At 67.3% G+C, this 57,150-nt stretch carries 50 protein-coding genes and 1 tRNA gene (2 of these 51 only partly in view); 25 read left to right on the forward strand and 26 right to left on the reverse strand.

Annotated features, from left to right (window positions below):
- The 3 genes from gorA to MRBLST15_RS09285 all read right to left on the reverse strand — a co-directional run.
- Positions 1–455: the 5' portion of a glutathione-disulfide reductase gene (gene gorA / locus MRBLST15_RS09275; RefSeq protein WP_265952424.1), read on the reverse strand. The gene continues 904 nt to the left of window position 1, outside the view; only the first 455 of its 1,359 coding nucleotides appear in the window; it begins with the start codon at positions 453–455; its stop codon lies beyond the left edge, outside the window.
- A 198-nt stretch (positions 456–653) separates the two neighbouring features.
- Positions 654–1,898, reverse strand: coding sequence for a DUF418 domain-containing protein (locus tag MRBLST15_RS09280; RefSeq protein WP_367785756.1), 1,245 nt, complete (start codon positions 1,896–1,898; stop codon positions 654–656).
- 99 nt (positions 1,899–1,997) lie between these two features.
- The gene (locus MRBLST15_RS09285; RefSeq protein WP_230109690.1) at positions 1,998–2,480 is read right to left on the reverse strand and encodes an FKBP-type peptidyl-prolyl cis-trans isomerase; all 483 of its coding nucleotides are present in this window, start codon (positions 2,478–2,480) and stop codon (positions 1,998–2,000) included.
- Positions 2,481–2,591: 111 nt separating this feature from the next.
- On the opposite strand from MRBLST15_RS09285, the gene MRBLST15_RS09290 reads away from it, so the two are divergent.
- The 3 genes from MRBLST15_RS09290 to MRBLST15_RS09300 all read left to right on the forward strand — a co-directional run bounded on the left by MRBLST15_RS09290 (position 2,592) and on the right by MRBLST15_RS09300 (position 5,620).
- Positions 2,592–3,131 carry a C40 family peptidase gene (locus tag MRBLST15_RS09290; RefSeq protein WP_265952434.1) on the forward strand — a complete coding sequence of 180 codons (540 nt, stop codon included), beginning with the start codon at positions 2,592–2,594 and terminating at the stop codon, positions 3,129–3,131.
- Positions 3,132–3,263: 132 nt separating this feature from the next.
- Complete coding sequence (locus MRBLST15_RS09295) at positions 3,264–4,040, forward strand: C40 family peptidase (RefSeq protein ID WP_414716152.1); 777 nt, start codon at positions 3,264–3,266, stop codon at positions 4,038–4,040.
- Between the two features lie 227 nt (positions 4,041–4,267).
- Entirely contained in the window at positions 4,268–5,620 is a 1,353-nt protein-coding gene (locus MRBLST15_RS09300) for a sigma-54 interaction domain-containing protein (protein WP_367785757.1), read from the forward strand.
- A gap of 44 nt (positions 5,621–5,664) precedes the next feature.
- On the opposite strand, the gene MRBLST15_RS09305 is transcribed toward MRBLST15_RS09300, so the two are convergent.
- The 7 genes from MRBLST15_RS09305 to MRBLST15_RS09335 all read right to left on the reverse strand — a co-directional run bounded on the left by MRBLST15_RS09305 (position 5,665) and on the right by MRBLST15_RS09335 (position 12,753).
- Positions 5,665–6,954 (reverse strand): transporter, encoded by a 1,290-nt coding sequence (locus MRBLST15_RS09305; RefSeq protein WP_265952427.1) that lies wholly within the window; start codon positions 6,952–6,954, stop codon positions 5,665–5,667.
- 45 nt (positions 6,955–6,999) lie between these two features.
- Positions 7,000–7,752, reverse strand: a complete 753-nt coding sequence (locus MRBLST15_RS09310) for a hypothetical protein (protein WP_367785758.1) — start codon at positions 7,750–7,752, stop codon at positions 7,000–7,002.
- Positions 7,753–7,765: 13 nt separating this feature from the next.
- Positions 7,766–8,470 carry a C39 family peptidase gene (locus MRBLST15_RS09315; protein WP_025876073.1) on the reverse strand — a complete coding sequence of 235 codons (705 nt, stop codon included), beginning with the start codon at positions 8,468–8,470 and terminating at the stop codon, positions 7,766–7,768.
- A 140-nt stretch (positions 8,471–8,610) separates the two neighbouring features.
- The gene (locus MRBLST15_RS09320) at positions 8,611–9,993 is read right to left on the reverse strand and encodes an adhesin (protein WP_367785759.1); all 1,383 of its coding nucleotides are present in this window, start codon (positions 9,991–9,993) and stop codon (positions 8,611–8,613) included.
- 44 nt (positions 9,994–10,037) lie between these two features.
- Entirely contained in the window at positions 10,038–10,652 is a 615-nt protein-coding gene (locus MRBLST15_RS09325) for a hypothetical protein (RefSeq protein WP_367785760.1), read from the reverse strand.
- The gene (locus MRBLST15_RS09330; RefSeq protein WP_265952431.1) at positions 10,649–11,188 is read right to left on the reverse strand and encodes a hypothetical protein; all 540 of its coding nucleotides are present in this window, start codon (positions 11,186–11,188) and stop codon (positions 10,649–10,651) included. Before MRBLST15_RS09330 ends, MRBLST15_RS09325 begins: the two co-directional genes overlap by 4 nt.
- Positions 11,189–11,418: 230 nt before the next feature.
- Complete coding sequence (locus MRBLST15_RS09335) at positions 11,419–12,753, reverse strand: dicarboxylate/amino acid:cation symporter (protein ID WP_025876066.1); 1,335 nt, start codon at positions 12,751–12,753, stop codon at positions 11,419–11,421.
- 154 nt (positions 12,754–12,907) lie between these two features.
- Between MRBLST15_RS09335 and MRBLST15_RS09340 the strand changes: the two genes are divergently transcribed.
- The 5 genes from MRBLST15_RS09340 to MRBLST15_RS09360 all read left to right on the forward strand — a co-directional run bounded on the left by MRBLST15_RS09340 (position 12,908) and on the right by MRBLST15_RS09360 (position 18,172).
- Entirely contained in the window at positions 12,908–14,614 is a 1,707-nt protein-coding gene (locus MRBLST15_RS09340; RefSeq protein WP_100553149.1) for an alkaline phosphatase, read from the forward strand.
- Positions 14,611–15,156: a WG repeat-containing protein gene (locus tag MRBLST15_RS09345; RefSeq protein ID WP_312705491.1), complete on the forward strand. Its 546-nt coding sequence runs from the start codon at positions 14,611–14,613 to the stop codon at positions 15,154–15,156. The genes MRBLST15_RS09340 and MRBLST15_RS09345 overlap by 4 nt, the downstream gene beginning before the upstream one ends.
- A gap of 564 nt (positions 15,157–15,720) precedes the next feature.
- Positions 15,721–17,007, forward strand: coding sequence for a tRNA lysidine(34) synthetase TilS (gene tilS, locus MRBLST15_RS09350; RefSeq protein WP_312705774.1), 1,287 nt, complete (start codon positions 15,721–15,723; stop codon positions 17,005–17,007).
- Between the two features lie 36 nt (positions 17,008–17,043).
- Positions 17,044–17,304: an exodeoxyribonuclease VII small subunit gene (locus MRBLST15_RS09355; protein ID WP_006381978.1), complete on the forward strand. Its 261-nt coding sequence runs from the start codon at positions 17,044–17,046 to the stop codon at positions 17,302–17,304.
- Positions 17,294–18,172, forward strand: a complete 879-nt coding sequence (locus MRBLST15_RS09360; RefSeq protein WP_367785761.1) for a polyprenyl synthetase family protein — start codon at positions 17,294–17,296, stop codon at positions 18,170–18,172. The genes MRBLST15_RS09355 and MRBLST15_RS09360 overlap by 11 nt, the downstream gene beginning before the upstream one ends.
- Before the next feature lie 70 nt (positions 18,173–18,242).
- On the opposite strand, the gene MRBLST15_RS09365 is transcribed toward MRBLST15_RS09360, so the two are convergent.
- Both MRBLST15_RS09365 and pmbA read right to left on the reverse strand, forming a co-directional pair.
- Positions 18,243–18,605, reverse strand: coding sequence for a DUF4870 domain-containing protein (locus MRBLST15_RS09365; RefSeq protein WP_265953497.1), 363 nt, complete (start codon positions 18,603–18,605; stop codon positions 18,243–18,245).
- An 87-nt stretch (positions 18,606–18,692) separates the two neighbouring features.
- Complete coding sequence (gene pmbA, locus MRBLST15_RS09370) at positions 18,693–20,060, reverse strand: metalloprotease PmbA (RefSeq protein WP_312705776.1); 1,368 nt, start codon at positions 20,058–20,060, stop codon at positions 18,693–18,695.
- A 68-nt stretch (positions 20,061–20,128) separates the two neighbouring features.
- Here pmbA and yjgA point away from each other — a divergent pair, with 68 nt between their 5' ends.
- Positions 20,129–20,719, forward strand: coding sequence for a ribosome biogenesis factor YjgA (gene yjgA, locus MRBLST15_RS09375; protein WP_367785762.1), 591 nt, complete (start codon positions 20,129–20,131; stop codon positions 20,717–20,719).
- A 41-nt stretch (positions 20,720–20,760) separates the two neighbouring features.
- Here the strand turns inward: yjgA and tldD are convergent, their stop codons facing one another.
- From tldD to MRBLST15_RS09395, 4 genes are all read right to left on the reverse strand, one after another.
- The gene (gene tldD / locus MRBLST15_RS09380; protein WP_367785763.1) at positions 20,761–22,206 is read right to left on the reverse strand and encodes a metalloprotease TldD; all 1,446 of its coding nucleotides are present in this window, start codon (positions 22,204–22,206) and stop codon (positions 20,761–20,763) included.
- Positions 22,207–22,270: 64 nt separating this feature from the next.
- Positions 22,271–26,140 (reverse strand): YhdP family protein, encoded by a 3,870-nt coding sequence (locus MRBLST15_RS09385; protein WP_367785764.1) that lies wholly within the window; start codon positions 26,138–26,140, stop codon positions 22,271–22,273.
- Positions 26,141–26,170: 30 nt separating this feature from the next.
- Positions 26,171–27,658 carry a ribonuclease G gene (gene rng / locus MRBLST15_RS09390; RefSeq protein WP_025879287.1) on the reverse strand — a complete coding sequence of 496 codons (1,488 nt, stop codon included), beginning with the start codon at positions 27,656–27,658 and terminating at the stop codon, positions 26,171–26,173.
- Positions 27,651–28,259, reverse strand: coding sequence for a Maf family nucleotide pyrophosphatase (locus MRBLST15_RS09395; protein ID WP_265953493.1), 609 nt, complete (start codon positions 28,257–28,259; stop codon positions 27,651–27,653). The genes rng and MRBLST15_RS09395 overlap by 8 nt, the downstream gene beginning before the upstream one ends.
- A gap of 130 nt (positions 28,260–28,389) precedes the next feature.
- On the opposite strand from MRBLST15_RS09395, the gene MRBLST15_RS09400 reads away from it, so the two are divergent.
- The 4 genes from MRBLST15_RS09400 to arcD all read left to right on the forward strand — a co-directional run bounded on the left by MRBLST15_RS09400 (position 28,390) and on the right by arcD (position 34,546).
- On the forward strand, positions 28,390–29,127 hold the full coding sequence (locus tag MRBLST15_RS09400) for an SIMPL domain-containing protein (RefSeq protein ID WP_265953492.1): 738 nt from the start codon (positions 28,390–28,392) through the stop codon (positions 29,125–29,127).
- 221 nt (positions 29,128–29,348) lie between these two features.
- Positions 29,349–30,005: an energy transducer TonB gene (locus tag MRBLST15_RS09405; protein ID WP_367785765.1), complete on the forward strand. Its 657-nt coding sequence runs from the start codon at positions 29,349–29,351 to the stop codon at positions 30,003–30,005.
- A 215-nt stretch (positions 30,006–30,220) separates the two neighbouring features.
- Positions 30,221–33,016: a TonB-dependent receptor gene (locus MRBLST15_RS09410; RefSeq protein WP_312705778.1), complete on the forward strand. Its 2,796-nt coding sequence runs from the start codon at positions 30,221–30,223 to the stop codon at positions 33,014–33,016.
- A 108-nt stretch (positions 33,017–33,124) separates the two neighbouring features.
- Positions 33,125–34,546: an arginine-ornithine antiporter gene (gene arcD, locus MRBLST15_RS09415; protein ID WP_265953489.1), complete on the forward strand. Its 1,422-nt coding sequence runs from the start codon at positions 33,125–33,127 to the stop codon at positions 34,544–34,546.
- 49 nt (positions 34,547–34,595) lie between these two features.
- Here the strand turns inward: arcD and MRBLST15_RS09420 are convergent, their stop codons facing one another.
- The 9 genes from MRBLST15_RS09420 to MRBLST15_RS09460 form a co-directional block, all read right to left on the reverse strand.
- Positions 34,596–35,555: an alpha/beta hydrolase gene (locus tag MRBLST15_RS09420; protein ID WP_367785766.1), complete on the reverse strand. Its 960-nt coding sequence runs from the start codon at positions 35,553–35,555 to the stop codon at positions 34,596–34,598.
- Between the two features lie 160 nt (positions 35,556–35,715).
- A tRNA-Asn gene (locus MRBLST15_RS09425) sits at positions 35,716–35,792 on the reverse strand.
- A gap of 22 nt (positions 35,793–35,814) precedes the next feature.
- Positions 35,815–36,285: a 23S rRNA (pseudouridine(1915)-N(3))-methyltransferase RlmH gene (gene rlmH, locus MRBLST15_RS09430; RefSeq protein WP_025879294.1), complete on the reverse strand. Its 471-nt coding sequence runs from the start codon at positions 36,283–36,285 to the stop codon at positions 35,815–35,817.
- Between the two features lie 63 nt (positions 36,286–36,348).
- Positions 36,349–36,762, reverse strand: coding sequence for a ribosome silencing factor (gene rsfS, locus MRBLST15_RS09435; RefSeq protein ID WP_025879295.1), 414 nt, complete (start codon positions 36,760–36,762; stop codon positions 36,349–36,351).
- A 58-nt stretch (positions 36,763–36,820) separates the two neighbouring features.
- On the reverse strand, positions 36,821–37,486 hold the full coding sequence (gene nadD, locus MRBLST15_RS09440; protein ID WP_205406224.1) for a nicotinate-nucleotide adenylyltransferase: 666 nt from the start codon (positions 37,484–37,486) through the stop codon (positions 36,821–36,823).
- 3 nt (positions 37,487–37,489) lie between these two features.
- The gene (holA, locus tag MRBLST15_RS09445; protein ID WP_367785767.1) at positions 37,490–38,527 is read right to left on the reverse strand and encodes a DNA polymerase III subunit delta; all 1,038 of its coding nucleotides are present in this window, start codon (positions 38,525–38,527) and stop codon (positions 37,490–37,492) included.
- 12 nt (positions 38,528–38,539) lie between these two features.
- Positions 38,540–39,115, reverse strand: a complete 576-nt coding sequence (lptE, locus tag MRBLST15_RS09450) for an LPS assembly lipoprotein LptE (RefSeq protein ID WP_367785768.1) — start codon at positions 39,113–39,115, stop codon at positions 38,540–38,542.
- A 139-nt stretch (positions 39,116–39,254) separates the two neighbouring features.
- On the reverse strand, positions 39,255–41,894 hold the full coding sequence (gene leuS, locus MRBLST15_RS09455) for a leucine--tRNA ligase (protein WP_265955963.1): 2,640 nt from the start codon (positions 41,892–41,894) through the stop codon (positions 39,255–39,257).
- Positions 41,895–41,999: 105 nt separating this feature from the next.
- Entirely contained in the window at positions 42,000–42,608 is a 609-nt protein-coding gene (locus MRBLST15_RS09460; protein ID WP_312705781.1) for a DUF998 domain-containing protein, read from the reverse strand.
- A gap of 153 nt (positions 42,609–42,761) precedes the next feature.
- Here MRBLST15_RS09460 and trxA point away from each other — a divergent pair, with 153 nt between their 5' ends.
- The 5 genes from trxA to MRBLST15_RS09485 all read left to right on the forward strand — a co-directional run bounded on the left by trxA (position 42,762) and on the right by MRBLST15_RS09485 (position 48,373).
- A complete protein-coding gene (gene trxA / locus MRBLST15_RS09465) occupies positions 42,762–43,619 on the forward strand; it encodes a thioredoxin (RefSeq protein ID WP_265956101.1) in 858 nt (285 codons plus the stop codon).
- A gap of 107 nt (positions 43,620–43,726) precedes the next feature.
- Positions 43,727–45,427, forward strand: coding sequence for a FecR domain-containing protein (locus tag MRBLST15_RS09470; protein WP_367785769.1), 1,701 nt, complete (start codon positions 43,727–43,729; stop codon positions 45,425–45,427).
- Entirely contained in the window at positions 45,424–47,058 is a 1,635-nt protein-coding gene (locus MRBLST15_RS09475; RefSeq protein ID WP_367785770.1) for a CHASE2 domain-containing protein, read from the forward strand. Before MRBLST15_RS09470 ends, MRBLST15_RS09475 begins: the two co-directional genes overlap by 4 nt.
- 89 nt (positions 47,059–47,147) lie before the next feature.
- A complete protein-coding gene (locus tag MRBLST15_RS09480; RefSeq protein ID WP_032975063.1) occupies positions 47,148–47,600 on the forward strand; it encodes a DUF4442 domain-containing protein in 453 nt (150 codons plus the stop codon).
- A 53-nt stretch (positions 47,601–47,653) separates the two neighbouring features.
- Positions 47,654–48,373, forward strand: coding sequence for a hypothetical protein (locus MRBLST15_RS09485; RefSeq protein WP_367785771.1), 720 nt, complete (start codon positions 47,654–47,656; stop codon positions 48,371–48,373).
- A 7-nt stretch (positions 48,374–48,380) separates the two neighbouring features.
- On the opposite strand, the gene MRBLST15_RS09490 is transcribed toward MRBLST15_RS09485, so the two are convergent.
- On the reverse strand, positions 48,381–49,652 hold the full coding sequence (locus MRBLST15_RS09490) for a hypothetical protein (RefSeq protein WP_367785844.1): 1,272 nt from the start codon (positions 49,650–49,652) through the stop codon (positions 48,381–48,383).
- 84 nt (positions 49,653–49,736) lie between these two features.
- On the opposite strand from MRBLST15_RS09490, the gene MRBLST15_RS09495 reads away from it, so the two are divergent.
- The 7 genes from MRBLST15_RS09495 to metG form a co-directional block, all read left to right on the forward strand.
- On the forward strand, positions 49,737–50,420 hold the full coding sequence (locus MRBLST15_RS09495; protein WP_265955846.1) for a DUF502 domain-containing protein: 684 nt from the start codon (positions 49,737–49,739) through the stop codon (positions 50,418–50,420).
- Positions 50,417–51,202, forward strand: coding sequence for a queuosine precursor transporter (locus tag MRBLST15_RS09500; RefSeq protein ID WP_089236384.1), 786 nt, complete (start codon positions 50,417–50,419; stop codon positions 51,200–51,202). The genes MRBLST15_RS09495 and MRBLST15_RS09500 overlap by 4 nt, the downstream gene beginning before the upstream one ends.
- Positions 51,203–51,298: 96 nt before the next feature.
- Positions 51,299–53,242, forward strand: coding sequence for a DUF885 domain-containing protein (locus MRBLST15_RS09505; protein WP_367785772.1), 1,944 nt, complete (start codon positions 51,299–51,301; stop codon positions 53,240–53,242).
- A gap of 16 nt (positions 53,243–53,258) precedes the next feature.
- Positions 53,259–54,329, forward strand: a complete 1,071-nt coding sequence (locus tag MRBLST15_RS09510) for a serine hydrolase domain-containing protein (RefSeq protein ID WP_367785773.1) — start codon at positions 53,259–53,261, stop codon at positions 54,327–54,329.
- Complete coding sequence (locus MRBLST15_RS09515; protein WP_367785774.1) at positions 54,326–54,730, forward strand: VOC family protein; 405 nt, start codon at positions 54,326–54,328, stop codon at positions 54,728–54,730. Before MRBLST15_RS09510 ends, MRBLST15_RS09515 begins: the two co-directional genes overlap by 4 nt.
- 402 nt (positions 54,731–55,132) lie before the next feature.
- On the forward strand, positions 55,133–55,576 hold the full coding sequence (locus MRBLST15_RS09520; RefSeq protein WP_099818971.1) for a DUF2147 domain-containing protein: 444 nt from the start codon (positions 55,133–55,135) through the stop codon (positions 55,574–55,576).
- A 102-nt stretch (positions 55,577–55,678) separates the two neighbouring features.
- Positions 55,679–57,150, forward strand: partial view of a methionine--tRNA ligase gene (gene metG, locus MRBLST15_RS09525; protein WP_367785775.1) — the 5' portion only. It continues 607 nt past the right edge of the window; only the first 1,472 of its 2,079 coding nucleotides appear in the window; its start codon is at positions 55,679–55,681; its stop codon lies off the right edge, out of view.

Genomic DNA, 57,150 nt, shown 5'->3' on the forward strand with positions numbered 1-57,150 from the left:
ATGTCGGGCCGCTGCGGATGGGCGCCGGTAGCGATGAGGATCTGTGCAGCGCTGTACTGCACGCCATCACTGCACGCCACGGTGTGCGCATCCAGCAGATGGCCACGGGCCGGAATACGCACCACGCCGGTTTCATCCAGGCGCTTGTGATAACTGGTGTGGATGTTGCTGATGTAGGCCTGGCGATGGATCACCAGTTCCTTCCACGACAGCGCCGGACGCGCCTCCACGTCGAAGCCCATCGCGCTGGCCAGGCTTATGCGCTCGGCCAGATCGGCCGCCAGCCACATCGCCTTCTTCGGCACGCAACCTACATTCACGCAGGTGCCGCCCAGTTCACCCGGCTCCAGCAGGGCAACACGCTTGCCATGCTGCGCAGCGCGGATGGCGCCGGCGAGGCCAGCGGAACCGCCGCCAAGGACGATCAGATCGTAGTCATAAGAGGGAGTGTTCATCGGAATCGCTCAGGTCGACAGGGAACAGGATCGATAGCGCGCGCCCGCAGAAAAGATCGACGCGCAGCTGACTGGCGTGGGCGCTCATACTGCTGCGAGCATGCCATGGCCCGCTGCAGGCCAGACGTGAGGGTATGCAGCGACACGCGTGGCGATGCACGCAGCCACGCAGGAAGAGATGTGCGTGGCCTGCATCGATCACCCCTGCCCGGCCCTACCGCGCATTGCCGGCCACTGCTGGTACGTCATCGCACGCCACAGCCATTCCATCGGACCGAAGCGGAAACGGCGCAGCCACAGATGGCTGAGGATCACCTGCGCAGCGAACAGCAGCAAGGCGAACAACAGCTGCCAGGCACGCGGCACTGCATCGAACCACCCCAGCCCGTAGTGATAGAACAGCAACGTGCAGACCACCGACTGACCAAGATAGTGGGTCAGCGCCATCCGGCCGACCGGCGCCAGCCAGCCCATGCGCCCACGCCAGTGCACGATCCAGGCCAGGTAGCCCAGGCACATCGGCACGCCGCCCACGGCCACCAGTGCCATGGCCGTGGTGGTCGGCAGGTCGTAGACACCCGGCGCCAGATAGGGCTTCCACAGCACACCGGCCAGGGTGACCAGCAGGCCCACAGGCAGCGCGCCCCAGCGCAGGCCGACATACAACCGGGGGAAACGCTCCGGCGCGGCCAATGCGCCGCTGCCGGCAAACCAGGCACCCAGCAGGAACATGCCGAGCACTTCGGGTCCGGAAATGAACATGCCCCCCAATGACGCGCCGAACTCGTGCAGGCGCTGCACGTTGGCCTGCATCCAGTCGCCCTGGCCGTACACCAGGCGTTGCTGGTCAATGCCTTGCTGCGCGTCGACCAGCATCTTCTGCAGGTCCTGCGGGGTGGCCATCGACACCATCGCGCCGACCAGCAGCATCAGCGCGACACCCAGTGCATACACCAGCAGCCCCATCCACGGCAGCCAGCTGCGCGGTGCTTCGCGGCAGGCCAGCAACGGCAGCGACGCCAGGGCATACAGCACCAGGATGTCGCCCGACCAGACCAGCAGTGCGTGGCACAGGCCGATCAGCAGCAGCCCGGCGCTGCGGCGCAGGTAGAACGGCGTGAACTGGCGACCCACTGCTTCGGCGCGCTGGGCCATCACCGCAAAGCCCGCGCCGAACAGCAGCGAGAACAGGGTGAAGAATTTTCCCTGCACGAACACATAGACGAAGGCATCGGCCCAGTAGTCGATGCCCTGCCAATGCGCGTCGATGCCGGTAAAGGCCAGGTCCAGCGGCCCGCTGAGAGCCTCGATGTTCATCAGCAGGATGCCCAGCAGGGCAAACCCACGCAGGATGTCCAGCAGGGCGATGCGTTCGCCGGAAGCCACCGGTTGCAGGGAAGGGGAAGCGGTGTTCACGGGGCATCCGGCGTGCAGGTCCGTCATTATGCCGCCGGCCTGCGGGCCATGGATGATCCCGTCCTGTTCCACATACGCAACGGCCCGCCGAAGCGGGCCGTTGCTGCCATCACGATCGCAGCGCGATCAGTGCTGGTGACCGCCGTCGCCGTGGACGTGGCCGTGTTCGAGCTCTTCCTTGCCGGCTTCGCGCACGTCGACGATCTCGACGTCGAAATGCAGGTCCTTGCCGGCCATCGGATGGTTCAGGTCGACGTCGACCACGCTCATGCCGACCTTCTGCACGGTCACGGCGCGCGGGCCGAAGTTGGTCTGCAGCACGACCTGCTGGCCCGGAACCAGCTTGGCGGTACCGAAGTGCTTCTTCGGCACGCGCTGGGACAGGCCATCACGGCGCTCGCCGTAGGCATCGGCCGCCTTGACGTCGACGTCGAAGGTCGCGCCGGCTTCCTTGTCCATCATGGCGTTTTCCAGGCCCGGGATGATGTTGCCGTGGCCGATCAGGATCGCCAGCGGCTCGCCGCGGTCCTTGGACGATTCGATCGGCGCCTGGCCGGCCTCGGAGACGGTGTAGTGGAAGCGGACAACGCGGTCTTTTTCGATCTTCATGCGCAACTCTGTCTGGATCTGCCGGAGGCAGGCGGGTTGGGGCGGGTTGTCGCCCGGCGGGGACGCCGCCATCATGACGGCCAATCCAAGGTCGCGCATTATCCGGAGAACATGCACATCACGCCAGTTTCGTCCGGCACGCGCCGGCGCCTCGCGCCCGCCCTGCTGCTCGCCCTGCCCCTGCTGCTGACCGCCTGCGGCGGCGGCAAGGCCGTTCGTTCCGCCCCGCCACCGCCTTCGGCAAGCTGGCCCAGCACCACGCCGGACAACCCCGAGGCCGCCAATTCGGTGCTGATGCGTGCCATCAGCCTGGTCGGCACGCCCTACCGCTATGGCGGCAACACGCCCGAATCCGGCTTCGACTGCAGCGGCCTGGTCGCCTACGTCTATCGTGAAATGCTGGACCTGAAGCTGCCGCGGACCTCACGCGACCTGGCGGCGGTACAGGGCCCGAAGATCGATCCGAAGCGCCTGGCGACCGGCGACCTGGTCTTTTTTGGCAGCCGCGGCACTGTCAGTCACGTGGGGATCTACGTCGGCGAAGGTCGATTCGTGCACGCCCCGAGCACCGGCGGAACGGTCCGCCTGGATTCGCTCAGCGGCCCCTATTGGAAGGACCACTACACAGGGGCAAAACGCGTCCTTCGCTAAGATGAACAGGCGATATGTTCAAAAATGTGACAGCCATCACTCCGTAACTAACGATTTACTAACGGAATTTTTAACTTATTACTGCTTTTACAGGGCATGATGCCCCATCGTTTTTTTCCTTGTGACCGACGCGTGACGACAAACGACCCGACGTGCCAAGGCCAGACCGCCGCTTCTTCGCGTAGTGTCCGCCCGCTTCTGCTGGGCTTGGCATTGTGTCTGACCAGCCTTCCGGCCTGGTCGCAGTCCGCTCCCCCCCGTACCGATGCGACCCCGGCTGCCACCGCCGAGACCGCCCCCCGCGCAGCCGCCAAGGCCGACGCCACCGCTCCGCAGCGCAGCCGCGCCGATGCCGCCGCCAGCGCCACCCTGGCCGCCCTGCTGCCGCACCTGGCCGCCAATGACACCATTCCCCTGATGGACCGCTCGGCCATGGTGGCCGGTGACCTCAGCCGCCTGCTCGCCAATTACGACACCAGCAGCGCCGCCAATGGCAGCGTCGTGGTGGGTAACGCTGCCGACAACGGCAAGGTGCAGTCGCTGCTGCGCCGGGCCATGACCCTGCTTGGCACCCCCTACCGTTGGGGTGGCAGCAATCCAGACAGCGGCTTCGACTGCAGCGGCCTGGTCGGTTATGTGTTCCGCTCGGCTCTGGGCATCGAGCTGCCGCGCGTCTCGCGTGAAATGGCGCATGACGCCAATGCCGAACTGATCAACGACCGCGCCGCCCTGGCGGCTGGCGATCTGGTGTTCTTCGGCCGCAAGGGCCGGGTCGACCACGTCGGCATCTATGTGGGCGACGGCCGCTTCCTGCATGCCCCGAGCACCGGCAAGGACGTCCGCGTCGACACCCTGCTCAGTGGCTACTGGGGCAACAAGTTCATGCAGGCCCGCCGGGTCGATCTCTGATTCGAGGTCGTGTCCGCGTGACCTGACAAGCCGCTGCCCTGCAGCGGCTTTTTTGTTGGCTGACCGAAAGCATGGCCGCTGGTCGACGCATGCTGCGTTGGTCATTGATGTCACGGTCCGGTTGGGCCGCAACCGGCCACCCACGTGCGGCCGCAGCATCCCGGCGTGGGGCGGCACGCCGGGATGGCCCGTCTGCCGCTCGCGTTGCCCGGATGCTGGGGGAAGGCATGGCGGCAAGCCTTGAGATTCCATCGCGCTGCGTGATCTGGTTTGGCCAGCCACCGGCAGCCGAGCGCGGCGCGCTGGCGGCCGCCGGCTGGCAGCTGCGCTGTGTCAGCCCGGCACCTGCCATGGCCATTGGCCTGCGCGGCCGAGACCATCTGGTCGCCGTGGTCGATCTTCGCCATCTGGATGCAGAGGCGGCGCAGTTGCTGCTGCCGTGGATCGAAAAGCACCATCACCTGCCGTGGTTGGCCGTGCTGCCTGCGGGGCTGGGCAGTCCTCCACCGGCCTGGGGCGCGCTGCTGCGCGCCTGCCAGGATCAGTTCTCGCTGCCGATGGAGCTTCCCGATCTGCTGTCGGCGATGCAGCGCCAGTGCGACGGCGACGACGTGCCGCTTGCCGCGAACCACAACGGCGGCGGTCTTCCTGCACTGATCGGCAACAGCGCCCCCCTGCTGGCCGTCCGCGCTGCCCTGCACAAGTTCGCCCCGGTCGAGCTGCCGGTGCTGGTGACGGGCGAGACCGGCACCGGCAAGGAGCTGGCCGCGCAGGCGCTGCATGCGCTGTCCGGGCGTGCGGGAAAACCCTTCCTGGCGGTGAACTGCGGCGCCATTCCCGCCAATCTGGTCCAGTCCGAACTGTTTGGTCACGAGCGTGGCGCTTTCACCGGTGCCTCCCAGCGTCGCATCGGTTTGTTCGAAGCGGCCCACGGCGGCACCGTATTCCTCGATGAGGTTGGCGATCTGCCCGCGGATGCACAGACCAGCCTGCTGCGGGTGCTGCAGGAGGGCACGCTGGAACGGGTTGGCAGCAACCAGCCCCTGCGCGTGGACGTGCGCGTGCTGGCGGCCACCCATGTCGAACTGGAGCAGGCGGTCGCCCACGGCCGCTTCCGGCGCGATCTCTATTACCGCCTCAACGTGCTGCGCCTGCCGATGCCATCGCTGCGCGAACGCGGCGCCGATGTCCTGCTGCTGGCCGAACACTTCCTGCGCGCATTCCGTCAACGTCATGCCGGCCGCGCACGTGGTTTCGATCCTGGCGCGCACCAGGCGATGCGCGGGTTCGACTGGCCGGGCAACGTGCGCGAACTGTTGAACCGGGTACAGCGGGCGGCGATCGTGGCGGAGGGAGAACTGATCAGCGCGGCCGACCTGGACCTGGCCGAACCGGATGCGCCCGCACGGCGTGCGCTGCTGCAGGATGCACGTGGCCAGGTGGAACGCGACGTGCTGCTGCAGGCCCTGCGCCAGCATGGCTACAACGTGTCGGCGTGCGCGCGGCACATGCAGATCTCGCGGGTGACGGTCTATCGTTTGTGCCGCAAACATCATCTTGAGCTGCCGGCGCAGCGCTGACCGCTGGCAGCTTGAAACGGCCGGGCATGGCCCGGCCGCCCTGCTTACAACATGTACGGCACCTTGAAGGCCAGCGTGAAGTCCGGCGCATCCGGGGTCAGGCCGATGCCCAGCATCGTCACCAGCGTGGTGTGCTGGTTCAACGCGTAGGTCACGCCGAGATTGAGCGACGCCGCATTGGCATCGCTGCCAATCACCTTCACCCACTCACCGCCCTTGAACCGGGTCGAGGCGCGCGTGCTGATCTTGTCGCTGAAGGAAATGCTCAGGCTGGTGCGCTCGTTGAACGCGAAGGCCACGCCGGCACCGAAGTACACCGAACCGCCCAGCTTCACGTCACCGGGGTTGACCGTATCCGGGTTGCTGTCGATATCGCTGAAGCCGCGCGGGAACGAATGGATGTAGCCGGCGTTGGCGAACAGGATGGCCGGATCGGCGGTCTTCACCATCGATACGCCCAGGTTGGCCTGCCACACCCCGTTGCCGGTCGGCTGTTCCTGCGGCACCGCGAAGCGGATGTAGTCATCGTCATCGCGCTCGATCACTTTCCAGTCCAGGCCATAGGGTGCGCGGCCGGTGGGAGCGGTAACGCCACCGGTCAGTACCGTCTCCGGGCGCCAGCCGCGTTCGGCGAACAGCCGGTAGTTGGCACTCAGGCTGACATCGCCGATGCCGCTGCCGTTGGTTTCTTCCTGCGCGATCGCCGCCGCAGCACCGCCGGCGCCGCCCTTCTGGTAGACCGTGCGCCGGGCCAGGTATGGCACGTCCAGGTTCAAGGTGAGGTTGGGGCTGACGCCCCAGCGCGCGGCCAGGTTGTAGGTCAGCGAATCGGATTCGACGTTCTCGATCGCGATGTTGCCGAGGAAGATCGCATCCAGGGCGAGGAAGCCGTTGAGCGTGAGCTGCTTGCGGTCGTAGCGCGCATAGGTGAGGCCGTTCTCGATGGTGAACCGGCGCGAGAACAACGCCGCCTGCTGCTGCTTGACGTCGTCCACGCTGCGCCGTGCCTCCTGCTTGGCCTGCTGTGCCTCGGCCGCGCTGCTGGCATAGCCTTCGCTGCTGGGTGGAACCGCAGATGCCGCAGCGGACGCCAACGGTGCAGCGGGGGTCGCAGCAGGACCTGCGCGGCCGCTCAGCCGCGCCTGCATCGCCTGCACCTGCATGTCCAGTTCGCGCAGTCGGCGGACCTCCTGTGCGTAATTGGCCTTGAGCTGTTCCAGTTGCGCGATCAATGCCTGCATGTCGGCGCCGTCACTGGGCGCGGGCTGCTGGGCGAAGGCAGTGACCGCCAGCGCCGCCAGCGCCAGCGGAGTAAGCCGGTAGAGAGTGTGCATGTCGGTGACCTGCGTTGTACGTCGATTCCCCCCGACCAGGCCGTGTTACTGGCCTGGGCCCATGCCGCGGTTCATCCCGATCGCCTGGGCCACGTTCTGGCTCAAGGGCAGGTTGTTGGCCGCGGTATTGCGTACCAGCTCCAGCTGCAGCCGGTTGCTGGCGGTCTGACCATCGCCGGCCAGGGCAATGCCCTGCCCCACGCTGCCATTGCGGATCCATTGCTGTACCAGGCTCTGCCCATCGACCTGCAGCAGCAGGCGCGCCTGGTTGCCATCGAGCATGGCCGTGGCGGTAGCGCCACCCTGTTGTGCCTGCGCCATGCGGCTGCCGTCATCGCTCATTGCTGTCGGCACCGCGCCGTCACGTACGGTAAGGGTGGTCACGTTGCGCGCGGTGTTGCCATCGCCGGCGACCTGCACGCTCTGCACCAGCCCACTGGCATTGGCCAGGCCGGCACTGTCGATGCTGCGCCCTGCCGTCGTCGGCAACGGTGCGTCAGCGGAGGTGACGTGGACGCTGGGCTGGAAACTCAGTCTCGGTGACCCGCCATTGCGGAAATCCATGCCCAGGGTGAGCGCCCCCTGCACCACCGCACCATTGGGCCCCTGCCACTGCGAAATCATCGTCACCCCGAACCAGGCCACGTTGTTGCCACCGACGGTGTAGCGGCCACGCATCAGGTTCAGTTCGGGATCGGGTATTTCCTTCAGGCCACGCCCCGGTGCGCCGTCCGCCGCCATCAACGGCGACACCGACAGCATCAGCAGCAAGGCGAGTACTACACGTTGGCATTGCATGATCGTGCCTCCTTCAGAACAGGTCGGCGTGGCTGAAGCCGAAGTCGACCAGTTCGGCATCGGTGATCGGTCCCTGCCGCGCATACAACGCGCGGGCACTGGGCCGCTCGCTGGGTTGCAGCAGCACCGTGTTGCGATCGAAGTCGCTGCCGATCACGACGAAAACGGCGCGTGACGGCCAGGCGGCACTGAACTCGGCCAAGGACAGGCTGCGGTTGCCCAGGATCGGATCGGCCACTTCCACCACGCCGTCGCGCACCTGCTTGAGCACGACGAAATGCCGGAAGCCGCGTACATCCATCAGCACCAGTCCAGGAACCCGCAACGTGCGCAGGCGCGATTCATCGATGCGATAACCGCGTCCACGCATGCCCAGCGATTCGACATAGCGTTTGATGTCCAACAGCGAGAAACCACGTTCCTTGACCAGCTGTGGATCGGATACCCCCATCATTCCCTCGATCACCGTCGCCTCGGTGGTGTCCAGGTGGTAGGCATAACGCAGGATGGTGGCCAGAGCGGCCGCCCCGCAGCTGTAGTCGGTGTGCTGCCGCACCAGGTTGCGATACCGCCGCTCCTGCATGCTTTCCACCTTCTGCTGCAGCAGCGCGCCGTTGGGCAGCACCCCGCTGAACACCACCTCGCCCGCCCAGCCACATGCGCTGGTCAGCAGCAGCAGGCAGGGCAGCAGACGCAACCACCAGCGATGACCGGCCATGCTGTTCTCCACGAGAAGGAAGGAGCCCCTGCCCCAAGGGGGAGGAGGGACAGGGGCTCCCGGGGGAACCCGGCCATTGGCGGATGGCCGGGCTTGTTGCGCTCAACGCAGGTTCGCTGCGAAAGCGGTCACACCGTGGATCATTCGCCGCCGCCGGTCCCACCGCCGGTGCTCGGCTGTGCCACGGCCAATGCCAGGCTGTTGGCCTGCAGGTTGCCGGTACCCGATGCCACGTTCACACCGATGTTGCCGGACGCGCCGGAGAACGCGCTGCCGGACAGTGCCGAGGTGTTGGTCGCATTGACGTTCACCCAGCGGGTGGTGCTGACCGTGCCACTGAGGCTGGCATACAGGTCGGCCACGCCCAGTTCGACGAACTGGCTGGTGCCGCTTTCACGCGTATCGAAGCCCAGGCCACCCACTCCCGGCCGGTTCGGGTTCATCGTTGCGTTCTGGATCTGGTTGTCCAGATCGATGTGCCCGGTCGCGTTGCCACCCGGATGCGGCAGATCGCCACTCCACGTATCGAGGTAGTAGTTGGCCATCTGGTAGGCATTGCCGGTGCCGCGATAGGTACCGGCACCCACGGCCAGGGTACCGCCAGCGACGCGACCACTCAGGCCGACCTGCACCGTATCGGTGTAGGACTGCACGAAGCCGGCGTTGGACACGGTGTTGCCGGTGGACACCTGGTTGGAGCTGATGCTCGACTGCGCCATCGCACTGGTGGCTACCGAGGCAGCGAGCGCGTTCTTCTGCTCGTTGTTGTTGCCCGAGGCGATGTTCACACCGATGTTGCCCGATGCGCCGCCGAAGGCATTGCCACCGAGGCCAGCGGCGTTGGTGACGCCGGAGTTCATGGTGGTGTTGCCGAAGCCGGCCTGGTTGACGAACACCTCGGCGTCGGCCATGCCGAAGCTGAAGGAGGCATCCGCAGCCGACAGCGACGCAGCGTTGTCCTGCGCGTTGTTGTCGCCAGCCACCACGTTGAAGCCGAGGTTGCCGGAGGCACCGGCGCCGACATCATCGGCGATCGACGCGCTGTTGGTGACCAGGCTGTTGCCGGTGACGTTGTTGCTGATCGACTGGCGGTTGTCGATCACGGCGATGGCTGCCGAATCCAGATCGATGTCACCGCTGATGGTCGGGTCGCCGGAGAAGTTGATGTCCGAGCTCAGCCGCAGGTCCTTCTCCAGGTTCACGTCGACGCCGTGGTTGTTCTTTTCCTTGCGCTCGTCGGCCTGGATGTTGCTGTTCTTCTGCACCTGCTCGTTGACGTTCACCGTACGATTGCGGGTCACGTTCGAGGTGTCGGTGTTGTTGCGTACCGTGGTGTTGGTGCGGGTCCAGTTGCGGACTTCGTTGTCGGTGTGGTTGTGCGTGTCGTTGCGGGTTTCGGTCACGACGTGGTTGTGGTTGATGTTCGCATTGGCGTTCTGGTTGTCCCAGCCATTGGCCGCAGCAGCGGTCGAGGCAGTGGCAATTGCCATGGCGAGTACGGTCTTTTTGACAGTCGCTTTCATGGTGCCCTCTCTCTCATCAGGTGATTGGTTCGGGTGGGTGGTACTCACGGGTTGCCCTGCACGACCAGGCCCAGAACATTGGCCGTATCGTTTCGCGCTCCCGCGATCTGATTGAGTTGCAGGACACCGTCGAAGCCCCGCAGTGCCGTCGACGAAACGCCGACACTGCGGATACCCGCCGCAACACCGTCACCGGTATCGCCCTGCCCCCCTGCTGACGCGATGTCCGAGGCGGCCAACGCCGTGTCATCGGACTCGCGTATTCCTTGCCGGGCCAGCGTCGCGCTGACGACATTGAGCGTCGTGTTGGCGATGCCGCTGGCCTGGTTGATCGATGCAATGCCGCTGGCCCCTGCCAGCGCCTGTCCGGCGATGTGCGCGCTGGCTTCCAGTGGTGCCGACAGCACGACATCGTTGCTGTGCTGCTGCCGCGCAACGATGGCCACGTCGGCGCGGTCGCCGCTGGCCATGCCATGCAGATTGGCCTGGATGTTGAGATCGCCCGCCGCCTGGTTGATGGCGATGGCACCACTGGCACCGGCCAGCGCGCGGCCATCGATGCGGGTCACGTCGAGGTAGGCCAGCATGCCGCTGTAGTCGTCGGCCAGCGCTGCGGCCGGCACTGCCAGGAAGGCCGACAGCAGCACCGCGCGCTTCACTTTCCACCCGCCTGCGCCGGCGCGCCCAGCGGGAACTGCGACAGTGCGCCGCGCACGGTATCGCCGATGCCACGTGTGGTATTGCCGACCGCCCCCAGCGGGCCGCTCATCGCACCGCTGAGGCTGCTGCCACTCATCATCCCCTCACCCGAGCGGCCAAGGGTTCCGCCCAGCGCCTGCTGGGTCACCCGCTCGACCGTGGTGACGCCGTGCGCGTGCACGCTGCCGGACTGGCCAGCGCCGAGGCCGGCATAGTCGTCATCGCTGAGTTCATCCATGCCGCTTGCGGCGCCACCGCTGCCGAGTGCGGCGGCGATCTCATGTTGCGGTTTCGGATCGGCGATCAAAGCCACCCCGGGCGGCGCCATGCGGTAGGCCGGGCGCGTGGCCACGTCGCGCAACAGGACGATTTCGCCAGGCTGCGCCTTCACCCCCTGTCGCGCGCCCGAAGCCGCGGCGGCCAGCGGAACGGCCAACACCAGCAGCAGTGCAAGCTGCCGGCTGGAAACAGTAAAAAGGGTGGTGCTGCCGTCCATGCCGCTCTCCCGTTGCCTATGCGCAGGGAGTGAGCAGCTTTCGTGCCAACACCGGGAGGCCGTCGCAGCAGGGGTTTCACGGGCAACAGCACGGCGGCATGACGCCGCAGTGTTACAACTTCGTTCGGATTTCGTTGGCCTTAACGCGCAGGAAACACCACTGCGCAAGGCGCCATCAGGGCTGTATCAGTAGTGTTACAGGTACCGATACAGCCCGATGCAGTGCCGCTTCAGGCGCGCGGCGGACTCGGGTCGGGATCATCGATGCCGACGTTGGTCGACGGGTTGTCGTACACCGTCTGGTCGAGCAGGCCGGTTTCCTTGGCCACCAGCACCGGCACCAGCATCTGGCCCGTCACATTCGTCATCGTGCGCATCATGTCCAGGATGCGGTCGATCGCATACAGATAGCCGATGGTTTCCAGCGGCAGGTTGGCCGCGCTCAGCACCACCGTGGCCATGATCACCGCCGTACCCGGCACACCGGCGGTACCGAAGCTGCCCAGCACCGAAGCGATCAGCACCACCACGTACTGCTCGGGCGTCAGCGGCACACCGCTGTACTGCGCGATGAACACCGCGCACAGCGCCGGATAGATCGCGCCGCAGCCATCCATCTTGATGCTCGCGCCCAGCGGCACCGCGAACGAACCGTAGTCCTTGTTCACGCCCAGGTTGTGGGTGATCGAACGCAGCGCAACCGGCATCGCCGCGAAGCTGGAGGAGCTGACGAAGGCCACCTGCATGCCCGGCGCCGCGCCGCGGAAGAACTTCAGGGGATTCAGGCCGTGCGCCAGCAGTAGCGCGCTGTACACCACCACGATGTGCAGAGCGCAGGCCACGTACAGCGCCAGCACGAAGTGGCCCAGCGGCAGCAGCTTCTCGAAACCATAGCTGCCGACCAGGCCGGCAATCAGGCCGAAGGTGCCGATCGGGGTGACTTCCAGCACGAAGCGGGTCACCTGGATCATGATGTCGCTCATCTGCCCGACCAGCTTGCGCGCTTCGGTCACCTTCTCGCCGAGCTTGACGATGGCAAAGCCGACCAGGCCTGCGAAGAAGATCACCGGCAGGATCGAACCGCGCCCTGCGGCCAACACGGTTTCACCTGCGGCGTTGACCTTGGTGCCGATACCCGACAGCGCGTAGAACACGTTGGACGGCACCACATCCAGCAGCACCTGCACCACGCTGGGCACTTCGCGCGGCACATAGTTGCTGGCCATCGACAGCTGCAGGCCACCGGCGCCGGGCTGCAGCACCGTACCCACGCCCAAGCCCACGCATACGGCCAGCGCGGCGGTGATCACGAACCACAGGAACGTGCGCCCGCTGAGCGCGGCGACCGATTTCTGGCCGTGCAGCGAAGAGATCGCGTTGATGACCGCAAAGAACACCAGCGGCACCGCGATCATCTTGATCAGGGTGACGTACAGCTCGCCAAGTGGGCCGAACCAGGTTTCGGCCGCCGGGCCAAGCGCCCAGCCGGCCAGCGCACCGAGCACGAAGCCACCGACCACGCGCTGCCAGAATGGAATCCGCAGCCAGGCAGAGACCAGCTTCATAGGCAATCCAAGGGGGTAGGAAGGGATGCTGGCACGATAGCCCAAGGCGGGCCGCAGAACGACCGCCCACGCGGCAAATCAGTGTGTCATCGGCGTGCCTTGCGGGGCCGGGCATAATGAACGTCCCGTTACACTTTGTGAGATCCCAGCGTCCATGCGTCGTTCCGTCTCCCTGTTGGCCGCCTGCGCCACGACCCTGCTGCTCGGTGCCTGCGCCAGCACCGCCCCCGCGTCCGCTCCGGCCGGCCTGAAGGTCAGCGTTGCCCCCGTCGCCCACCCTGCCGGTGAAACCCCGCAGTGGTGGTACCGCAGCGGTGCCGCCCAGGCGGCCGCCAATGGTGCGATGGCCGGCAAGGCCAAAAACGTCATCCTGTTCCTGGGTGACGGCATGAGCCTGACCACCGTGGCTGCCTCGCGCATCTACGAAGGCCAGCAGAAGGGCGGCTCGGGCGAAGAGAACCTGTTGTCGTGGGAGCGCTTCCCGGCCACCGCGTTCAGCAAGACCTACAACACCGATTCGCAGACGCCGGATTCGGCCGGCACCATGACCGCCATCACCACCGGCGTGAAGACCCACATGGGGGCGATCGGCGTCAGTGCCGGCAGCCGCACCGACTGCGCCGACAGCCTGTCCAAGGGCCTGCTGACCTGGCTGCAGCTGGCCGACAGCGCCGGCCTGGCCACCGGTGTGGTGTCCACCGCACGCCTGACCCACGCCACCCCGGCCGCGACCTACGCGCACTCGCCCGAGCGCAACTGGGAAAACGACACCGACCTGACCGAAGCGGCCAAGGCCGCCGGCTGCAAGGACATCGCCCAGCAGCTGCTGTCGACCTCGCGTTACGGCCGTGGCCCGCTGGTCGCCCTGGGCGGCGGTCGCGGTGAGTTCACCACCGTGGAAGAGCGCGACCCCGAGTACGACGACAAGGTCGGCCAGCGCCTGGACGGCCGCAGCCTGGTGCAGGAATGGCAGCAGGCGCACCCGCAGGGCGCCTATGTGTGGAACAGCAAGCAGCTGCAGGCCGCCGCCAACGCTCCGGCGATTCTTGGCCTGTTCGAGCCGGACCACATGCGCTACGAGTACGAACGCCCGCAGGACCCGGCTGGTGAGCCGAGCCTGGCCGAGCTGACCGCTGCAGCGATCAAGAACCTGTCGCGCCACCAGGAAGGCTACGTGCTGATGATCGAAGGCGCGCGCATCGACCACGCCAACCACAGCGGCAACGCCTACCGGGCACTGACCGAAACCGTGGCCCTGTCCGATGCCGTGCGCGTGGCCAACGAGCTGACCTCGGCCGACGACACGCTGATCATCGTCACCGCCGACCATTCGCACACCCTGAACTTCGTCGGCTACCCGGCCCGTGGCAACCCGATCCTGGGCAAGGTGAAGGACAAGGGCGGCGAAGACGGCGCGGGCAAGCTCGACCTGGCGCTGGACGGCAACGGCCAGCCCTACACCACCCTGAGCTATGCCAACGGCCCCGGCCACACCGGCACCAGCAACCAGCAGCCGGCCGGCCCGAAGCGCTACCCGCACAACCCCAGCAGCTTCGAGCCGGCCAACGGCCGCCCGAACCTGCACGATGTCGATACCGAGCATCCGGATTACATGCAGGAAGCGCTGGTCCCGATGAAGTCCGAATCGCATGGTGGCGAGGACGTCGGCATCTGGGCACGCGGCCCGGGCAGCAAGGCGATCCGCGGCACCCTGGAACAGAACGCGATCTACCACATGATCGTGCAGGCCACCCCCGCCCTGCGCGATCGCCTGTGCAAGGCCGGCACGTGCGACGACAAGGGCGTACCGGTGGAACTGCCGGCACCGGCCACCTTCGAGCGCAAGGCGGACAGCAAGTGATGGCACGGCCGGCACGCCCTGCCCTGGCCAGCCTGCGCCATGTGCGCTGGCTGGCCCTGCTGGGCGTGCTGGCCAGCACCTGTGCGTCGGCGCAGGGGCCGGCCTGCAAGGTCATGACCGAAGAACACGGGTTGTGGATGCTGCCCGGCTGCGAGGTCGTCGACCACAAGCCGCAGATCAGCGCGGACACCCTGCAGGATCTTCCCTACGACGGCGATGGCCTGGCGCTGGTACAGACCGCCGACGGCTTCCACTACGTCGACCGTCGCGGCCGCAGCCAGGCGGTGATCGCCTGGGACAACGGCGCAGATCCGCTGCAGGAAGGCGTGTTCCGCGGCCGCGTCGGCGATCGCGTGGGCTACTTCAACGCCGCCTTCGAGCAGGTGATTGCGGCCACGTTCGATTTTGCCTGGCCGTTCCAGGACGGCGTGGCCGAGGTCTGCAACGGCTGCCGCCGAGGCACGCCCGATGGCGACGGGCATACGCCGATGGAAGGCGGCGAGTGGTTCCGCATCGATCGTTCCGGTCGCCGGCTGAAGTAAGGGGTTTATCGGCAGGGCTGCGCCCTGCACCTGCCGAAACAACGGCAACAGCCGAGCAACAGCAACAGCAACAGCAACGGCAACAGCGGGCGTTCCGTGGGATGGCGGGGCGGTGTCGGATTGCGGGGACGCCGTAAACCCATCCATGGGGGCTTGGCAGCCGCATCCATGCGGCTGACACCCCGCAATCCGACACCGCCCCACCTCTGACAGTTGGCCGGTTGCCAGTAGATCCACGCCATGCGTGGATGAATCTCTTTCAGATATCGAAATCAATCCGGGGTCAGATCCGTTTTCCTACGGAAAACGGGTCTGACCCCAAGAGCCATTCCAACAGATCGCGGGAAACTGTCGAAGGCGGGGTGGGTCCGGTTGCGGGGGCGTAAGCGCCATGGATGGCGCGACCGAGCTTACAGGGACGTACTTGCAGCGTCCCCCGCAACCGGACCCACCCCGCCATCCCACGGAATGCCCGCTGTTGCTTTGGCTGTTGCCATTGCCCTGGCATCGGCAGGTGCAGGGCGCAGCCCTGCCGGCTCACCCACCCACCCTATACTTGCCGCCGTGACCGCCTTCCCCGCCCTCGTTCCGTTGGATGCACCGCTGCTGGTCGGCTACAGCGGCGGCCTGGATTCGACCGTGCTGCTGCACTGGCTGTGGCGATCGGCGCAAGCCGCCGGCACACCACTGCGTGCCATCCATGTACACCACGGCCTGCAACCGGCTGCCGATGATTGGGTGCGCCACTGCCAGCAGCAATGTGCTGCGCTGGGCATCGAGCTGGCCGTGCACCGCGTGCAGGTCACGCGTGATGGCGGGCATGGGATCGAAGGTGCCGCGCGGATGGCACGCCGTGCTGCATTCACCGCCGAATTGCAGACTGGAGAAACCCTCGCGCTGGCCCAGCACCAGGATGACCAGGCCGAGACCTTCCTGCTGCGCGCGTTGCGCGGCTCGGGCATTGATGGGCTGGCGGCGATGACCGCTGACAGCCGCCTCGATGGCCATCGGCTGTGGCGGCCGTTGCTCGATGTGCCTCGCAGCAGCCTGCAGGCCTACGCCACAACACACGGCCTGCAGTGGATCGAAGACCCCAGCAACAGCGAAGATCACGCCGACCGCAATTTCCTGCGTCTGCGGGTGTTGCCACTGCTGCGCCAGCGCTGGCCACACGCCACGGCCGCGTTGGCGGGCAGCGCCGCGCATAGCGCGCAGACCCGCGCGCTGCTCGACGAAGAAGATGCCGAGCTGCTCGCCCACCTGGAAGTGGCACCCCGGGTGCTGTCGCTGGAGCTGCTGCGCCAGGTCGCACCCGAGCGCGCGGCGCGCGTGCTGCGTGCGTGGGTACGCCGCCATGGCGCAGCCCCGTTGCCAGCGCATGTGCTGCGTCAGGTGCAGAACGAATTGATGGCGGCAGGCGCCGATCGGCAATCGCAGGTGCGTTGGCAGCAGCACGTCATCCGCCAGTGGCGCCAGCATGCCTATCTGCTGCCCGCAGAACTGCCGACGCTGCCGAAGAACTGGCAGGCGGCATGGGACGGTCGGGCGCCACTGCAGCTGCCCGACGGCGGCCAGCTGCGGCTGCTCGGCACGGAGAGCTTCGAACACCCGCTGCAACTTCGCGCCCGCGAAGGCGGCGAACGCATCGTACTGCCCGGCCGTACGCATTCATCCGCGTTGAAGGACTGCCTGCAGCGCGAGCACCTGGCACCCTGGCGGCGCGCGCAGCTGCCCCTGCTGTTCGACGGTGGGCAGCTGCTGGCGGCCGCCGACGTGGTTGTTTCCGCACCGCTGCAGGCCTGGTTGCAGGCACGCAATGCACAGTTGCAGTGGCATCCGGGCGGCTGGTGAATTGACCCTCGCGCGCGCGCCGTCCACACTTGTCGCATGGCCAAGAAGTCCCCCGAAAACGCCTCCCCGGTCGCCCAGTTCGAGCAGTCGCTCGAATCGCTGGAACAACTGGTGGAGCAGATGGAAACCGGCGAGCTGAGCCTGGAAGCCTCGCTCAGTGCTTACGAACGTGGCGTGGGCCTGTACCGCCAGTGCCAGCAGGCGCTGGAGCAGGCCGAACTGCGCGTACGCCTGCTCAGTGATCCGGCCCAGCCCGAAACCGCCGAACCGTTCGATCCGCCCAGCCATGACGGCTGAGGCGTTGTTCGCGCGCTGGCGCGACCGTATCGAAAGCCAGCTCGACGCCGCCCTGCCCTCACCGGCCGAAGCCCCGCAGCGCCTGCACCAGGCGATGCGCTATTCCGTGCTCGGTGGCGGCAAGCGCATGCGCCCCCTGCTGGTCTATGCCGCCGGCCAGGTGTTCGGCGCCCCGCTGGACAGGCTTGATGCCGCAGCGATGGCGGTGGAGCTGATCCACGCGTACTCGCTGGTGCACGACGATCTGCCCGCGATGGATGACGACGCCCTGCGCCGTGGCAAGCCCACCACTCACATCGCCTTCGACGAAGCCACCGCGATCCTCGCCGGTGACGCCCTGCAGACCCGTGCCTTCGGCCTGCTGGCCGATGCGCCGCTGCCGGCGGCATTGCGCGTGGCGTGCCTGCAGACCCTGGCCCATGCCTCCGGTGCGGCCGGCATGTGCGGTGGCCAGGCGCTGGACATCGATGCCACCGGTCAGCAGCAGTCGCTCGCAGCCCTGACCCGCATGCATGCGCTGAAGACCGGTGCGCTGATCCGCGCCGCGGTGCGCATGGGCGCGCTGTGCGGTGATGCGCCCGCACCCGTGCTGGCCCAGCTGGACGGCTTCGCCGATGCGCTCGGCCTGGCCTTCCAGGTCCGCGACGACATCCTCGATGTCGAAGCCAGTTCCGAGCAGCTGGGCAAGACCGCCGGCAAGGACCAGGCCCAGGACAAGAGCACCTTCCCCGCCCTGCTCGGCATGGACGGTGCCAAGGCGCAGCTGCGCGAACTGTCCGCTCGCATGCAGCAGGCGCTGGCGGGCTATCACGAAGAAGCCGATGCGCTGCGCGCGCTGGCCACGCTGGCGGTGGAACGCGACCACTGAGGCAGCGTGCCGCCACCAACAAAAAACGCCCGGCAGTGCCGGGCGTTTTCGTATCCGCGTACAGCCTGTCTTACTTGATCAGGCGCAGCGCGAACGGGTAACGGTAAGCTTCGCCGTTGTTGGCCTTCACCGCAGCGATGATGCTGAAGACCAGGCTGAGCAGGCCGACGATCGGCGCCAGGAACATGCCGATGATCACGAAGCTCAGGATGACGCAGACGAACATCGCGATGGAGACGGTGATCTGGAAGTTCAGGGCTTCCTTGGCCTGGTCGGTGACGAAGGCCTTGCTGGCGTCATCCTTGTTGATCAGCCAGATGATCAGCGCGCCGATGAACCAGGTGAAGATGCCCAGCAGGTGCGCCGCCAGGGCCATGGTGCGCTGGTCGGCAGGTACGCTGCTCGCCGCCGGGACGTTCTCGAATTCGCTCACGACAAAACTCCTTTTTATTGGGTGGTCTTGACCGACCGGCGGCAGGCCGGTCGCGTCAGGCGGGCCTAGCTTACGCCATCAATGGCATCAATCATTGCCGGCGATCGTCATCCGTCCCACCAGGATCGAGCCGGTGCGGATATGCGAGCGCGGATCGACGTCGCTGCCGACCGCCTCGATGGCCATGAACATGTCGCGCAGGTTGCCGGCGATGGTGATGCCGTCCACCGGATACTGGATCTGGCCGTTCTCCACGCGGAAGCCGCCGGCGCCGCGCGAGTAGTCGCCGGTCACCCCGTTCACCCCCTGCCCCATCAGCTCGGTCACCAGCAGGCCGTTGCCCATCTGCGCGGCGATGTCCTGCAGCGAACCGGCATTGGCCGCCAGCTGCAGGTTGTGCACGCCGCCGGCATTGGCGGTGGTCTGCAGGCCCAGCTTGCGCGCCGAATAGCTGCCCAGCACATAACGCTGCAGCACGCCGTCACGGACCAGGGCCGATGCACGCGTGGCCACACCGTCGCCGTCGAAGGCCGCCGAGCGCAGGCCACGGCGCAGGTGGGGCAGCTCCTCGATCTGCATCCAGTCGGGGAACAGCTGCTGGTCGACGCTGTCCAGCAGGAAGCTGGCCTGGCGGTACAGTGCGCCGCCGGACACCGCCGACAGCAGATGGCCCACCAGGCTGCGCGCTACTTCCGGCGCGTACAGCACCGGCATGCTGCCGGTCGGCAGTGAGCGCGGCTGCAGGCGAGCGATCGTGCGCTCGGCGGCGCGGCGACCGACGCTGGCCGGATCTTCCAGGTCCTCGCGGGCCAGTGCGCCGGTGTACCAGCCGTCGCGCTGCATGCCATCGCCGGTGCCGGCAATCAGCGCACAGCCGATCGAATGATGGGTACCGCGCTCGCGGCCGATGAACCCATGCGAATTGGCGTAGACCGACACGCTCTGCATGCTCGACACCGAGGCGCCATCGGAATTGCGGATCTGTACATCGGCTTCGCGGCCCGCTGCCTCGCAGGCCAGTGCCAGGTCCACCGCCTCGTCGGCCTGCAGCTCCCAGGGGTGCCAGCCGTCCAGCTCGGGGAAGTCGCGGGCCATCAAGCCGGCCTCGGCCAGGCCGGCGGCCGGGTCGTCCTCGGTATGGCGGGCGATCGCGCAGGCCTGCTCGACGGTGGCCAGCAGGCTGGCCTCATGCAGGTCGGCGGTGCTGGCACTGCCCTTGCGCTGGCCGAAGTAGACGGTCACGGCAATGCCGCGATCGCGGGTGGACTGCACGGTCTCGACCTCGCCGAGACGGACATTGACCTCCAGCCCGCGGTCCTCGCTGCAGCTGACCTCGGCCTGGCTGGCGCCCAGCGCGCGGGCACGCTGCAGCAGCTGCTGGGAGATGTCGGCCAGCCGTTCCAGCCGGGCCGGGCTGTCGTCGCCGACGGCGACTTCAGGGGCGATCACGTTCAATGCTTTATCCTGTGCGGGTTGGGCCCGGCATCACGCCGGGCGACTTTTTTTGAAATCAGGTAGGGACGATGCGCGGACGCGACGAAGAAACCGGTGAATTCCACGACAAGAGCCGCAGCCAGAACCGGCGCGATGCGCTCGACGTCCTGGCCCTGGGCGAGAAGCTGGTGTCGCTGACCCCGGCCCAGCTGGCGCGCCTGCCGATCCCGGAGGACCTGCTGCCGCACATCGCCGAGTGCAAGCGCATCACCGCCCATATCGCGCACAAGCGGCAGCTGGCGTTCCTGGCCAAGCACATGCGCCGCGAGGACGATGCCGCGCTGGACGCGATCCGCGATGCGCTGGATGCCAACAGCGACACCGGTCGCCGCGAAGTGGCGATGATGCACCGCGCCGAAGACTGGCGCGAGCGACTGCTGGCCGAGGGCGACACCGCGCTGGCCGCACTGCTCAACGATTACCCGCAGGCCGACCGCCAGCAGCTGCGCACGCTGGTGCGCAACGCCCAGGCCGAAAAGGCGAAGAACAAGCCGCCGCGCGCCTACCGCGAGATCTTCCAGGTGCTGCGCGCGCTTATGCTGCCGGCCGCCCTGGGCCTGAAGGCATCCGGTGAGGACATCGAGGCGGACGCGCCGGTCGACGACGCCGACGAGGACTGAGTCCCCGTCGGGCATGGCGGTGGCTGTGGCCATCGCCGTGCTCAGGCCTGGGTACCGCCGACGGTGATGCCCTCGATCAGCAGCGAAGGCTGGCCGACACCGACCGGCACGCTCTGCCCGTCCTTGCCGCAGATCCCCACGCCCTCGTCCAGGGCCAGGTCGTTGCCGACCATGCGCACCTTCTGCATGGTTTCCGGGCCGTTGCCGATCAGGGTCGCGCCCTTCACCGGCGCGGTGATCCGGCCATCCTCGATCAGGTAGGCCTCGGTAGCCGAGAACACGTACTTGCCGCTGGTGATGTCGACCTGGCCGCCGCCGAAATTGACCGCGTACAGGCCCTTCTTGACCGAACGGATCATTTCCTGCGGATCGTGCTGGCCGGCGCGCATGTAGGTGTTGGTCATGCGTGGCATGGTCATGTGCGCGAACGATTCACGCCGGCCGTTGCCGGTCGGCGCCACGCCCATCAGCCGCGCGTTGAGGCTGTCCTGCATGTAGCCGACCAGGATGCCGTCCTCGATCAGCGTGGTGCACTGGGTCGGATGGCCTTCGTCATCGATGTTGAGCGAACCACGCCGCCCATCCAGGGTGCCGTCGTCGACGATGGTCACGCCCGCGGCGGCCACGCGCTCGCCGATCCTGCCGGCGTAGACACTGGTGCCCTTGCGGTTGAAGTCACCTTCCAGGCCATGGCCGACCGCCTCGTGCAGCAGCACGCCCGGCCAGCCCGGCCCCAGCACCACCGGCATCACCCCGGCCGGCGCCGGCACAGCTTCCAGGTTCACCAGTGCCTGCCGCAGCGCCTCGCGGGCGAAGGCTTCCGGGCGGCCATCGGCAAACAGCACTTCATAGCCATAGCGACCACCGCCGCCGGAATAACCCGACTCACGGCGACCGTTCTGTTCAACGATCACCTGCACGTTCAAGCGCACCAGCGGGCGCACATCGGCGCCCAGCACACCATCGGTGCGGGCAACCAGCACGGTATCGACGCCACCGGAAAGGCTGACCATCACCTGCTTCACGCGCGGGTCGGCCGCGCGCAGGTAACCGTCCAGGCGCTTGAGCACCTCGACCTTGGCTTCGTTGCCGATGCCGTCGATCGGGTCCAGTGCCGGATACAGCACGCGCGCATCGCCGCGCAGCAGCGAGCGTCCGGTCTGTGCGCCACCTTCGCGCGAGATCGCACGTGCCGACTGCGCCGCAGTCAGCAACGCACCGGCGTGGATGTCATCGGAATAGGCAAAGCCGGTCTTCTCGCCGGCAATCGCGCGCACGCCCACGCCCTGCTCGATGGAATGGGCGCCGTCCTTGACGATGCCGTCCTCCACGCTCCAGCTTTCGCGCCGGGCGTGCTGGAAATACAGGTCGCCGAAGTCCACACCGGGGCCGAGCAGTTGGCCGAAGGTGCGCTCCAGGCCAGCGGTATCCAGGCCACCGGGGCGCAACAGGCGATCTTGGGCAAGCGTCAGGGCGTTGTCAGTCATGGTCTCGATCTGGGGGTGTGAAGGCGGCCAGGCAAGCCCGCCGGGGGAAACGGAGACGCCGGGCTCAACGCGGCGGCGAGGGTTCGGTAACGGTCGGCGGCACGGCCGGCAACGGCGGCATGCGCGGCGGCGGTGCTGGCGCGGGAGCGCGTTCGCGGCTGCGTTCGATCACTTCCACCTTGGGCTCCTTCCACGGGCCGGTCACCTTGTAGGTGCGGGCGCCGATCTCGCCCAATGGCTTGGACAATACCGCATTGGTGGCGGCGCCCAGCGCCGCGCCGACCGGGCCGCCGGCCACCGCGCCGACCACGGTCAGCAGGTTGCCCGCGCGCGGGTTGACGTCGATGGTCTGGTCGAACTGCTGCTTGCGCAGGTCGGCTTCGCCACGGATGGTGATGTTCGCTGCCGGCCCTTCGATCAGAACCTTGTCGGTACGCGCCATGCCCTCGCCGAACTGCACGCTGCCTTCGACCTGGTTGAACGCGAAGCCCTTGGAGAAGAAGTCGCGGAAGTCGAACATCAACCGCCGCGGCAGCTGGGCGACGCTGAGCAGGCCCAGCACGCGGCCGGCACCCGGTTCCAGCTCCAGCAGCTGGCCATTGCGGGCATTCACATCGAGCTGGCCCTGCAGGTTGCCCAGCTGGAAATCGGAAGGACCACCCGGCCACGACGCCTGCAGCTGGGCATGGCCAGAGCCGCCGCGCAGCTGGCCGCCGTAATCGAGATTCTGCAGCAACCCGCCGAGGTCTTCACTGCGCACCTGCGCATCAAGCGCGGTGCGCGAGCCGCCGCCCTTGCCGAGCCAACGGCCACGGATGTCGATCTCCTGGCTGGGGGCACGGAAGCGTAGTTCTTCCACGCTCAGGCCATTGGCGATCGGCCGCGTGCGCAGCACTGCCTGGCCCAGCACGACCTTGCCGAACTTCAGGTCGGCGATGTCCAGTGCGAACGGCGGCAGCTTGGCCGGGTCCATGTCGTCGGCACCGGCCTGCACCCGTGCCGGTGCCGCGGTGGCTCCGGCAAGGGTCGGCAACGATTGCCAGTACACCCGCTCGAGCTGGCCGCTGATGGTGCCGCCATCGGCGTTGGGTACGGTCAACTTGCCAGCCAGCGAGGGGCCATCCAGGCGCACGTCCAGCGCCTGCGGGCCGGGGTGCAGCTGCAGGCGGGTCTGCTCGAACACGCCGCCGATCAGCATCAGCTGGCCGACCTGCACGTCCACTGCACGCAGCGGCATCGGATCGCCATCGCCACCGGCGCCACGGGCCAGGCCGATCCATTCCAGTGCATCCAGGGTCGGGCTGCGGCCATTGATGGTCAGCCCGCTGGGCGGCGGTTCGCGGTCCACACGGTCGCTGCCGAGGGTGACCTGCACGCCGGTCTGGTTGTTGTGGCTGCGCGCAGCCAGCGCCAGACGCTGGCCAAATGCCACGTCGATGCGGCCAGCGCCCATCGGCAACTGCGCGGCCACGGTGGTCGGCAGCGGCTCGCTGGCGGGCTTCTGCAGCGGTGCCGGCAGGTCCAGGCGGGTGCCCACCAGGTCCGAACGCAGGCGCAGCTCACTTGGCGGCGCAGGCGATCCCGGTGCAACCTTCGGCAGATTCACCGCGATGGTCCACGGCGAGGTGCCATTGATGTAGGGCTTCAGCCAGGCCATTTCCGGTGCGCGGTCGATCAGCACGCCCGCGTCGAGCGTGGCGGCCAGTTCCGATTCAAAGGCCAGCTTGGGGTCACGCACGAAACCACCGGCGCGCAAGCTCAGCCGGCCGTCCTGGCCGAGATGGCGCACCGCCAGTTCCTCGGCGGCGAAGCCGGCGTTGCTGTAGCGGGCCTGCCCGCGCATGTTGTCGAATTCCAGCTGGAAACGCTTTTCGACCAGCTTCAGCCCAGCCAGGTCCACGGTGCCCTGCAGGTGGCCACCACCTTCGTCATGATGCAGAGGCTGCAGCAGGTCGAAATGCACCTTGGCCGGACCGCTTGCCGCGAGGTTGTCCAGGGTGTCGCCATATTCCTTGTGCAGCGGACTCTGCCTCAGCATTGCCAGCAGCTTGCCGGCATCGCCCTGGCTGTCGGCGAGCACGTACAGCGGTTGCTGGCCGAAGTCCTGGATGCCGGCTTCGAATTTCTGCACTGCGACACCAGCCAGATCGCCGCGGCCCTGCATGTGGAAACCGGGGCCGATGAAGGCGACATCGGCGTCCACCTGGCTCATCAACGGCCAGTCGTGCTGGAAGCGGATGTCGCCATTGGTGATGTGGCCGGTCGCCTCGAAGCGGCCATCGTTGTTGTCGAACGGCCAGTCGTCCAGGTCACCGCTGACCAGGCCGATGCCGTTGCGCACCTGGCCACCGGCCAGGGCCATGTCCAGCCAGTCGGTGGCGCCCTTGCTCATTTTGGAATGGATCCAGAAACGCTTGGCGGCGGTCATCGGCACGTCGTCCAGCTTGGCCGCCAGCTGCATCCACGGCCGGGTGCCATCGCCCTGGAACCAGAGGCCACCGCGCACGTCGGCGGCGTAGTCGGTGCCTTCCACGCGCATCGCCGGGGTGCCGATGCGCCAGCCGCCGGCCTCGTCGCGCCAACCGACGATCTGTCCGGCCAGATGCAGATCGTGGCGCACGCCGAAACCGGTCGGCCAATCGAACTGCAGCTGCCGTTGCGGCTGCAGCTGCAGGCTGAAGCCATCGGCATCGCCCTCGAAGCGGCCGCCCAGGCCACGCAGGCCAGGCGAGTTGCCAACGCTGGCAAAGCCCAGCGACTGCAGTTCGCCCTGTACCCACAACGGGCCATCCTGCTGACCGCGCACCTGCAGCTGCGCCACGTCCAGCTGCGGCTTGGCCAGGTACAGCCAATGGCGCAGGCCCGCATCCAGGCGGTCGCTGAGTGCCAGCGCGCGCAGCGCGATACCCGCCTGCGCCGCACCGGCCTGCACCTGCATCTGCTTGCCCATCCGCACGTGCAGGCCGTCCAGCTGCTGCTGTCTGCCATCGGCCTGCAGGCGCAGGCGCGGCACCTGCAGCGCCCAACCGTCTGCCGTCCGCTGCCAGCGCAGGCGCGCCTGCAGACGTTGCAGCTGCATCTGCGGAGCCGCGATGCCGGGCATCGGCGCGCCTTCGATACGCAGATCACGCAGATCCGAATCGGTGGTCAGCGCCACCGGCGCGAAATCACGCAGGGTCAGCCACAGGTTGAGTTCGCCCTTGCCCTCGCGCAGGCGCATGCCACCGGCCGCCAGCAACGGCGACCAGGCGCGGAAATCGATCGGATCGGCGCCCACCCAGGCCTGGCCGTTGCCGCGCTGGCGATCCAGGTCCAGCACCGCAGTCAGCGGCAAAGCGTCGGTCTGTGCCCAGGCACGCACGCCCACCCGCAGGCGGTCGCCATCCACGCGCAGGCGCAGGTCGATGCGCGGCAGGGTGGTGTCCACGCCCAGCGCAGGTGCATGCACGCCCAGGCGGCCGCCAATCACCTGCAGTTCGCCCAGCCGGCGCAACGCGTCCAGTGGATCGCCGCCAGCACTGGACTGCGGCAGGCCACGCACCGACCAGCGCCCATCGGCAGCCTGCTGCAGATCCAGCGCCAGGCCGCGCAGGCGTAGTTCGGTCAGCGAGCGGCCCGGCAACAGGCCGCTGTACATCGACACCAGCACTTCGGCTTCACCGATGGCCAGGCCCTGGCCCGCGCCGATGCGCAGGCCCTTCAACTGCAGCAATGGACCGCGACGGGTCCAGGTGGTGTCCAGGCGTTCGAAGCGCACCGGCTGTCCGGCACGCGCGCTCAGCCAGGCCGCGATCCTGTCCGGATGGCGCTCAGCCAGCGGCAGCAGCTGGCTGAAGGTGCCGACCAGCAGGGCAAGCCCGACCAGGCCGACCGCGCATGCGGCGATGAAATGACGGCGGATCCTTCGCAGTCGCAGGCGCGGCGGCGCGCTCATCGGCCACCGAAGGCGGACAGTCGGCCTGGATCAGAGCAGAACAACATCGAACTGCTCCTGCAGGTACTGCTCATCCGCCTGGAAGCGGATGCTCTTGCCGAGGAACTCCTCCAGCTCGGCCACGGCCGTGGATTCCTCATCGGTGATCCGCGCCACCACCTTGCTGGAGGCGATCACCAGCAGGCGCGCGGCATCGAACTGGCGCACCGCACGGGTGATCTCGCGGAAGATCTCGTAGGTCACCGTTTCGGTGGTCTTGATGGTGCCGCGGCCACTGCATTGCGGGCAGGTTTCCGACAGCTGGCGCTCCAGGCTCTCCACCGTGCGCTTGCGGGTCATCTCCACCAGGCCCAGCGGCGAGAAGTCGTACACCGTGGTCTTGGCATGGTCGCGGGCCAGTGCCTTCTCCAGGGTGCGCAGCACCTGGCGGCGATGTTCGGCGTCATCCATGTCAATGAAGTCGATGATGATGATGCCGCCCAGGTTGCGCAGGCGCAGCTGCCTGGCCACCGCCTGCGCGGCCTCCAGGTTGGTCCGGAACACGGTTTCTTCCAGATTGCGCTGGCCGAGGAACGAGCCGGTGTTGACGTCGATCGTGGTCATCGCCTCGGTCTGGTCGATCACCAGGTAGCCACCGGACTTCAGCGGTACCTGCTTGTCCAGCGCACGGCCGATCTCGTCCTCGACCCCGAACATGTCGAAGATCGGACGATCGCCGCTGTACAGCTCGATCTTCTCGGCCAGCACCGGCATGTACTTGGCCACGAAGGCCTGCAGCTGGGCGAAGGTCTCCTTCGAGTCCACCTTCACCTTGTCCACGTCCTTGCGGATCAGGTCGCGCACCGAACGCAGCGGCAGGCTCAGGTCTTCATAGATGTTGCTGCACGAGGCCGCCTCGCGGCCGCGGCGCTCGACCACGTTCCACACCCGTGACAGGTAGGCGATGTCTTCGGCGATGGCCTCGGCCGGCTGGCCCTCGGCATTGGTGCGCACGATGTAGCCGTAGCCGCCATGCTGGGCCGACAGCTCGGTCACCAGCGCCTTCAGCCGCGCGCGCTCGCCTTCGTCCTCGATGCGCGCCGACACGCCCACCACCTTCGACTGCGGCAGCAGCACCATGTAGCGCGAGGGAATGCTGATCTGGGTGGTCAGGCGTGCGCCCTTGGTCCCGATCGGATCCTTCACCACCTGCACCACGATGTCCTGGCCGTCGCGCAGCAGCTCCACGATCGGCACGCTGGAGGGTGGCGGCAGGGTCGTGTTCTCGGTGTCGGCACTGGCTACCGGCGCCGGCCGCACCACGTCGTTGGCGTGCAGGAACGCGGCGCGTTCCAGCCCCACTTCGACGAATGCCGCCTGCATGCCCGGCATGACCCGCTGCACCTTGCCCTTGTAGATGTTGCCGACCACACCCCGGCGCCAACCGCGCTCGATGTGCAGTTCCTGCAGCATGCCGTTCTCGATCACCGCGACCCGGGTTTCGCGCGGGGTCACATTGACCAGGATTTCCTCAGACATCGGCAGCCTCCCTGGCGGCATCAGCAGTTGGGGCCAGCACGCCGCAGCGGGCCAGCAGACGATCGGTATGCAGCAACGGCAGCCCCATGACACCGGAGTAGCTGCCGGAAAGGTGTTCGATCCAGCGTTCGGCGCCGCCCTGGATGGCATAGGCACCCGCCTTGTCCAGCGGCTCGCCGGTGGCGACGTAGGCGGCGATGTCGGCCGCACCCATCGCGGCGAAGGTGACCTCGGAAACGACCAGTTCGCTGTCCAGCCCCTGCGCGTCCACCACCACCACGGCAGTCATCACCTGATGGGTGCGCCCGGCCAGCCGCGCCAGCATCGCCCGGGCGTCGGCAGCGTCGGCCGGCTTGCCGAATACGTCACCATCGAGCACCACTTCGGTGTCCGAGCCCAGCACCCGCGCCTGCGGGTCATCGGCCAGCACCCGCGCCAGGCCGGCGCGCGCCTTGTCGGCGGCGACCCGGCAGACATAGTCCTGGGCACTTTCAGAGGCCGCGCGCTGCTCGACAACCTCCAGGTCCAAAGCCTGGAAAGGGCGTCCGAGTCGGGCCAGCAGCTGGTTGCGTCGGGGGGAGCGGGAAGCAAGATAGAGCATCGACACAGCATAACCTGACGCCGGTACCTGAATCGTCGGACAATCCGTCCCCGGCGCCTGCAACCCCGAACGGACTCACAGCGCGTTCATCGCTACGACACCACCCTCACCGCCACAACAAGGAGATCCCATGCGCCGCACCGCCACCCCGCTGCTGCTTGCCCTGTCCCTCGCTCTTGGAGCTTCGATGACCGCCCATGCCGACCCGTCGTCGCCGTCGATCGCCGCCCCGGCCGAAGGCACGCTGCTGAACATCTCGGCCAACGCCGAAGCCACCCGCGTGCCGGACGTGGCCACCCTGTCGGCCGGCGTGGTCACCCAGGCCGCCGACGGCAACAGCGCCATGCGCCAGAACGCCCAGCAGATGGACAAGGTACTGGCTGCGATCAAGGCCGCCGGCATCGCCGAGCGCGACGTGCAGACCAGCGGCGTCAGCCTCAACCCGCAGTACCGCTATGCCGACAACGAAGCACCGAAGATCACCGGCTACCAGGCCAGCAACACCGTCAGCCTGAAGGTCCGGGACATCGCCAAGCTCGGCAAGGTGCTGGATGCGCTGGCCGCGCAGGGCGCCAACCAGATCAACGGCCCGCAGTTCGAGATCGACCAGCCCGAACCGGTCTATGACGAAGCCCGCCTGGCGGCACTGAAGAAGGCCCAGGCCCGCGCCCAGACCTATGCGAAATCGCTTGGCCTGCAGGTGCGCCGTATTGTCAGCATCTCCGAGAATTCCGGTGGCGGTTTCCGCCCGATGCCGATGATGCGCGCGCAGGCCGCCGGCATGGCCATGGACAAGGCCACCCCGGTCGCCCCGGGTGAGTCGACCGTCTCGGTGAACCTGGACGTGGTGTTCGAACTGGGCCGCTGAGGCCCCTGCCCGCTTCCTGCAACGGCGCCCTGCGGGGCGCCGTTTTCGTTTCCGCCGCTGCCGGGTGCACCGCGCTAGATGAAGGCCAGCTCAACGCTGCCGCCCCTGCCTCTAGGCAGTGGTGGAGGCGGCGCGCTAATGATTGACTGCCAGCCGCGTGCGGCAACCCCGATGGCGGCCCTGGTGCGTTGAGGACTTCGACACTGGCATGGAGGTGGACCATGGTTCGTACGTATCCCGTAGTACCCCTGCACTTCGATCCCGCCCGCGTTGCCGCCTGGAGTGCGGCCATCGCCCTGCATCTGCTTGCGTTCCTGATGCTGCTGATCCCGGCGACCTACCAGGCCGTCACCGCACTTCCCCGCGACCAGACCACGATCCGGTTCATTCCCAAGGAAGAGCCCAAGCCGATCGAGCCGCTGCCGCTGCCGCCCAAGCCCGAAAAAGTGGAAGTGGTGCAGAAGAAGCAGGCCGTGCCGGCCCCGCAGACACTGCCCGCCCCCACCGCGACCGTCGAGGAGGCCCAGGGCATCATCCTGCCGGCCGCCGAGCCGACAGCGGTGCAGGCGGCACCGACGATCGCCCCGTCCACGCCGTTGGCCGGCGCCCAGCTGCAGTACCGCAGCAATCCGCCGCCAAGCTACCCGGTCCAGGCGCTGCGCAACCACGAGCAGGGCACGGTGCTGCTGCGGGTGGAAGTGGATCCCAGTGGCCAACCGGTGAACGTCAGCATCGAACGCAGCAGCGGCTCGCGCAGCCTGGACCAGGCCGCCCGCCAGCAGGTGCTGCGCCATTGGCGTTTCGTGCCGGCCGAACGTGACGGCATGGCCGTTCCGGCCATCGGCATGGTGCCGGTGCAGTTCTCCCTGCCCGACTGACCCAAGAGCCGGCCCGGCGCCTGCCGGGCCGGCAGTAACGGTGAATGGGCCGGAACAGGGCCAAGCTGCCCGGTTATTTGAAGTTCGTTGGAAATCCGTTACGAATTTAGTAAAACTTCACACCTTCGTCACCTGCTGGAAACCTAGATTGACGCGTCCCGGGACACACCGGAGACAGCCCTCAATGCTCGAGTTTTCCAGTCAGGAGAGAAGCTGTGAAACACCCGATCCAACGGCCCGCCAGCCGCCGCCATAACCACCTGGCATCGTCCATCACCCATATCCTCACCGGCGGCGCCCTGCTGCTGGCCGGCGCCGTGGCTTCCTCCTCTGCATTCGCGCAGGAGCAGGCCACCAACCTTGACCGGATCACCGTCACCGGTTCGAACATCCCGCGTACCAACACCGAGACACCGTCACCGGTGCAGGTGGTGACCCGCCAGGAAATCGATCGCACCGGCAAGACCACGCTTGCCGAGTACCTGCAGACCATCACCGCTGATGGCGCCGGCTCCATCCCCAAGACCTTCGGCAACGGCTTCGCCGGCGGCGGCGCCGGCATTTCGCTGCGCGGCCTCGGTGCCGGCTCGACGCTGGTGCTGTTGAACGGCCGCCGCATGGCCACCTACGGCCTGGCCGATGACGGCCAGAAGGTGTTCACCGACCTCAGCACCATTCCGCTCGACGCCGTCGAACGCGTGGAAGTGCTGAAGGACGGCGCCTCGGCGATCTATGGCTCCGACGCCATCGCCGGCGTGGTCAACATCATCCTGCGCAGCGACTTCCAGGGTGCCATCCTGCGTGCCTCGTACGGCCTGTCCGGTGACAGCGACGGCGACACCAAGAAGGCCACGCTGACCGCCGGTACCGGCGACCTGGCCAGCGATGGCTGGAACGCGTTCTTCAGCCTGGACGTCGGCAAGTCCGACGCCATCAAGATCAGCGACCGCAAGAACCGCAAGTGGATCGGCACCGGCGATACCCGTCCGTGGGGCTATGACGCCACCGACGCACAGTTCCTTGGCGGCGCCTACCTCAGCGGCCGCACCAACGGCGGCGTCGGTCCGAACGGCTCGGTGTTCAACAACGACGCCCCGTCGCCGCACCTGGTCGCCCTGCCGGGCTGTGCCAACCTGAGCACCATCCCGGGCCAGAGCGATGCAACTGCGGCGGCCCAGGGCTGCCTGTGGGATCCGGCCCAGCAGTACCGCGACCTGACGCCTGAAGAGAAGTACGTCAACGTGTTCGGTCGCGCCAGCTTCGCCTTCGGCGAAGGCGGCGAGGTCTACACCGAGATCGGCTACTCGAAGAAGGAAACCATCTTCAGCAACACCCCGTCCGGCGTGTCCGGCGGCTGGGGCTACCCCGGCGGCCCGGTCAACGCCAGCAGCGGCCCCGGCGCGACGATGCTGTATGCCGGCCACCCGGACAATCCGCTGCCCTACGCCGCGCGCCTGCGCTACAGCGCTTGGGATGTCGGCCCGCGCGTGACCAACAACACCAACGAGTTCAACCGCTTCCTGGTGGGCGTCAAGGGCAACTGGGGTGACTGGAGCTACGACACTGCCTACCTGCATTCGGGCACCGACCTGACCAACAAGCGCACCGGCTTCCTGCGCTACAGCTCCGTGCTGTGCGCGCTGGGCAACCCGAACTGCGCTGGCGGCACCTGGCGCATTGGCGACAACGCCAGCCAGAACTCGCAGGCGCTGTACGACTACATCTCGCCGACCATCAGCGCGCGCGCCAAGTCCAGCCTGGACATGTTCGACTTCACCATCTCGCGCAGCCTGATGGACCTGAAGGGCGGCCCGCTGGGCCTGGCGTTCGGTACCGAATGGCGCAAGACCAGCAACAGCCTGACCCCGCAGACCTACACCGACCAGGGTGACATCATCGGCCTGGGCTATTCGGCTTACGACGGCACCCAGAACGTGTATGCCGGCTACGTCGAGCTGTCCGCTCCGGTACTTGAGCAACTGGAACTGTCGGCCGCGCTGCGTTACGACAAGTACGAAAGCGGTGAAGGCAAGGCCACGCCGAAGCTGGGCGTGAAGTGGACCCCGGCCGACTGGATCGCCCTGCGCGGCAGCTACGCTGAGGGCTTCCGCGCACCGAACCCGGCCGAGAACGGTGACGGTGGCCTGGCCGCCTTCTCCAACGCACGCGATCCGGTGCGCTGCGCCATCGACCCCGCCGAGTGCACCGCGCGTTCGGTGGCCATCATCACCCGCCCGAACAAGGACCTGAAGCCGGAAGAGTCCAAGAGCTATTCGGTGGGCCTGGTGCTGCAGCCGACCTCCAGCACCTCGCTGACGGTCGATGCCTGGCAGATCAAGCGTACCAACGAGATCGTACAGGGCAGCACCGCCGCCGCCATCCTCGCCGGCAGCGTGCTGCGTGATTCCAACAACATCGGCGGCGTGGCCAACTCCGGCAGCATCCTGGCCGTCAACACCGGCTATGTGAACGCAAGCTCCTCGCGCGTTCGCGGCATCGACACCGATATCCGCCAGACCTTCGATATCGGCCCGGGCCAGTTGGAGATGGATCTGCAGTGGAGCCACATCCTGAAGTTCGAGCGTACCGAAGGCGGTGAAACCGTCGACTATGCCGGCACCCACGGCAACTGCGACGTCACCAACTGCATCGGCACGCCGAAGGACAAGATCAACTTCGGCACCACCTGGCGCCAGGGTGTATGGAGCGTCAGCGGCGTTGCCAACTACATCGCCAAGATGGACAACACCGACAAGCGCGGTGGCGACTACCAGGCGTTCTATGAGGACGGCACGCCGGTGACGAAGATTTCTTCGTTCACCACCTTCGATCTGTCCGGCCGCTGGAACATCACCGAAGCCTTCGAGCTCAACGCCTCGGTGGCCAACGTGTTCGACCGCATCGCTCCGCTCGATCCGACCACCTACGGTGGCGTGAACTACAACCCGATGCACTTCTCCGGTGCGCTGGGCCGTTACTTCACCGTCGGTGCCAAGTACACGTTCAAGTAATCCTGCAGCAGCGTCACCTGCAAAGGCCCGGGCCCCTGCCCGGGCCTTTGCTTTTTTCCGCACGCGACAGCGTCCATCATGGGAACCCCGACAGCTGCGGCGCGCGTGATGCCCTCTTCCAACCAACGCCTTGGCCTGGCCGCACTGACCGCACTGGTGGTCGGCTCGATGGTCGGTGCCGGCATCTTCTCGCTGCCGCAGAACGTGGCGCGCAGCGCCGGCCCGGCCGCCGCACTGATCGGCTGGGCAGTGAGCGGTGCCGGCATGCTGATGCTCGCCTTTGTGTTCCAGGCCCTGGCCAATCGTCGCCCCGACCTGGACACCGGCATCTATGCCTATGCACGCGCAGGCTTCGGCAACTACATCGGTTTCTCCGCCGCTTGGGGCTACTGGGTGGCTTCGGTACTCGGCAACGCCAGTTTCTTCGTCCTGATCTTCAGTGGCCTCGGCCACTTCGCACCGGTGTTCGGCGAAGGCAATACACCGGCCGCCATCGCCGCATCCTCCGTGCTGCTGTGGACCGTGCACCTGCTGGTACTGCGCGGCCTGCGTACCGCCGCGATCATCAACGGCCTGGTCACCGTGGCCAAGCTGGTGCCGATCGCGCTGTTCCTGGTGCTCGCGGCCGGCGCATTCCGCATGGACGTGTTCCGCGCCGACTTCTTCGGCGCTCCCGCGCTGGGCGACATGGGCCAGCAGCTGCGCGGAATGATGCTGGTCACCGTGTGGGTGTTCATCGGCATCGAAGGCGCCAGCATCTACTCGCGCCGGGCCACACGACGCGCCGATGTCGGCCGCGCCACCGTGATCGGCTTCATCGGCGTGTGGCTGCTGCTGGTGCTGGTCAGCCTGCTGTCGATGGGCGTGCTGTCGCAGGCCGAGCTGGCGGGCCTGCCCAATCCCTCGATGGCCTATGTGCTGCGCGCGATCGTTGGCGAATGGGGCGCGACGGTAATCATCATCGGCTCGATCATCTCGGTGCTGGGCGCGCTGCTGGCGTGGGTGCTGCTGTGCGCCGAAGTGCTGTTTGCCGCCGCTGGCGATGGCACGATGCCGGCATTTCTCGGCCGCGAGAACGCGCGCGGCGTACCTGCCAATGCGCTGTGGCTGAGCAACGGGCTGATCCAGCTGTTCCTGCTGCTGGTGCTGTTCAATTCGGGCAGCTACACCAGCCTGGTGCTGCTGGCGGCGTCGATGAGCCTGGTGCCGTACTTCCTGTCCAGCGCATTCGGCGTGAAGCTGGCCTGGCAGGGCGAGGCCTACGCCAGCGCGGCGGGGGCCCGCTGGCGCGACTTCATCGTCGCGCTGCTGGCCAGCGCCTATGCGCTGTGGCTGGTGTATGCCGGTGGCCTGCACAACCTGCTGCTGTCGGTGCTGCTGTATGTGCCGGGCGTGGTGCTGTACGCAGTGACCCGGCGCCAGCGCGGCGAGCAGGTGTTCACACGTTGGGAATGGGTGCTGTTCGGCGCGATCCTGGTGGTGGCGATCACAACGCTCATGGCGTTCTGGAAAGGCCAGCTGACGCTGTAGAGCCGAGCCCGCGCTCGGCTTCGCGCAGGCAGCCGAGCATGGCTCGGCTCTACAACCGCCGTTTCGTCAGCATGCCGATGTCGTGCATCCAACGCTCGGCCATGCCGGGCCATGCCGACACCGGCGCATCTTTCAGGCGCAGGCCGAACGCGTGACCACCGCGTGCGAACAGATGCATTTCCACCGGCACGCCGGCATCGATCAGCGCGCGCTGGTAGGTCAATGCGTGACGGACATCGTCCGTCGGGTCGTCGGCGGCCTGCACGATGAATGTCGGCGGCACCTTGGCATCCACCACGATGTCCTTTTCCAGCGAATCATCCTTGCGTACCCAGAGATGCCCCGGATACAGCAGCATCGCGAAATCCGGCCGGCTGGACTGCGTATCCGCCGCATCCAGCGCTGCATAGCTGCGCTGCGGATGCGTGCTCAACCCGGCCACCACATGGCCGCCGGCCGAGAAGCCGATTACCCCCACCCGTTGCGGATTGATCTTCCAGTGCGCGGCCTGCGCACGCAGCAGGCCCATTGCCCGTTGCGCATCCTGCAATGCCATCGGCACGGCCGGGATGTCGCGGCAGTTGCATTCACGATTCCAGTTCGGCCCCGAGGCCGGTACGCGATACTTCAGCAGTGCGCAGGTGACGCCCTGTGCGGTGAGCCAATCACAGATCTCGCTGCCTTCCAGGTCCATCGCCAGCACGTTGTAGCCACCGCCCGGTACCACCATCACTGCGGTGCCGCTGGGCCGGCCTTTCGCTGGGAACACGGTGAGCGTGGGTACGGCCACGTTCTGCACCATCATCCAGTGCTCGCCACTGGCCTTGGAGACCGTCTCGCTGACCTGCTCGGGACCTTTCAGCTTCGGCGGCGCCATCACCTGGCCATCGGGCCAGAGCGGCAGTTCCGTAGTGCCAGCCGGCGGTTGCCAGGTGGTTGGCGCGGCAGCTGGTGCAGCTAACGGCTGCAAGGCCAGCAGCAGTGAAACAGCGAAGCCGATCGCGCGCATCGTCAACATCCACGTGATGAAACCGCATTGTAGAGTCGGGTTCGCTCGACAGAGTGCGCGCAGTGCATCCACGCATGCCGTGGATCTACCCGCGCACGCGATTGCATGACGCGGCAACAACAAAAAAGGCCTGCATCTTGCGATGCAGGCCTCTTGAATGTGGCGCCCGAAGTTGGACTCGAACCAACGACCCCCTGATTAACAGTCAAGTGCTCTAACCGGCTGAGCTATTCGGGCAGACCGCCAGTATAACGACTCTTCACGCGCGATGGTAGGGGTGATTGGCCAACATCGCAGCGGCGCGATACAACTGCTCGGCCACCACCAGCCGCACCAGCATGTGCGGCAACGTCAGCGGGCCGATCGACCACTTTTCATCGGCCAGCGCAGACACTTCCGGCGAATGGCCTTCCGGCCCACCAATCAGGAACGCCAGGTCCCTGCCCTGTCCACGCCAGTGCTCCAGGCGCTGCGCCAGCTGTTCGGAACTGAGCTGGCGGCCCGGTACGTCCAGTGCAACGACATAGGCATTCTTCGGCAACGCGGCGATCACCCGCTTGCCTTCGTCTTCGGTGGCACGACGTGCGTCCCGCCCTTTGCCGCGCAGGCCGGGCTCGATCTCCACCAGCTCGAAGGGCAGCCAGTGCGAGAGCCGCTTCTGGTACTCGGCAAACCCCTGCGCCACCCAGCTGGGCGCGCGTTCGCCAGTGGCGATCAGGCGGGCTTTCATCAACATTCCTCCAAAACGTCGACGGCGCCATCGGCGCCGTCGAAAACCGCATCAACGAATGGCTCAGGCCACTTCGTCGTCGTCGTAGGACGGCGGCTGGTCGCCAACGGTCCACAGGCGCTCGAGCGCGTAGAACTCGCGCACGCGCGGCAGCATCACGTGCACGATGACGTCGCCCAGGTCGACCAGCACCCATTCGGCTTCACGCTCGCCTTCAACACCCAGCGGCATGACGTCGATGTTCTTGGCGAAGCGCACGACTTCGTCGGCGATGGACTTCACATGGCGGGTAGAAGTACCCGACACGACCACCATGTAGTCGGCGACGCTGGACTTGCCGCGCACGTCGATCTCGACCGGGTCCTTGGCCTTCAGGTCTTCGGTGGCTTGACGGACGCTGGCCAGCAGTTCCGGCACGGAGGGCGGCGGGCTGGGCAGATCGACCTTGATGGTCTGGGGCTGGGTCTGGTTGCTCAAAGCGGGTCGACTCGATAAACGTGGGGGCGATTATACGGCCACAGCGCGGCAACCGTATTCACGAGGTGGCGGAGCGGTACAGGCCGTGGCCAGAAACATAGTCGGCCACCGCCGGCGCCAGCATGGCCCGCCAGGGGCCGCCTGCGGCGATCTGGGCGCGGACGGCACTGGCCGATTCCTCGCGCAGCGGGTGGTGCAGGCGCAGGATGCGGCCGGCCGGGCTGGCAAACAGGGCCTGCTCGTTGTCGGCCCAGCGGCCCTCGGTGGCCTGACCCAGCGCGCCATCGACGCTGGCCCGCAGCGGACTGCCCGGACGCTCGGCGACGATGAAATGGGCCAGCCCGAACAGCGCCTGCCACTCATGCCAGCTGGGCAGGCCGAGCAGGCTGTCGGCCCCCACCAGCCACGCCAGCGGGCGGCTGGGGCCAAGTTCGGCACGCAGTTCGCGCAGGGTGTCGACGGTATAGGACGGCCGGCCGGGAGAGCGCGCGGCCCGATCCAGCTCATGACGGTCCAGCAGCAGGCCCGGCTCATCGCCGATGGCCAGGCCGAGCATGGTGCAGCGTTGTTCGGCGGTCGCGCCCGGCACCGCACGGTGCGGCGGGTCGGCGGCAGGCAGCATGCGCACCGCCACCTGCAGTTCATCGCGTGCAGCGCGCGCGATCGCCAGATGGCCCAGATGCACCGGGTCGAAGGTGCCCCCGTAATAGATCCGCAGGCTCATGGATCAGGCCCGGGCGAGCAGCCGCACCGCGCGTGCCTCGGCCACCGCCACCAGCAGGCGCTCAAGTGCAAGCCAGGCGTCGCCGTCGGCGCGCCCCTTGGCGATGCGGTCAACCAGCCCGGCTTCGGCTACGAAACGCTCCCAGCGCTTGCCTTCCGGATGCCGCTGCAGCGCGCGCTTGTAGGGTGCCTGCCGCGATTCCCAGATACCGCGGGATTTCATTTCCGCAGCCAGATTTCCGCCGCGTGCCTGTACCCGCGCCAGGCCGGCACCGGCCAGCAGCTCGCGGATCACGATCGGCATCAGCGCGGCCACAGCCTCGCCCTCACCGCGCAGGCCGGCCAGCATCCTCAGCACCGCCTGTGGCTGGCCGGAGAACGTCGCCTCCACCAGCCGGAACACGTCGTAGCGGGCGGCATCGGCCACCAGCGATTCCATCAGTTCCACGTCCAGGGTCTGGCCATCGGCCAGCAGTGCGAGCTTGTCGATCTCCTGCGCCGCGGCCAGCAGGTTTCCTTCCACGCGCTCAGCCAGGCGCTGCACAGCAGCGGGCTCGGCGCGCAGCCCCCTGCTGCGCAGGCGCCGCTCGATCCAGTCCGGCAGCTCGTGTGGCTTGATCGCCCAGGCCACCGACAGCACGCCGACACGGTTCACCGCCTCGGCCCACTTGCCCTGGTGGGCCTTGCTCCATTCATTGGCGGTGATCATCAGGATCACGTCCGGCGCCGGGTTGGCGCAGAACTGGCTGATCACCTCGCCACCTTCCTTGCCCGGCTTGCCACTGGGCAGGCGCACTTCCACCAGGCGGCGGGCACTGAACAGGCTGGGGGCGTGGAAACTGGCGTCGAGCTGGTTCCAGTCGAAGTCGCGGCCATCGGCGTCGAACACCTCGCGCTCGTCGATGCCGGCCGCGCGTGCCCTGGCACGCACGGCGTCCGCCGCCTCCAGCACCCGCAGCGTTTCCGGACCGGCGATCAGATAGACCGGCGCCAGCGCCGTGTCAGCGCCCTGCCCGGCCAGCTGTTCCGGTCGCAGTTCCATCAGGCGCCCGGCTCAGCGCTGGACGGCGGGTGCGGGCTCGACCGGATCGTGCTCGACCGGCTTCGGCGCCGACAGGCTGCCGCCCTTTTCCAGTTCGGCGCGGACCACGCTGTCGATGCGGCGGATGATCGAGGCCGACATTTCGCGGCGCAGTTCGTCAGCCAGGATCTCGCGTTCGGTGGTGGTACCGGTGGCGTCGGTCGGCGGCGACACGTAGTCGCGCGACAGTTCGATCACCTGCTGCGGCACCAGCTCGCTGCCATCTTCGCGGCGGAAGATGAAGATCACCGCATAGCGCAGGCTGTATTCCTGCGCGCGGCCCTGCGAGTCGATGGCGATGGGCAGGTCGCCCCAGCGTTCGGACAGCACCTGCAGCTGGGCATTGGGACCCTTGCTGTCCTCATCGGCCAAGCGTGCACCGGAGGCCAGGAGGCTGCGGTTCAACAGCTTGACCAGTTCGCTGTAGGGTGCGGTGGATACCACCTTCACCGGCGCCGTATCGGTCGGCAGCATCAGCTTGTTGCGCAGGTGGAAACCACAGCCGGCGAGGCCGAGGGCGAGAACGAGGGCAAGCAGGATTCGGGTCATGGAGACAGTCTGGCGGAGCCGGGCGATCACGGCAACAGACAGGGTGCCCGAGGCCGCGTGAACGCAGGGCCATCGGCCGGGCACGCCCGGCGTGGCGACAATGCACCGGCCACCAGGGTGGCGGCCGGTGCCGGGTACATCAGGCAGCGACGATGTTCACGATCTTGCCGGGAACGATGATGATCTTGCGCACCGTCAGGCCTTCCAGGAACTTGGCCGCGTTCGGCTCGGCCAGGGCCAGCGCTTCGATCTGCTCGCGCGCGGCATCGGCGGCGACCTCGATGGTGCCACGCAGCTTGCCATTGACCTGCACGGCCAAAGTCAGCGCATCGCGCACCAGCGCACTGCTGTCGGCCTGCGGGAACGGCTGGTCTTCCAGCAGCGTTTCGCCATGGCCCAGTACCTGCCACAGGGCGTGGCTGGCATGCGGGGTGATCGGGTTGAGCAGCAGCACGATGGCCTGCAGTGCTTCCTGGCGCACGGCGCGCCCCTGTTCACTGCCGTCCTCGAACTTGGCCAGCGCGTTCATCAGCTCCATCACCGCGGCAATGGCGGTGTTGAAGCTGTGGCGGCGGCCGTAGTCGTCGCCGACCTTGCCGATGGTCTCGTGGGTCTTGCGGCGCAGGGCCTTCTGGCCGGCATCCAGCGCGGCCGCGTCGAGCGCCGGTGCGGCACCCTCGGCAGCGTGCTTCTGCACCTGTGCCCACAGGCGGCGCAGGAAGCGGGCCATGCCGTCCACGCCGGCTTCGTTCCATTCCAGCGACTGTTCCGGCGGTGCAGCGAACATCGAGAACAGGCGCACGGTATCGGCGCCGTACTTGCCGACCATCGCCTGCGGGTCCACGCCGTTGTTCTTCGACTTGGACATCTTCTCGGTACCACCGACCACCACCGGCTGACCGTCGGCGATCAGGGTGGCGCCGGTGATGCGGCCGCGCTCGTCGCGCTGCACTTCCACATCGGCCGGGTTGATCCAGTCCTTCGAGCCGTCCGGGTTCGGGCGGTAGTAGGTCTCAGCGATCACCATGCCCTGGCACAGCAGGTTCCGCGCGGGTTCGTTGCTGTCCACCATCCGCGCGTCGCGCAGCAGCTTGTGGTAGAAGCGGAAATACATCAGGTGCAGGATCGCGTGTTCGATGCCACCGATGTACTGGTCCACCGGCAGCCAGTAGTTGCCGCGCTTGTCGACCGCATCGCGGGCGCCCGGCGAGGTGTAGCGGGCGTAGTACCAGCTCGACTCCATGAAGGTGTCGAAGGTGTCGGTCTCACGCTCGGCCGCACCGCCGCAGTCCGGGCAGGTGGTCTTGCGCCATTCCGGATCGGTCTTGATCGGCGAACCGGTACCGGCGAACGCCACGTCTTCCGGCAGCACCACCGGCAGCTGGTCTTCCGGCACCGGTACCGCGCCACACTTGTCGCAGTAGATCACCGGAATCGGGCAGCCCCAGTAGCGCTGGCGGCTCACGCCCCAGTCGCGCAGGCGGTAGTTCACCCGGCGCTGTCCCTGGGCCTTGCGCTCGAACCGTTCGGCCAGCGCCTCGAAAGCGCCCTGGAAGTCCAGTCCGTCGAACTCTTCGGAGTTGACCAGTTCGGTCTCGCGGGTCTTGTCGCCGTACCAGTCCTGCCAGCGCGTCGCGTCGTAGGCGCCTTCGTCCTTGCGCAGCGACTTCAGCGCGATGACCTGGCGGATCGGCAGGTTGTACTTGTTGGCGAATTCATTGTCGCGCTGGTCGTGGCCCGGTACGGCCATCACCGCGCCGGTGCCATAGCCCATCAGCACGAAGTTGGCGACCCACACCGGCACCTGGGCACCGGTAACCGGATGCACAGCGCGCAGACCGGTATCCATGCCGCGCTTTTCCTGGGTCTCCAGCTCGGCCTCGGACACGCCGCCCTGCTTCATTTCCGACAGCAGCGCAGCCAGTTCCGGGTTGTTCTTCGCGGCATGCAGCGCCAGCGGATGTTCGGCCGCGATCGACACGAAAGTCACGCCCATCACGGTGTCCGGGCGGGTGGTGAACACGCGCAGCGGATCCAGTGCGGCACCATCGACGTCGCGCACGTCGAACTGGATTTCCAGCCCTTCGGAGCGGCCGATCCAGTTGCGCTGCATGGTCTTGACCGACTCCGGCCAGCCGTCCAGCTCATCCAGGCCGTCCAGCAGTTCCTGGGCGTAGTCGGTGATGCGCAGGAACCACTGCGGGATCTCGCGCTTTTCCACAAGCGCGCCGGAGCGCCAGCCACGGCCGTCGATGACCTGCTCGTTGGCCAGCACGGTCTGGTCGACCGGGTCCCAGTTCACCACCGCGTTGCGGCGGTAGGCCAGGCCCTTGCGCATCAGGCGGGTGAACATGCGCTGCTCGTGGACGTAATAGTCCGGGCGGCAGGTGGCGAACTCGCGCGACCAGTCGATGGCATAGCCCAGCGACTGCAGCTGGCTGCGCATGTGGTCGATGTTCTTGTAGGTCCAGGCGGCCGGCGCGGTCTTGTTCTTGATCGCAGCGTTTTCCGCCGGCAGGCCAAACGCGTCCCAACCCATCGGCTGCAGCACGTTGTGGCCGGTCATGCGCTTGTAGCGGCTGATCACGTCGCCGATCGTGTAATTGCGCACGTGGCCCATGTGCAGCGCACCGGACGGATACGGAAGCATCGACAGGCAGTAGTACTTCGGCTTGTCCGAGGCTTCATCGACCTCGAAGGCACGGGTAGCGTCCCAGTACTTCTGGGCGGCGGATTCAACCTGCTGCGGATCGTAAACGTTGGGTTCGACGCTGGTCATGTAACACGCGGTTGCGGCGGCAAAGCGGTACAGCGTACCGCAGTGCGGCAAATGGCTCCAATCCCGCCTGCCGGGCCGGCGCGCGGCGAGGCGCTGGAACGCGTCTCAGCGCCTGCGCGACAGCGGCAGGACCAAGGCCAGCCACAGCGCCCAGCAGGCAAAGGCCAGGCGCTGCGCCAGCGCCGCCGGCAGTACCCCCGGCAGGCCGAACGCCAGCAGGCCAGCGCCGATGCCACAGGCCAGCGACAGCAGGCCCAGCCTGCGCCCGCCCGGATGCCGCAGTCGCGCCGCCCCCAGCAGCACGCTGCCTGCGACAAAAGCCAGCGCCCAGACCATCCACACGCTGGCGTGCAGCTTGCTGGCCGGGCCCTGCATGTCCATCTGGTCCTCGAAATCCAGCGGCAGCAGGCCCATCGCGATGAAGGCAAGCGCAGCCAGCAGCAGCATCTGGCTGCCCACGCGTGCCGTCCAGGCGGCGTCCACCGGCAGTTGCCGGCGCAAGCGCTCGGCCACGACGACCGCCAGCGCACCCGGCAGCACCAGCCCCAGCAGGTTGAAGCCCAGCGCATGGGGAATGCCGTGCGCGCCCAGCCAGGTCACCGGATGCAGTGCCTGCGAATAGTCCGGCAGCGCCGCACCAAAACCGGCCACCGACAGCACGAACAGGGCTGCGGCGAGCACGCCCACCCAACGATCCAGCCGAACCACGGACATCGCAGCCACTCTCCAGGACAACATCAGGACATTGTCGCGGCAGCTGGCACCGCCGCCAAGCTGTCCGGGATTTCATGAGGGGCCTGATCACGGGGTTGAGACCGGCAAGGTTCGTCACCATAGAATCGGTCTCCAGATGCCGAACGATGCCCCATGACCGAGACGACCTACGTATTCGACGCCACCACCGCTACCTTCGAGGCGGACGTGCTGCAGAAGTCGCTGCAGACGCCGGTCCTGGTGGATTTCTGGGCGACCTGGTGCGAGCCGTGCAAGACCCTCGGCCCGATGCTGGAGAAGCTGGCCGGCGAATACAACGGCGCGTTCGAACTGGCCAAGGTCGATGTGGACAAGGAACAGCAGATCGCTGCGGCCTTCCAGATCCGTTCGGTGCCCACCGTGTTCCTGGTCAAGGGTGGACAGCTGGTGGACGGCTTCCCCGGCGCCCTGCCGGAAGGCCAGCTGCGTGAATTCCTGGCCCAGCACGGCGTGGTGCCGGCCGATGTCGGCGACAGCAGTGCCGAGGACGAGGCCCCGCTGGACCCGCAGGCGCAGGTGGACGTGCTGCGCGCGCAGATCGCCGCCGAGCCGGACAAGGACGAGCTGAAGCTCGACCTGGCCCTGGCGCTGCTGCAGGTCGGCGGCGTGGACGAAGCCGGCACGCTGATCGATGCGCTGCCCGCCAACCTGGCCACTGACGACCGCGCCGTGCGTGGTCGCGCCCGGCTCTCCTTCGCCGCCGCGCTGAAGGACGCCCCGGCCGCGGAGGTGCTGGATGCGCGCATCGCCGCCGACGGCAAGGATCTGCAGGCGCGCCACCTGCGTGGCGTGCAGCTGCTGCTGGCGGGCCAGGACGAAGCCGCACTGGAACAGTTCCTGGAGATGCTGCGGATCGACCGCGGTTTCCAGGAAGGACTGCCGCGCAAGGCGCTGATCGATGCCTTCAACGTCGTCGCCGATGAAGACCTGGTGGGCCGCTCGCGGCGCCGCATGGCCTCCCTGCTGTTCTGAACGCCACCGGCATCGTTCAGAATCCCTGCACTGAACGCGGGCAATAATGCCCGCGATGGTGGCCCCCAGGGCCGCCACGATCCGTTCGGGGGGATGAGGTCGGGGCCATGGGGTCTTGCAGCTGCGCCCCCGCTTTGCCGGGACAGCAATCCGTGACCGTTGGCCGCTCGTCGTCTTTCATCATGCGTTTCCTGCGCACACTGCTGTGTGCCCTCTGCCTGTTGCCGACGTTTGCTGGCGCGCAGGACTGGAACTACCGGGTCCGCCCCGGCGATACCCTGTGGGATCTGGGCGCGGCCTACCTCAAGCCGAGCGTGGGCTGGCAGCAGCTGCAGCAGCACAACCGCATCGACAACCCGTACCGGCTGCCGCCGGGCGAAGTGCTGCGCTTCCCGATCGGCTGGCTGCGCGTTGAACCTGCACCGGCGCGGGTACTGGCGGTGCGTGGCCAGGTTGAACTGAGTGCAGCCGATGGCAGCAGCAACCGCGCCGTGCGCGCAGGGGAAGAGCTGCACATCGGCGATGCGATCCAGACCAAGGCCGATTCCAGCATCACCCTTGAATTCGCCGACGCCTCGCGGTTGCAGCTGCGCGAATACTCACGTCTGCGCCTGGACCAGCTCAGCCGCTATGGCCGTACCGGCATGGTCGATACCCGCCTGCGCCTGCAGCAGGGGCGCGCCAGCAACCGGGTCACCCCCGCGCGCGGGCCGGCATCGCGCTACATCATCGATGCACCCACCGCGACCAGCAGCGTGCGCGGTACCGTGTTCCGGGTCAGCGCCGGGGACGACGCCCATGCCGGTGCCACCGAAGTACTGGAGGGCAAGGTGCAGGTCGGCAACCCGCATGGCCAGCGTCTGGTCCACCCCGGCCAGGCCAGCCGCAGCGCGGGCAGCGACACAGCGCCCGAAGCGGTTTCCGGTCTGCTGCCGGCACCGCGCCTGCGTGCCGATTCGATCCGCTTGGGAAGCCTGCCGGCCCAGTTCGCTTGGGAACCGGTGACGGGTGCCGATCACTACCGGGTAGAAGTGGTGCAGGCCGCCACCCCGGAAATCCTGTTGTTTGCGGCCACCACCACCGACACCCGTCTGGTGATCGGTGAGCTGCCGCCGGGAGCGCTGCGTCTGCTGCTGCGCGCAGTGGATGCACAGGGCGTGGAAGGTCTCGATGCCAGCGAGGATTTCCTCCTCGGCGACCAGCCGCCACCGCCGCTGACCATTTCCCCGCTGCAGGGACAGACGGTCAACAGCGACCGGCCGCGCTTCCACTGGAGCCAGGCGCCCGGCGCCAGCAGCAGCGTGCTGCAGGTGGCCGACGAGCCGCAGTTCCTGCAGCCGCTGCGCGAGCAGAGCACCGACAGCACCGACCTGCGCCTGGGCGAGCCGCTGCCGCCCGGCCAGTACTACTGGCGGATCGCTTCACGGGATGGCCAGGGCCACCAGGGTCGCTATGGCCAGGCGTTGACGCTGCAGCTGACCGATGAACCGGTGGACCCGGCACTCCAGCCGCCCGAGGCCGCCGATGGTGAGCTGACCCTGCGCTGGCAGGCGGGAAGCGATGGGCAGCGCTACCGGGTGCAGGTCGATCGCCGCGGTGATTTCAGCGCGCCGCTGCTCGATACCACCGTTGACCAACCGCAGGTCAGCTTCAAGCGCCCGTGGCGCGGCACGCTGCACATCCGTGTGCAGTACATCGACGATGACGGCCACGCGGGCCCGTTCTCGCCTGCCCAGCAGGTCAAGCTGCCGTGCCGCCTGTGCTACGGCGCGGGCGGCGGTGTCCTGCTGCTGTGGCTGTTGCTGTGAGGCGCTCGCCGCTGCCGTGGTCGCGACGGATCCTGCTGGCCCTGCTGGCAGGTGTAGCGACGGCGGTGGTCAGCCACGGCCAATGGCTGTGGCGGCAGGACGAAACGGCGTACGACATGATGGTCGGCAGCTGGGATTACCGTCCTGACCCCAGCGTGCTGATCGTCGCCATCGACGAGGGCAGCCTGCAGCGGCTGGGTCAGTGGCCGTGGCCGCGCTCGGTGCATGCCCGCCTGCTGGACCGCCTGACCGACGCCGGTGCCGAGCGCGTCGCGCTGGACCTCATGCTGTCCGAGCCCGACCGCCGCGATGCACGCCAGGACGCCGAGCTGGCCGCGGCGATCCGTCGCAACGGCCGCGTGGTGCTGCCGGTGCTGGCCGCGCCGGCGGCCGGCGACCGCATGGCCGAGGAGATGCTGCCCATCCCGTTGATTGCCGCCAGCGCTGCCGCCATGGGCCACAGCGACGTTGAAGTCGACGGCGATGGTGTCGCCCGCGGGGTCTACCTGCATGCCGGCATCGGCCAAGCGCACTGGCCGGCACTCGGCCTGGCGTTGACCGATCTGCCGCCGCAACGCGCACACGGCCTGCCCGACCCCGACCCGGCGCTGGACTCGCCCTATCAATGGCGCCGCAATGACTACGTGCGCGTACGTTATGCCGGGCCACCGGAACGCTTGCCACAGGTGTCCTACGCCGATGTGCTGGAAGGGCGCGTGGATGCCTCGATGCTGCGTGGCAGGCGCATCGTGGTCGGCATGACGGCCAGTGGCATCGCCCTGCGGCTGTTGACACCCACCACCCGCGAATACTGGATGAGCGGCAGCGAGTACCAGGCCAACATCGCCTCGATGCTGCTGCAGGACAAGCAGATCGACGTGTTGCCCCGCGCCTGGCAGGACGCCCTGGCCGGCCTGCTGGTGGCGATGTGTGTACTGCTGCTCGGGCTGCGCCTGCCCTGGGTGGTTGCCCTGTGCTCGCTACCCGCCGCGCCGCTGCTGAGCTGGCTGCTGCTGCGCACCGGCAGCGTCTGGTGGGCGCCGGCCAGCGCCCTGCTCGGCGTCGTGCTGGTATTGACCGTGTGGGCGATCTGGCGGATCGCCTCCTGGCACCGCCAGGCCAACCGCGATGCGCTGACCGGACTGGGCAACCGCCTGCGCTTCGAACAATCGCTGCAACAGGAATGCGACGCGGCACGCCGCAGCGGCAAGCCACTGACCCTGGCCCTGATCGATGTCGACCACTTCAAGCACCACAACGATCGCCATGGCCACCAGGTCGGTGATCGCGTGCTGTGTGAAGTGGCCCGCCTGATCCAGGCGCATGCCCGGCGCCCCCGTGACATGGCCGCCCGCTACGGCGGCGACGAGTTTGCACTGGTACTGCCGGACACCCCGGTCGAAGGCGCACGGCAGGTGATCGAAGACCTGATCTCCTGCATCCGCGCCCTGCCACCGCCCGGCGATGGCGGCGAGACGGGCGTCACCCTGACCATCGGCGTCTACACCCGCGTGCCGGACAGCGACCTGCAACCGCATCATTTCGTCGAAGGCGCCGACAACGCCCTTTACCGTGCCAAGGACAATGGCCGCGACGGCTACGTGATCGACGGCGGCACGCCCGGACCGTAGCGCCCGGCAGGCCCTTCCGTGCGCCGCGGGCTACAACATACGCATGCGAATGGTTAGACTGGGGGCCCCGTCCCCTGCCCGGTTCCCACATGAAAGCCAGCACGTTCCGCTTCGGCATCAACCTGTGGCCACCGTTCCTGTTCACCGGCATCCATGTCACCCGGATCACCCCGGACTACCGGCAGATCGACGTGGAACTGCGCCTGCGCCCCTGGAACCGCAACTACGTCGGCACCCACTTCGGCGGCAGCCTGTTCGCGATGACCGATCCATTCTGGATGCTGGGCCTGATGCACACCCTGGGCCGTGACTACTACGTCTGGGATCGCGCCGGTGCGATCGATTTCCTCAAGCCCGGTCGTGGAACGGTACGCACCTCGTTCCGCATCGACGACGCCCTGCTGGATGAACTGCGCACGGCGGCCGCCGGAGGCGAAAAAGTGCTGCGCTGGTTCAGCAACGACGTGGTCGACGAAGCCGGCGAGGTCGTCGCGCAGGTACGTAAACAGGTCTACGTGCGCCTGAAGCCACACGCACGGTAAAGCGGGCCGGCTGACGCCCCGCTATCCTCTGCAGCCCTGCCATGGAGGCTGCAATGCGCCTTTCGTTGTTTGCTGCGGCGCTGGCCGCCCTGCCCTTCGCCGCCACCGCACTGGATGTGCCGCCGGTGCGCTATCCCTCCCTGCCGGCGCACGCCGCTACGGCGGAGGCCTTCGTACCTGCTGGCTGGACGCTGGAATACCGGATCGAAGGCGACCTCGACCAGGACGGGCGCGCCGACCTTGCACTGGTGCTGCGCCAGCAGGACCCGCGCAACATCATCGAGCACGATGGGTTCGGGCCGTCGCCGTATGACAGCAACCCGCGCATCCTCGCCATCGCTTTTGCGCGCCCCTCCGGTTACGTCCTGGCCGTGCAGAACCACACCCTCATTCCGCGACCGGACTCGCCCGTGCTCAGCGACGCGCTGGCCGAAGGCACCGGCGTGTCGATCCAGCGCGGCGCACTGCGGGTGGGGCTGTACTCGTTCTCCAGCGCGGGCAGCTGGTCGACCAGCACCACCACGTTCACGTTCCGCTGGCAGGAAGGCCACTTCGCGCTGATCGGCTACGACCGCGACTCGATGATGCGCAATTCCGGGCAGACCGAAGGCCTCAGCGTGAACTTCTCCACCGGCAAGGTGAAGTTGACCGAAGGCAGCATGCAGGACGACAAGGAACAGGTGCGCTGGCAGACCCTACGTGACCGCAGGCGCTGGACACTGGACAGCGTCGGCGATGGCTGGGCGTTCAATCCGCTCGGCGACGGCGGCTGAGCCCGGGTCAATCAGCCCGCAACGGCATCGACAGATACGGGCCCTCGCCTTCGCGCGCCGGTCCGCGCCTCTGCAGCTGCAGGTAGCGACCATCGGCAGACAGTGTTGGCATGCGGGTGTCCGAACGCCACTGCGCCGGCAACCGCGCCAATGCATCTGCGGCTGTTCCGGGCTGAGACCGCAGCCAGCGCTGCGCGCCGAGCAGGCGGATCATCGCCGCCGCGTCCTGGCTGCGCGCCGCGTACTGCGCATAGGACGGCCCGGCGATGGCGCTCACTGTGCATCCCAGCGGATTGGCCACGCAGCCCACATCCCATTGCGGTGGTGGCGAGACGAAGAGCGGAACATCGGCCGCCAGCGCCTCGGCTGCAGCGGGGCGGCATGCCCAGCCGAAATTGCCGGCGATCCGGGCCAGGGTGTGGTCACGATCCAGCAGCAGGCGGCTGCCTGCTGTCTGCGTGGACGCCTCGATGGCCGCCTTGTTCATCGCGAATTCGCCCTGCATCGCCTGGCACAGGCTCTGCTCGTCGGCTTGCAACGGCTGCAGCGCCGCCTCGCAGGAAGCGGGCAGCACGTAATCCGGTGATTGCTCGATCAGCATGTCACCCAGCAACGCGGCATGGATCCTCACCACAACAGCGCCCATCATGCTGTCCATCAGCGTGCTGCTGGTGCGCATCATCCGCCGCCCGAACCGCACCGCGCTGCAACTGCCCTCGATGGCTCCGGCAACATCGCCCTGCACGTAGGCCAGTGCCTGTGCACTGGTGCCATCCAACAGCGGGGTGTACGCCGGCAATGGCAGGAGTTCGATTCCGCTGGGCTGGAACGGGGAATCGAAACGGTCGAAGTCTGCCAACCGGGCGAGTCGCTCGTGCAGGCCCGCATGTCCGGCGTGGGCATCAGCGAAGCGCTGCGGATCAGCGCGCACCTGTGCCAGGCAGCCGACGGGTCCGACGGCACAACGACCTGCCCCATCCAGCTTCAACGGTGCGTGCGACGCCGCCAGTACCGACGCGTGCGACGCCGGGGATGGCAGTGCCTTCCAGCGCTGCAGATCGTCGGCCAACGCCGCCTCACGCTGGGCCTGGTCCAGGCCATCGAAGGGCAGCGTCCACAGCAGGGCGAAGCCGTTGCGACCTTCGTTGGGTTGCACGGCCTCAAGCAGGCGCCTGTCTTCCCGCTGGGCGGCCGACAACGGCCAGAACCTCGACAGCAGCCATGCCGCGACGGCCATCACCACCAGGGCCAGCGTTGCCCAGCCCAACCACCGCAGCATCTTCAACACAGCATCCTTTCCCTGCATGGCCAGCACCGCCAACGGCCAGCGTAAACGAGCGGCCGCGACCGCTACAATGCGCGCATGTCGCTCGAAGCCCCCGCCCTGGTTCCCCGCCCCTCCCTGCAGCGCCTGTTCCTGACCGGCCTGCTGACCCTGTTGCCGATCTGGCTGACCTGGGTGGTGGTCAAATTCGTGTTCGTGCTGCTGTCGGGCATTTCCAGCCCACTGGTGGTGCCGCTGTCCGAACAGATCGCGACCAGCTTCCCGCATTACCTCGGCTGGGTCCGCGCCGAATGGATCCAGAACACCATCGCCCTGCTGGCCACCCTGCTGGTGATCCTGGCGGTGGGCGTGGCCAGCCGTCGCGTGGTCGGCCAGCGCCTGCTGCGCTGGGTCGGTGCGGTCATCAAGCGCATTCCGCTGGCCAGCATCATCTATGACAGTGCCAAGAAGCTGCTGGACATGCTGCAGACCGAGCCGGGCAGCACCCAGCGCGTGGTGCTGATCGACTTCCCGCACCGTGACATGAAGTCGGTGGGCCTGGTCACCCGGGTCATCAAGGAACAGGGCACCGACCGCGAACTGGCCGCCGTCTACGTGCCCACCACGCCGAATCCGACCTCGGGCTATCTGGAGATCGTGCCCGTCGAGCTGCTCACCCCGACCGACTGGACCGTGGACCAGGCGATGAGCTTCATCATTTCCGGCGGTGCAGTGGCGCCCTCCAGCGTTCCGTTCACCCGCGCTGGCGATCGTTCCGAATGAGCGAGGCGTCGCACGCGCGCCCGCTGCAGGACCGCGCGGTCCTGCTGTTCATCGTGCTGGCCGCGTTCTTCTGTGGCAACGCCGTACTGGCCGAACTGATCGGGGTGAAGATCTTCGCCCTGGAAGACACCCTCGGCATCGATCCGCTGAACTGGAACCTGTTCGGCCAGACTGGCTCGTTGAGCTTCACCGCCGGCACGCTGCTGTGGCCGGTGGTGTTCATCATGACCGACACCATCAACGAATTCTTCGGCAAGCGCGGGGTGCGTTTCATCTCGTGGCTGGCGGTGGTGCTGATCGCCTACGGTTTTCTGTTCGCCTTCGCCGCGATCTCGCTGGCACCGGCCAGCTGGTGGGTGACCTCGATGGATGCCCACGGTGTGCCCGATTACCAGGCCGCGTTCGCGGCGGTGTTCGGACAGGGCATGTGGACCATCGCCGGCTCGCTGGTGGCGTTCCTGTTCGGCCAGTTGATCGACGTGGCGGTGTTCCATCGGATCCGCCAGGCCACCGGCGAGCGCCATGTATGGCTGCGCGCCACCGGTTCCACCGCGGTCTCGCAGCTGGTGGACAGCTTCGTGGTGATCTGGATCGCCTTCGTGCTCGGGCCGCAGCACTGGCCGACATCGCTGTTCCTGGCGGTAAGCAGCGTCAACTATGTCTACAAGATGGGATTTGCGATCGCCCTGATTCCGTTGCTGTACCTGATGCGGCGTGCAATCACCCGCTATCTGGGCGAACAGCGCGCCGCCGACCTGCGCGCTGCAGCCGCGGCTGACTGAAGCCCCAGCGGCGCGCAAGCTGACTGCGCCCTCACGCTGGCCGTACGCGCGCGGATCGTGCAAGCTCCACGGTCTGTGTTCCACGGAAGCTTCTTGATGCCGTATTCCCCCCGCGTCCTGGCCGCCGCCATCGCCGCGTTGTTCCTGTTCAGCGCCGTTCCGCCGGCCGAAGCAGCGAAGAAGAAGGGCAGCCGCCCCGCCGCCGCGCAGACCCGCCAGGCGGCCAAGCCGAAGGCCCGCACCGGCACACGTGCTACCCCGCCGGCCCGCGGCAGTTCGGCGCGCCGCGCCGCGCCGCGTCCGGTCGCCCCGGCCCGCGCAGTGCCCAAGCAGGTGCAGCTGGAGCGCTTGTACGACGAATACTGGGATGCCTCCATGCGGTTGAACCCGCTGCAGGCGACCTTCCAGGGCGAGCCGCGCTACAACGACCAGTTGCCCAACATCCTGTCCGCAGCCTGGCGCCAGCAATCGCACGACTTCACCACCGAGTGGCTGGGCAAGGTCGAGAAGATCGGCAGCGATGGCCTGCAGGGGCAGGACCTGCTCAGCTACGAGATCTTCGTGCGTGATGCCCGTGCCTCGCTGGCCGCCGAACGCTATCCGAGCTGGATGATGCCGATCAGCCAGTACTACAACGTCGGCAGCATCATGGCCATCCTCGGCGCCGGTGCCGGCGCGCAGCCGTTCAACACGGTCAAGGACTACGACACCTGGTCGCGACGCTCGCTGGGCATTCCCGATCTGTTCGACCAGGCCATCGCCAACATGCGCCAGGGCATGAAGGCCGGCGTGGTGCAACCGCGCGACCTGATGGAAAAGGTCCTGCCGCAGCTGGATGCGGTGATCAAGCCGACCGCCGAAGAGAGCATCTTCTGGTCGCCGATCCGGACCATGCCGGAGTCCATCTCCGCCGAAGACAAGGCGCGCATCAGCGCCGAGTACAAGCGCATGATCGAACTGCGCATCATGCCGGCCTACCGCGCCCTGCGTGGCTTCATCGCCACCGAATACCTGCCCGCCACGCGCAGCAGCAGCGGCCTCGGCGCACTGCCCGATGGGCAGGCCTGGTACGCCAATCTGATCGTGCAGACCACTGCCAGCCAGCAGACCGCCGCGCAGCTGCACGCGCTGGGCGAACAGCGAGTGCAGGAGCTGCAGGCGCAGATCACCACGGTGATGCGCGATGGCAAGCTGCGCAGTTCGCAGGCCAAGCTGCTGCGCAGCATGCGCAACGACCGCCAGTTCCAGTACAGCGATGCCAACGCGCTGCTCAACCGTTACCGGCAGGTGCAGCAGCAGGTCGATGCACGCCTGCCGCAGGTGCTGGACACCCTGCCGAAGGCGCCGCTGCAGATCCATGCAGTGGAGCCGGAGCGCGCCATGACCGCCGCCGCAGCCTCCTACCAGCCGTCGCCCCCGGGGCAACCCGGCGTGCTGTTCGTCAACACCCGCGACCTGCCCAGCCGCAAGCGCTGGAACGTGCCGGTGCAGTATCTGCATGAAGCCATTCCCGGCCACCACGTGCAGCTGGGCCTGCAGCAGGAACTGACCAAGCTGCCGCGCTTCCGCCGCCTCGGCGGTGACCTCGCCTTCGTCGAAGGCTGGGGCCTGTATGCGGAAACCCTCGGCGAAGACCTCGGCGTGTACACCGATCCGTACGACCGCATCGGCTATCTGTACTCGCGCCTGTTGCGCGCCGCGCGCGTGGTCGCCGACACCGGCGTGCATGCGCAGGGCTGGAGCAAGCAGCAGGCCGTGACCTATCTGCAGAAGACCGTCGACATGAGCGCTGACGATGCCAATGCGGAAGTGGAACGGATCATGGCCCAGCCTGGCCAAGCACTGTCCAACGTGGCGGGCCTGACCACGATCATCGCACTGCGTGACAAGGCCAAGGCACGCCAGGGCGCAGCGTTCGACCTGCGCCGCTTCCATGCCGAAGTGCTGAAGGACGGTTCGATGCCACTGGATGTGCTGGACCACAAGATCGAACGCTGGTTGGCCCAGCCGACCGCTGCAACACCAACACCCGCACCCTGACCGTCACGGAGCTGCCATGCGCCCTGCCGCCCTGCTATGTGCCACCGTTCTCGCCCTGCTGCCGTCGATCGTGCTGGCGGCGGCACCGGTGGTGGCGCCGGATGCAGGCATCGATGGACTGATGCAGGCCTACGATGGCCAGGTGCCGGGCGCGGCGGTGCTGGTGCTGCACGATGGGCAGCCGATGTTCCGCCGCGGCTACGGGCTGGCCGTGGTCGAAGATGGCAGCCCGGTGACGCCGGCCAGCAACTTCCGCTTGGCCTCGATCAGCAAGCAGTTCACTGCCGCCGCCGTGCTGTTGCTGGTCGAGGACGGCCGCCTTGCGCTGGACCAGCCGGCGCGGCGCTGGCTGCCGGAACTGCCGCCCGCCGCTGCCGCCATCACCTTGAGGCAGTTGCTGTCGCACACCAGCGGCCTGCTGGACTACGAAGACCTTATGGACCCTGCCGACACCCGGCAGGTGCACGACGCTGATGTGCTGGCGCTGCTCGCCCGCGAAGATCGGCTCGCCTTCGCGCCCGGTACGCAGTACCGCTACAGCAACAGCGGCTACGCATTGCTGGCGCTGATCGTCGGCCGCGCCGCCGGCAGCGACTTTGCCAGCTTCCTGCAGCAGCGCATTTTCCGGCCGCTGGGCATGGCACACACCGTCGCCCACCAGGACGGTGTCGACGTGGTGGCGCAGCGTGCCTATGGTTACAGCGAGGTTGACGGCCGCTGGCAACGCACCGACCAGAGCACGACCAGCGCCGTGCTCGGCGACGGCGGCATCTACGCTTCGCTGGACGACCTCGCGCGTTGGGATGCGGCCCTGTACGACGACCGCCTGCTGTCAGCCGCATCGCGCAAAGCGATGTTCAGCCCGGCCACCGCCACCACCGAAGCGGACGTACCGCACTACGGTTTCGGCTGGCGCTTGAACGGCCGCATGCACTGGCACAGCGGCGAGAGCATCGGTTTCCGCAACGTGATCCTGCGCTACCCGGACAAACACCTGACGGTGATCGTGCTGAGCAACCGCAACGCCCCCGAACCCTATCCGCTGGCGCTGAAGATCGCCCAGCGCTGGCTGGACACCCTGCAATGACCACCGCTACCACCGGCCTGCTGGGCATCCACCATGCCGCACTGATCTGCAGCGACTACGCGCGTTCGAAAGACTTTTACGTGCGTGTGCTGGGCCTGCGCATAGTGGCCGAGAACCACCGCGCCGCACGCGACTCGTGGAAGCTGGACCTCGCCCTGCCCGATGGCGGCCAACTGGAACTGTTCTCCTTCCCCTCGCCGCCCGCACGGCCCAGCCGCCCCGAAGCCCAGGGCCTGCGCCACCTCGCGTTCCGCGTAGCCGCCCTCGAACCGTTCATCGAACGCCTGGCCAGCCACGGCGTAGCCTGCGAACCGATCCGCGTGGACGAATACACCGGCCGCCGCTTCACCTTCTTCGCCGACCCCGACGACCTGCCGCTGGAGTTGTACGAAGTCGGTTGAGGCCCCCGGGGTCAGATCCCTTTTCCAAGGTAAAAGGGATCTGACCCCATCGCCTCGACCCCATCGCCTCCACATGTGTCGACCAAGGTCGACACCTACCGAGAGCAGGCCACGCCATTCCGACAGATCGCAGGACTCTGTCGAAGGCGGGGTGGGTCCGGTTGCGGGGGTGTCCGCGGCATGGATGCCGCGGCCAAGCCCCCAGGGATGGGTTTACGGCGTCCCCCGCAACCGGACCCACCCCGCCATCCCACGGAACGCCCGCTGTTGCCGTTGCCTTTGACGTTGCCGTTGCGGGTGCCGGGCGCCGCCCGGCCGAGCCCCCCTTCCCCATACCCCGCCGAATGGGTATACAGTCGACCCGTACCGGCATCGTGCCGGAATGAACCCTGGGAGGGGACCATGCGCAAGACCTTCAAGACCCTGCTGCTGGCGCTGCCGCTGTGCCTGGCCGCGCTCTCCGCGCAGGCCGCCGACAGTGCCGCCGGCCGCTGGAAAACCATCGACGACAAGACCGGCAAGGTGAAGTCGATCGTCGAGATCAGCCAGGCCGCCAACGGCACGCTGACTGGCCGGGTGGTCGAGATCCTGCATTCGGACAAGGGCCCGAACCCGGTCTGCGACGGTTGCGAAGGCGCCAACAAGAACAAGCCGGTAAAGGGCATGACCATCCTCTGGAACCTGAAGGCCGACGGCGCCAACAAGTGGTCCGGTGGCACCATCCTCGACCCGGCCAACGGCAAGACCTACCGGTCGAAGATGGAACTGCAGCCCGGCGGCACCAAGCTGGACGTGTCCGGCTGCATCGCCTTCATCTGCCGCGCGCAGACCTGGCAGCGCGAATAAGCGCCCCGGCCCCCGCCTTGTTCCCGTGACCCGGCCTCGGCCGGGTCACCTCGTTGCGGGCATGCGATAATCCCCGGTTCCCCCTGGCTGCACCCCGTGACCATGACCCGTACCGCGCTCGTCACCACCGCCCTGCCCTACGCCAACGGCCCGCTGCACCTGGGCCACCTGGTCGGCTACATCCAGGCTGACATCTGGGTGCGTGCGCGTCGAATGAGTGGCGGCAAGGCCTGGTTCGTGTGCGCCGACGACACCCACGGCACACCGATCATGCTGGCTGCGGAGAAGGCCGGGGTCACCCCGGAAACCTTCATCGCCAACATCCAGGCCAGTCACGAACGCGATTTCGCCGCCTTCGGCGTCGCCTTCGACCATTACGACTCGACCAATTCCGCCGCCAACAAGGCGCTGACCGAGGCGTTCTACCTGAAGCTGGAAGCGGCCGGCCACATCAGCCGTCGCTCGGTGGCGCAGTTCTACGACCCGGCCAAGGGCATGTTCCTGCCCGACCGCTACGTCAAGGGCATCTGCCCCAACTGCGGCAGCGCCGACCAGTACGGCGACAACTGCGAAGTCTGCGGCGCCACCTATGCGCCGACCGACCTGAAGGAACCGCGCTCGGTGATCTCCGGGGCCACCCCGGAAATGCGCGATTCGGAGCACTTCTTCTTCGAGGTCGGCCACTTCGACGGCTTCCTGCGCGACTGGCTGGCCGGCGATGTCGCCCTGCCCGGCGTGAAGGCCAAGCTTGGTGAATGGCTCAACGCCGATGGTGGCCTGCGCGCGTGGGACATCTCGCGCGATGCGCCATACTTCGGGTTCGAGATTCCCGGCCAGCCGGGCAAGTACTTCTACGTCTGGCTGGACGCGCCGATCGGCTACCTGTCCAGCTTCCAGACCCTGTGCGGGAAGATCGGCGAGGATTTCGAAGCGCACCTGCGCGCCGGCACCAGCACCGAGCTGCATCATTTCCTCGGCAAGGACATCGTCAATTTCCACGGCCTGTTCTGGCCGGCGGTGCTGCACGGCACCGGCCACCGCGCGCCGACCCGCCTGCACGTCAACGGCTACCTGACCGTCGATGGCGCGAAGATGAGCAAGTCGCGCGGCACCTTCGTGATGGCGCGTACGTTCCTGGATGCCGGCCTGGAGCCGGAAGCGCTGCGCTACTACTTCGCTGCCAAGTCCGGTGGCGGCGTCGACGACCTCGACCTGAACCTGGGCGACTTCATCGCCCGCGTCAACGCCGATCTGGTCGGCAAGTTCGTCAACCTCGCCAGCCGCTGCGCCGGTTTCATCAGCAAGCGCTTCGATGGCCAGCTGGCCGCGCAGCTGCTCGACGCGGCGCAGTACCAGCGCTTCGTCGATGGCCTGGCGCCGATCCGTGAAGCGTACGAACGCAACGACCCGGCCGCGGCGATCCGCCTGACCATGACCCTGGCCGATGAAGCCAACCGCTACATCGATGACGTCAAGCCGTGGGTGATCGCCAAGCAGGAAGGCGCCGACGCGCAGCTGCAGGCGGTCTGCAGCCAGGGCCTGAACCTGTTCCGCGTGCTGGTCACCGCCTTGAA

It is taken from the genome of Stenotrophomonas sp. LST15-1-1.1 (genome assembly GCF_040815575.1).
In the GTDB taxonomy this organism is placed as follows: Bacteria; Pseudomonadota; Gammaproteobacteria; order Xanthomonadales; family Xanthomonadaceae; genus Stenotrophomonas; species Stenotrophomonas lactitubi_B.

What these genes read in the sequence shown, in the direction of transcription:
- MRBLST15_RS09290 (WP_265952434.1), top strand. Translation starts at nt 2,592, where the DNA reads ATGCACATCACGCCAGTTTCGTCCGGCACGCGCCGGCGCCTCGCGCCC.
- trxA (WP_265956101.1), top strand. Translation starts at nt 42,762, where the DNA reads ATGACCGAGACGACCTACGTATTCGACGCCACCACCGCTACCTTCGAG.
- MRBLST15_RS09385 (WP_367785764.1), bottom strand. Translation starts at nt 26,140, where the DNA reads ATGAGCGCGCCGCCGCGCCTGCGACTGCGAAGGATCCGCCGTCATTTC.
- MRBLST15_RS09500 (WP_089236384.1), top strand. Translation starts at nt 50,417, where the DNA reads ATGAGCGAGGCGTCGCACGCGCGCCCGCTGCAGGACCGCGCGGTCCTG.
- MRBLST15_RS09515 (WP_367785774.1), top strand. Translation starts at nt 54,326, where the DNA reads ATGACCACCGCTACCACCGGCCTGCTGGGCATCCACCATGCCGCACTG.
- MRBLST15_RS09305 (WP_265952427.1), bottom strand. Translation starts at nt 6,954, where the DNA reads ATGCACACTCTCTACCGGCTTACTCCGCTGGCGCTGGCGGCGCTGGCG.
- MRBLST15_RS09460 (WP_312705781.1), bottom strand. Translation starts at nt 42,608, where the DNA reads ATGTCCGTGGTTCGGCTGGATCGTTGGGTGGGCGTGCTCGCCGCAGCC.
- MRBLST15_RS09520 (WP_099818971.1), top strand. Translation starts at nt 55,133, where the DNA reads ATGCGCAAGACCTTCAAGACCCTGCTGCTGGCGCTGCCGCTGTGCCTG.
- leuS (WP_265955963.1), bottom strand. Translation starts at nt 41,894, where the DNA reads ATGACCAGCGTCGAACCCAACGTTTACGATCCGCAGCAGGTTGAATCC.
- yjgA (WP_367785762.1), top strand. Translation starts at nt 20,129, where the DNA reads ATGCGCGGACGCGACGAAGAAACCGGTGAATTCCACGACAAGAGCCGC.
- nadD (WP_205406224.1), bottom strand. Translation starts at nt 37,486, where the DNA reads ATGAGCCTGCGGATCTATTACGGGGGCACCTTCGACCCGGTGCATCTG.
- rng (WP_025879287.1), bottom strand. Translation starts at nt 27,658, where the DNA reads ATGTCTGAGGAAATCCTGGTCAATGTGACCCCGCGCGAAACCCGGGTC.
- MRBLST15_RS09490 (WP_367785844.1), bottom strand. Translation starts at nt 49,652, where the DNA reads ATGCTGCGGTGGTTGGGCTGGGCAACGCTGGCCCTGGTGGTGATGGCC.
- MRBLST15_RS09470 (WP_367785769.1), top strand. Translation starts at nt 43,727, where the DNA reads ATGGGGTCTTGCAGCTGCGCCCCCGCTTTGCCGGGACAGCAATCCGTG.
- MRBLST15_RS09510 (WP_367785773.1), top strand. Translation starts at nt 53,259, where the DNA reads ATGCGCCCTGCCGCCCTGCTATGTGCCACCGTTCTCGCCCTGCTGCCG.
- lptE (WP_367785768.1), bottom strand. Translation starts at nt 39,115, where the DNA reads ATGACCCGAATCCTGCTTGCCCTCGTTCTCGCCCTCGGCCTCGCCGGC.
- MRBLST15_RS09335 (WP_025876066.1), bottom strand. Translation starts at nt 12,753, where the DNA reads ATGAAGCTGGTCTCTGCCTGGCTGCGGATTCCATTCTGGCAGCGCGTG.
- MRBLST15_RS09395 (WP_265953493.1), bottom strand. Translation starts at nt 28,259, where the DNA reads ATGCTCTATCTTGCTTCCCGCTCCCCCCGACGCAACCAGCTGCTGGCC.
- MRBLST15_RS09360 (WP_367785761.1), top strand. Translation starts at nt 17,294, where the DNA reads ATGACGGCTGAGGCGTTGTTCGCGCGCTGGCGCGACCGTATCGAAAGC.
- MRBLST15_RS09505 (WP_367785772.1), top strand. Translation starts at nt 51,299, where the DNA reads ATGCCGTATTCCCCCCGCGTCCTGGCCGCCGCCATCGCCGCGTTGTTC.
- tldD (WP_367785763.1), bottom strand. Translation starts at nt 22,206, where the DNA reads ATGACTGACAACGCCCTGACGCTTGCCCAAGATCGCCTGTTGCGCCCC.
- MRBLST15_RS09405 (WP_367785765.1), top strand. Translation starts at nt 29,349, where the DNA reads ATGGTTCGTACGTATCCCGTAGTACCCCTGCACTTCGATCCCGCCCGC.
- MRBLST15_RS09315 (WP_025876073.1), bottom strand. Translation starts at nt 8,470, where the DNA reads ATGGCCGGTCATCGCTGGTGGTTGCGTCTGCTGCCCTGCCTGCTGCTG.
- MRBLST15_RS09420 (WP_367785766.1), bottom strand. Translation starts at nt 35,555, where the DNA reads ATGCGCGCGATCGGCTTCGCTGTTTCACTGCTGCTGGCCTTGCAGCCG.
- MRBLST15_RS09340 (WP_100553149.1), top strand. Translation starts at nt 12,908, where the DNA reads ATGCGTCGTTCCGTCTCCCTGTTGGCCGCCTGCGCCACGACCCTGCTG.
- MRBLST15_RS09355 (WP_006381978.1), top strand. Translation starts at nt 17,044, where the DNA reads ATGGCCAAGAAGTCCCCCGAAAACGCCTCCCCGGTCGCCCAGTTCGAG.
- MRBLST15_RS09485 (WP_367785771.1), top strand. Translation starts at nt 47,654, where the DNA reads ATGCGCCTTTCGTTGTTTGCTGCGGCGCTGGCCGCCCTGCCCTTCGCC.
- MRBLST15_RS09280 (WP_367785756.1), bottom strand. Translation starts at nt 1,898, where the DNA reads ATGACGGACCTGCACGCCGGATGCCCCGTGAACACCGCTTCCCCTTCC.
- MRBLST15_RS09400 (WP_265953492.1), top strand. Translation starts at nt 28,390, where the DNA reads ATGCGCCGCACCGCCACCCCGCTGCTGCTTGCCCTGTCCCTCGCTCTT.
- MRBLST15_RS09320 (WP_367785759.1), bottom strand. Translation starts at nt 9,993, where the DNA reads ATGAAAGCGACTGTCAAAAAGACCGTACTCGCCATGGCAATTGCCACT.
- MRBLST15_RS09310 (WP_367785758.1), bottom strand. Translation starts at nt 7,752, where the DNA reads ATGCAATGCCAACGTGTAGTACTCGCCTTGCTGCTGATGCTGTCGGTG.
- MRBLST15_RS09495 (WP_265955846.1), top strand. Translation starts at nt 49,737, where the DNA reads ATGTCGCTCGAAGCCCCCGCCCTGGTTCCCCGCCCCTCCCTGCAGCGC.
- MRBLST15_RS09300 (WP_367785757.1), top strand. Translation starts at nt 4,268, where the DNA reads ATGGCGGCAAGCCTTGAGATTCCATCGCGCTGCGTGATCTGGTTTGGC.
- arcD (WP_265953489.1), top strand. Translation starts at nt 33,125, where the DNA reads ATGCCCTCTTCCAACCAACGCCTTGGCCTGGCCGCACTGACCGCACTG.
- MRBLST15_RS09330 (WP_265952431.1), bottom strand. Translation starts at nt 11,188, where the DNA reads ATGGACGGCAGCACCACCCTTTTTACTGTTTCCAGCCGGCAGCTTGCA.
- rlmH (WP_025879294.1), bottom strand. Translation starts at nt 36,285, where the DNA reads ATGAAAGCCCGCCTGATCGCCACTGGCGAACGCGCGCCCAGCTGGGTG.
- MRBLST15_RS09480 (WP_032975063.1), top strand. Translation starts at nt 47,148, where the DNA reads ATGAAAGCCAGCACGTTCCGCTTCGGCATCAACCTGTGGCCACCGTTC.
- MRBLST15_RS09285 (WP_230109690.1), bottom strand. Translation starts at nt 2,480, where the DNA reads ATGAAGATCGAAAAAGACCGCGTTGTCCGCTTCCACTACACCGTCTCC.
- holA (WP_367785767.1), bottom strand. Translation starts at nt 38,527, where the DNA reads ATGGAACTGCGACCGGAACAGCTGGCCGGGCAGGGCGCTGACACGGCG.